This window comes from Candidatus Auribacterota bacterium (assembly GCA_026392035.1).
GTDB lineage: Bacteria > Auribacterota > Tritonobacteria > UBA1439 > UBA1439 > JAPLCX01.
Window position 1 is genome coordinate 1 of the sequence record JAPLCX010000068.1, and the last position, 42,457, is coordinate 42,457.

A 42,457-nucleotide genomic window follows, 5' to 3' on the forward strand; every position below is an offset into this window, starting at 1 on the left:
TAGAGTCCGTTACGAGGCCACGACCAACCAGTGGTTTGATGACCTTGAGAATACATGGACGACGGTTCGCAAAACAACACGTTCATGGTCAGTTCAAAAAATCAAGCGATTGTGTAACTTTACTTAATGCGTTTGTATTAGAAACTGCTGGGAGTTTTCAGGACTCCAGGTATCGCTCACCCACAGGCGGAATCGGCCGCAGGAGCACAGCCACATACGCCCCTGCCTATGAAGTTGGCACACAGCGACTGTCACAACCATTGCGATGGTCAACCACGGCCATATTTTTCCCGCGCTGATTTGCGACATATGTGACTCTCTTGCTCGCTACTCCTAGTATCGGAATTGAACGGCAATCCCGCTAAGCTGGACGCGGGAGGGAGCGAGCCGTAGGCTCCCGCATCCGCCCCGCCAAGGCGGCAGTCCACCAGACCGCACATTACATTTTATCTGAGCTATTTTCAAACATCTTGATTTTCAACTAAAACGCTTCATAACTTACTCAATGCCGGAGAGATGCAGGCCGAAAAGTAGCCTGTCCCCTTTTCTCCGTCATTTATCCTTCAACTCAACATCAGGATTGAGCGGCGATTTCCCTTAGCGGGACGCGGGGAAAAACAAACGCACACGCGTTCGTCCATCCGCGCCGGCAAAACGAGATCCCCAACCAAATTACTTCTTATATGCGATTTTCAGGCCTAAAAAACGTGTCTAAGCCACTTTTAAAGGCCCTAAAATCACATAATCACTTCGTGGCCAATAAGATATCGTGGTGCGACCCCGATCTTTGTCGTCCTGGAATATCTCCCCCCGCTCGTTCCCGCGGATTGTGACGTGGTACCATGCCCCGGATATTCAATCCTCAATGGTCTTGTCATGCTCGCACTACATCAACCATGCTCCTATCAGTGTATAGTAAATGTCTGACTTTTTGTTCGCCGATTTTCTTGAAATGGAGGGAAGGATGATGAGGGCTGGCTTTTACAGGGGGCGCCCGCTCGAATGACTTGTTCGCGCCGCCAGGCGCGGCAAGTCATGAGAGTCCGCCGGGCAATTCCGTCGTTCGAGCCTGCTTTTCCTCAAGCGGTCTTTTCTTTCAGCCGTTCGGAAATCCAGACCTTGATGATGGATTGGCGGGTGACCCCTAATTTTTTGGCCTCTTTGTCCAAAGAATGGATCATCCAGTTGGGAAAATCCACATTGACTCGGCGTTGTTCTTGGTCGGGTCTTCGGGCCTTGGACAAGTCAAGATAGCTGATGACGTTCCCGCCCTTTTCAAATTTCTCATCGAATTCATTAGCTTTCATACATCTGCACCTCCTCCGGCCTGGATTGTCTGACCGAGATGATTCTGGTTTTAATGCCCCGATAAGTAACGACGGCTGTCCAATGTTTCTTGTTTATTGCTCCTATAACTAACATCCTCGGCTCATCTTTTGTTCTGGCAGGGATTTCGACTCGACTGATGTCGTGCCACAGTGTTTGTGCTTCCACAAAGTCTATCCCGTGTTTTTCTTTGTTTGATCGGCTCTTCTGTTTGCCGAATTCAAATTCCATAACGGTATAAATACTATACCCTTTTGGTGTTTACCGTCAATTGCTTTTTTGCTCGTTTTTTGCTCGAACGTTGATTTTCAGCGGCGGCGCGGCTTCGCGACGTACGCTGCAAAACTTGGTTCGGCAATCTTATTTCACTGTCCAGTTCTTGGTCGTCTTGTCCATGTAGACGGCGACATGATGCCAGCCACCTTTTCCCTTGCCGGTGGGTGACCACACGACCGTCCAACACCACTTGTCTTCTTTCGGTAGTTGTCCGTAAACTGCTTGGGAAATGTAATGCTCCGAGAGGTCTATCTCTGATTTCTTCAGGTGTTGTTCCGCCAGAGTCACGGCCTCTTTGATTGCGATTGCTGGCTTTTCCGGCAAGACGGCAACGGACGCCTTGCTTGCGCCAAACGCGCAGAGAACCGTAACCATCGCGCATGCGATGATGATCGTGATTCTTTTCATATCATTTCCTCCATGCCTAAAGTTCAAGCTCACCGGCGCGCCGCATTTTGGCACATCCGGCGGAGCGAATAGTCAGGCAAGGTTAGTTTGCGAAAGATTTAGAATTGTATATATCGCTTTAGGGGCGGTCCGGACCACACGTCCCCCAGGTAACCCTCATGGTCTTCCTATCGAACATGATCACATAGGGGGTGTCATGATTCAGCTCCCGGAGGCTGCGAATCGGCGGCATCTTTCCGGCCTCCACCAGGCAAATGTAGAAGGTTACGTCATGATCGACCAGACTCTCGGGAATAGAAATATTTGGTTGGACCTTCATCGAATAAGGGGCGGATAACGGCGGAACGTTCCTGTATAACGCCTTTATCCCCGCCTCAACCGTTCCATTGGGCAGAACGGTATATATTCCTCCAGGAGGAGCGGCAACAAGGTAAACGTCAAAACTCAAAGTGACATTCTCCATCAACCTCACGACGAGATAAAACCAGCCTGTGCTCTCAAATACCCAGGGCAGCTTGGATGAACTTGGCCAAATCGTCAACGCTGGGGCAGGTGTAGGAGCTGTATTCATGAGAATCGCCACGCAACCACAGGTGTAATCCCGCACAACAAGGTCAGGTTTGCCGTCACCATTTAAATCACCGGAGGCGAGGGATTCAATCTGGCAGCCGCCGTAATACCCGACGCCGGGAGCAAATACGCCGCTGCCGCTGTTCAGTAGAACTGTTACGTCCTGTGGCCAGTCGGCATAATTCGAACCATTATCCATAGCGATATCGGGGTTGCCATCCCCGTTAAAATCGCTCAGTACGACTGAGGAAGGTCTGGGGCCCGCCGGGTGGTCAACAGCGAACCCGAATGTCCCATCACCGTTTCCGCGAAGGACCGATATACTCTCATCCCCATAATTCACCACCGCGAGGTCGAGATTGCCGTCACCGTTCAGGTCATTCGCCGCGACTGAATCGGGAAGCCAGCCGACCCCATAGTTCACAGCAGAGGCGAACCTGCCATCGCCATTCCCGATAAGGACCGATATGCTTTTGCTATCCCCGTTTACCACGGCCAGGTCGAGATTTTTGTCCCCGTTGAAATCTCCGACGGCGATTGAGCAGGGAGATTTACCTACCGTATAGCCCACGGGCGCCGCGAATGCGCCGGCCCCGTTGCCGATCAGAATTGATACGCTATCGTCATCCGAATTCGTCATGGCAATATCGAGATTTTCGTCCCCGTTAAAATCTCCAACGGCGATTGAACAGGGAGAATCACCCGCCGCATAATCAGTGGCTGCCCCAAAAGAACCGTCACCGTTGCCGAGCAAGATCGATACATCATTGTCATCGCTGTTCGGAATGGCAATGTCCAGAACTTTATCTCCATTAAAATCACCCAGAGCGATCCCCGCCGCCCCGTTCCCCACATTGTATGTAACCGGATCCGAAAACAGCGCGCCTCCGGATTGCGCACGCGCTTCGTATTGTAATGTCACTCCCAGTAACACGGTTAACGAAACAACTCCAAATGTCTTCATGTGCACTTACCTCCTTTTGCTATTCTACTAAATTATCTTGTTTTGCCCAACGTCGGAATTGAGCGGCAATCCCGCCAACGGCGGGACACGTTAGCGCATCCGCGCCGGAAAAACCCAATTGTCAAGGATAAAGATTTGACCCCCTCCCCTCTCGCGGGTCGGATAAATCCCTGCCCGCCGGCAGGCGGGGAACCACTACAAGCGGCAGATGAATCTCCACCGCCTTACAGCGGTGGTCTCATTGGGTTCGGGCTTCGCCCGACCCGCTTCGCGGCTCCCTGCTCTCACCCCCACCCTTCCAGGTGAGAAACTCCCGCAAACTTAGAACAGTATTGACGCTCCGCTATATATGCGCGAGAATATCGGAGCTTTTAGTAGGAAATCTTTAAGAAATGAACCGAACTATCTGTTATCTCGCACCATTCATAGGCGCGTGCCTCCTCCTGTCCGGGTGCGGGCCGCGGGAGAAAAGCTTGCTCTTCTTCTGCGGGTCGGCGGTGAAGGTTCCGATGGAGGAGATCGCCAGGGCGTACGAGCGCGAGCGGGGGGTAAAGGTCCTGGTGAACTACGGCGGATCGGGGAGCCTTCTCTCGCAGATGGAGCTGTCGCACAAGGGAGATCTGTACCTCGCCGGATCGCCCGACTACATCAGCATCGGGGAGAGGAAGAAGCTCCTCATCCCCGCCACGGATAAAAAGGTTGCCTACCTCATCCCGGCGATCATTGTCCCGAAGGGGAATCCAGCGCATATAAGGTCTCTCACGGATCTCGCGCGGTCGGGGGTACGCCTGGGAATGGGAAACCCTGAAACGGTCTGCCTCGGGCTTTATGGCATCGAGATTCTGAATTACAACAAATTACTGGCGCCGGTATTGAAGAATGTGGTGGTGTTCACGAAGAGCTGCGAGGACACCGCCATGCTGGCCGTGCTCGGGAAAGTCGATGCGATCCTCGGATGGGATGTGTTCGCCTCCTGGAACCCGAAGGAGGTTGAGTGGATAAGGCTGGCACCTGATGCTATTCCACGGATTGCCTACATCGCGATTGCCATCCCGGTCTACGCGAAGGATCAAGATCTCTCTCAGGATTTCATCAACTATGTCACGGGGCCCACAGCAAAAAAGATATTTGAACATTGGGGATATATCACCGACGAGACGCGCGCCAGGGAATTCGCACCGCATGCGAGGATAGGCGGCGAGTATATTTTGCCTCACGACTATTTCAGGATACTCCGCCATGAAGAATAAAATTTTTACCATTGCCTTTGCCGGCGTCCTCACGCTCCTTGTTCTTTTCCTTCTCATCCTCATCTATTCGCTCTTCGCGCAACTCCATGGTCCCGGGGCGCTCAGGGGGATCCACCGCTCGGAACTTCTCTTTGCAATCAGGCTGACACTCGTCACCGCGACCGCCGCCTCGCTCCTGGCGCTGCTCCTCGCCCTCCCCACCGCCTACGTCCTGGCGCGCTACCGCTTCCCCCTGCGGGATGCCGTTGATACCCTCCTCTACCTGCCGGTCGTGCTCTCCCCCATCGCCCTCGGCGCGCTCCTCCTCATTTTTTTCAACACGATTCCGGGGAGGCTGGTAGACCGCGCCCTTGGAGGAGTTGTCTTCGAGGTGGGCGGGATCGTCGCCGCCCAGTTCATCGTGATCATCGGCCTCGCGATCAGCCTCGTGAAATCAACCTTCGAGGGGATCAATCCGGTCTACGAGGGGATCGCCCGGACGCTCGGGGCAACGCGCTTCACGACGTTCACGAGAGTGCTCCTCCCCATGTCGAAAAACGGCATCGTCGCGGCGTTCCTCCTGACATGGGCGCGCGCGGTCGGCGAATTCGGAGCGACGGTGACGCTCGCGGGAGCGACACCGATGAAAACGGAGACGCTCCCGGTGGCGATCTTCCTGAGCTTCGCGAGCGCCGACATCAGCCGCGCGTGCGTCTTCATCCTGATCGCCGTGGGAATCTCGCTCGCGGTCCTGTTCATATTGAGGAAACTCCATGCTCGCACTACGCAACCTCTGCTGTAAGGCGGGACGGTTCTCTCTTCGCGACCTGAATCTCGATCTGGGCGCAGGGAAGTATCTTGTCCTCGTGGGCCCGACGGGGAGCGGGAAGACGACGCTCATCAAATGCATCGCGGGGCTCCTCCGCGTTTCGGGAGGCACCATCTGTCTCGGATCACGGGAGATCACGCACCTGGACCCCTCACAGAGGAACATCGGGCTCCTCCCCCAGGATTATTCCCTCTTCCCCCATCTGGACGTCCGCGGGAATATCCTGTTCGGTCCCCTTGCCAGGAGGACGCCGCGGGATGAGGCCGAGGGTCGGCTTCGCCGCCTCGCGGACGTGCTCGGGATTCGAGACTTACTGGGAAGAGGCACCGGAAATCTCTCGGGCGGCGAGGCCCAACGGGTGGCGTTGGCACGCGCGCTCATCGTACACCCTGAGGCCATACTCCTCGATGAGCCGTTCTCGGCGGTCGACCCCGGCATGCGCACGCGCCTCTGGTTTGAGATAAAAGAAATACTCAGGCTGTTGAACGTCACCGTTATCCACGTCACGCACAACCTCGACGAGGCCTCAGCAGTCGGCGACAGCATCGGCGTGCTGATCGACGGGATGCTCGAGCAGGTCGGCATACGGGACGAGGTCATGCTGCGGCCGTCAACGGAGCGGGTGGCGAGGTACCAGGGGATACGGAACATCTACCGCGGTGAGATAGTGAACATCGAGCGCGGCAAGATCACGGTGCAGTGCGGCACCCTGAATATCGTCGCACTCCAGGAATCATCCTGCCGGGTCGGCCAGCATGTGACCGTCTGTGTAAGGCCGCAGGATATTAAAATCATCAAGGAGGGAGAGCCGCTCAGAGAAGAACTCAGGGACAATCAGTACGAGGCAGAGATCGTATCATCCTACCTCTGCAACGACTTTTGCAGCATGACAGTGCGCTCCTGCGTGGAGTTTGAACTGAGGTTCCCCTCGTACATCTACAGGAGGCACAACCTTTGCACGGGGAAGAAGATCACCGTCGCGATCCGCCAGGACGCCATCGTCATCTTCCCCACAATGCCTGATCGCGCGACCGGCCAGCCGGTCAACTGATGATTCCCTGGATATACTCCCGCGTCATCGCCTCGCGCGGGTTGCTGAAAACCCGCTCTGCGGGGCCGTGTTCTACAAGCTCGCCCATGTAGAGAAAAATCACGTAGTCGGCGAGCCGCCTCGCCTGGCGCAGGATGTGGGTCACGAGAACGATGGTGTAGCTCTGTTTGAGCTCGAGAAAAATCCCCTCGATCCGCCGGCTCGATTTTGGATCGAGAGCCGAGGTGGGCTCATCGCCCAGGATGATCTCGGGCTCGACCGCCAGCCCCCGCGCGAGGCAGAGCCGCTGCTGCTGCCCGACAGAGAGCCTCGATGCCGGGAGCTGCAGCCTGTCCTTCACCTCTTCCCAGAGTCCCGCCTGCCTGAGATGATGCTCGACCAATTTCGCCAGTTGTCTCTTATCCCTCACTCCGTGTATCCTCGGCCCGTATGCGACATTGTCGAAGACCGACATCGGCAGCGGATAGGGTTTCTGCGAGAGGAGCCCCATCTTCTTCCTGATGGCGGTAATCTCGACCGCCGGATCGAATATGTTCTTACCATCCACGAGAACCTCGCCGGAAACCCTCACCCCTTCTACAAGGTCGATCAGGCGGTTGAAAGACTTCAACAGGGTGGTCTTCCCGCAGCCGGATGGACCGATGATGACCGTGATCTTCCTGGCGGGTATGTCCACGGTTATATCCTTCAGCGCGCGCTCCTGTCCGTAGTGGACATTGAGGTTCCGCACGCGTATCTGCGCTTCGCCTGTCATCTCGATCTCCTATCTCACGACGTGCCGGGCATATTTCCCCGCGAGCAATCTCGCTGCGATACTGATGACTAAAATCAACGCAGTCAGTATGAACGCCGAGGCGTATGCCCTCTCCTGCACCTCGGGGAACGGGGTGCCCATCTGGAAGAAAATCGCCAGCGGCAACGTCGCCGCGGGGCGAAAGAGCGAACAAGGGACTGAGTCGGAGAAGCCGGCGGTGAACAGCACCGATGCCGCGTCCCCGATTCCCCTCCCGAACGCGAGCATGACGGCGGTGGCGATGCCCGGCAACGCCTGCCTGACGAGCACCTTCAACGAGGTCTCGAGCCTTGTTGCCCCCAGTGCGTACGAGGCCTCCGTGAGCTCTGCGGGCACCAATCGCAGCACCTCATCCATCGCTCTCGTCATCACCGGCAGGATGAGCAGCGCCACGGTGATGATGCCTCCCAGGAGCGAAGATCCAAGGCCGAAGAAGAGCATCAGGGTAAAGCCGAATGCACCGTACACGATGGAGGGGACGCCCCACAGCACGTCAAACGAGAAACGGGTGAAGGTCGCCAGGAGGGAGCCTCTCCTCGCATAGGCGTTCAGGTAGAGCACCACGGGAAGGCCGATGAGAAATGCGAGGAGCGTCGCTCCCCCTGCGAGATAGAGAGAGCCGATGATCGCATTGAGAATTCCACCCTCCTTCCCTAGGTAGTAGCCGCCCTTCGGTGTCTGGGTGATCATTGCGAAGCTCATGGCGGGCAAGCCCTTCACAATCACCGTCGTCACAATCAGCGCGAGGAGCGCCAGGATTATGAATGCGGAGGCGAGCATCAGGAACTTGAATATACCCTCTTCTACCTTTCTTCTGTCCATCCTAATGCATCCCTCCCTCGACTCTCATGAGTATAATCCTGGAAAATAGATTGAACAGCAAGACCACCATCAAAAGCACAAGAGACGCGAGCAGAAGCGCCGAGTCATAGAGCGGGATGGAGAGCATCTCGCCGTAGTTATTGGCGATCAGCGCCGGGAGGGGATAGGCGGGGTCCAGCACCGAGGAAGGGATCTTCGCGACATTCCCCGCCACCATGAGCACGGCCATCGTCTCTCCAAACGCCCGTGACACCCCCAGGCCGATCGCGGCAATGATTCCGGGGAGGGACCTGCGCATGACCACGTGTTTCACCGTCTGCCACTTCGTCGCGCCGAGCGCCAGCGAAGCCTCCCTGATCTCCGAGGGAACAGACCTGAACACCTCCGTGGCGACATGGATGATTATTGGAAATACCATGATCGCGAGCACGATGCCACCGGCGAGGACAGTGTAACCGGTTGAAATGACACCAAAGAACGGCGCGATGTGATTCTTGATCATCGGCACGATCACCAGCACTCCCCAGATTCCGTAAACGACCGAGGGGATTCCGGCAAGCAGGTCGATGAGCGGGGAGGTCCATTCCCGTACCGTGCGTGGCGCATACTCAGAGAGGTAAATTGCGGTGAGGAGTGAGAGCGGAACCGCGATCGCGATCGCCACGCCCGTCACCCAGAGCGTCCCCATGATAAAGGGGAGAAATCCAAAAAGGCCCCGCAGCGGCTGCCAGGCGCGCGAACAGAGCAGTGACATCAGGGGGTGGAGCGCCAGGATCGGTCTCGACCGCTGGTAGAGGGCGAGGAGCATCAGAAAGACGAGGAGAGAAGCGCCAACCGACAGCGCCTGCGTGACGATGCGCGCACATTTGTCTTTGAATACTCTTCTGGTTCGAGTCACAGCATCTCCTCGCGGGGGTCTTACGGGGACCGATAACGCGGGGCAGCCGGAGATCGGCGCGCCCGCACACATCAGACGCAGCGGGAACTAAAAATTATATGAAACTGCCGTGCCACACACATTGCTTCCCGTCCACTCGCCGCCTCGACCGCTCCTTTCCGCAAGCCGCATGTAGTACCAGTCAAGAGTGAGAAATTTAAAGAGCTGAAAGCTGAGGCCGCCGTAAACCCTGTTCTGATTAAACGCGATGCCATTGGTGAGGTCGAAATAAAAAGCATTTGCGGTATAGGGAGAGATCGTGAGCTTCTCCGATTTAAACACCGGGTAAGACACCTTCGGATAGAACCGGTATCTCCAGGTATAGACGTGATCCTTGTAATACCTGATCCGCATGTCGAGGCGGTTCTGAAGGGTCAGGGAGAGGTCGCCCAGCGCAAACTTATCCACCCCCAGATCGGCGAGCTTGAACTTCGGCGTCACAAAAAACATGAGTCGGTGCTCGGTATTAAATTCGCCCGGGTCTCCCTCCTGAATATTACCGTATTGCATCCCGAGGATGAGCCATTTCCATGGATAATAGTCCGGCCCCATGTAGAAATGGTAGTGGTAGAACTCGTCCATGTCATCACGGAAGCGGGTTTCAAAGATGCCGTTCAGATCCACCTTCTTCTTAATCACCGGAAGTTTAAATGAATAGGTGTTCCACATCTTCCAGTCATCATCCCCCCACGCCAGCGCCCCTATGAATAGTACCAGGATCGCACCGCATACTACCCGTATCCTCATTCGTCCCTCCCCCTTATGTGCAACATGATACACAGCAGCTTACTTACCCTCGAGCTTCTTGAGCTCTCCGGAGAGCTTCTCCGCGGACAAGTTGATATAGCCTGTTTGGGGTACATACCTCTGGCCATCAGTGAGTACCCACTTCAGAAACTCATCCACGATCTCCTTCTCAGGCTTGCCCTTGCAGACAAAATAGAGCTCGCGGGCAGGTGGGGAGGGATACTTCCCATCATTTATGGCCTTCGTAATATCACTCCTGCTTTTATAGAAATCCTCTCCCTCATCGATGCGGCCATCTCCGTTGAGATCTATCGGCAACACTTTTATCCCTTTTACCTGCGCAAGGGTCTTCGCGTCATAGACGTAATTGATATTATTGAATCCAACCCCGAGCACGTCGCTCTTCACCGCGCCCGCCAGCCCCGGGTCTCCATACACCCCCGTCCCCTGCAGATCCTCCTGTTTCCCGCCGAGGTACTCAGCCCATGTCTGAGCGGCACCGCAGGCATCGGAGCGGGTGTACACATGGATCGGGTCCTTCCGATCATTGCCCGCGACTGCCCCCCAATTCTTAACCGTTTCACGTATCCATATCCCAACGAGGGTTTCCCTCTTCACCCCCCTGGCGAGGAGCGCCTGTATCACGGGGTTGTTCTCATTGATCGTGGAGACCACAGCGTCCTTGGTTACCGCGACCCACCACGCCCCTTTTTGCGCCTCCGAGGGGTTGATCGCACGGGACACCATGCCGATATCGGCGACACCGGCCAGCGCATCGGCCATCCCCTTGCCGGCGCCTCCCGCAGAGACATCTATCTTCACCGCCGGATGGATCTTCTGAAACTCCTCAGCCCACTTCACCGCCATCGGATAGAGCGCCCACGCACCCGAAACGGTGATTGAACCCTTCAACTCCTCTGCACCCGCACGGCCCGCGCGCATTCCCGCCTGGAGAATCGCAACGCACATCACCACTGGAATCAACAGCTTTTTCTGCATACATACCCCTTCCCTCCGCGTTCAATTCTCTTCACCTTCGCCCGTGGCGTCGGTTTCTTCCCGCGGGCGCGATTCCCTCCTCCGCCCAGATCGGCAAATGTGACGCCTTCTAAAATTCCCGCAATCGCGTTTCGCACCTCCAGCATCACGCGACGGAGGCCACAGCTTTTCTCCTCCGGGCAGCTCACGTGGGCCCAGGTGCTCGTGCAGCCCAGCGGGGCGAGCGGCCCGTCAATGACGCGGATCACTCGCGCGAGGGTGATCTCCCGCGGGTGCCTGCTCAGCGCGTAGCCTCCGCCCAAGCCCCTCCTGCTCTGAAGCAGGCCCGCCTTTCTGAGGCTGAGCAGGATCTGTTCGAGAAATTTTTCCGGTATTCTCTCCTTTTTAGAAATCTCGCGAATCCGCACCACGCCCTTCTCATAGTTCCTGGAGAGATGAATCATCGCCCTCAGGGCGTACTCCCCCTTTTTTGAAACCCTCATGCCATTGTCTCCACGATATTAGTCTACTTAGTAGGTCAACTATGTAGACAATGTACCATCGGGGGGCTTGGTGGTGTCAACAAAAATATCCCGTGGTGGGGCACGCCGTTAGTCTTTGAGGGTATTTTCAGTACTTCAAAATCTCACCACGGAGGACACGGAGAAAAGAAGGAGCGCACGGAGAAAGCGAGGCAATTGTTTTATTGAGAACGCAGATTTCGCAGATGTGCGCAGATAGGAAAAACGGTTATGCGTTCCTGTAATAAATCTGCGTTTATCTGCGTCAATCTGCGTTCAATATCTCCTTTTAAACGCTTTATCCGCTCGTATCCGCGTGCATCCGCGGCGAAATCTTTAATCCTCAATTATCAAGCGGCTCAATTCCTGTGCTATTCGTACCGCAGCGCCTCGATCGGGTTGAGGGCGGCGGCGCTCTTAGCGGGCCAGAGCCCAAAGAGCAATCCCACGCCAATAGAGAATGTCACCGCAAGCAGTACCGAGGACAGTGAGACGCGCACCGCCCAGCCCGCCAGGTTCGCCATGAGGGCTGAGGCGCCGACCCCGAGCGCGATCCCCGCAAGCCCTCCGCTGAACGTCATCATCGCCGATTCGATGAGAAACTGCACCATGATGTCCATGCCTCGCGCCCCGATCGCCTTGCGCAGGCCGATCTCCCTCGTCCGCTCCGCAACCGAGACGAGCATTATATTCATAATACCGATGCCGCCTACGATAAGCGAGATCGCCGCGATGGAGCCCAGCAACCAGGTCATCGTTTTCGTGGTGCTCTCGAGCGCCGCCTGCATCTCCGCCATGTTGCGGATCTCGAAGGTGTCCTCCCTTTCCTTTGAGAGCCGATGCCGCTTGATAATCAGTTCCTTGACCGCGCTCTCCGCGGCTTCCATCACCGCAGGATCGGCGCCCTCGACATAGATCGAATCGAGGTAGTCTTTCCCGAGGAGCCTATACATCGCAGTGCTGATGGGGACCACCACGGTGTCATCCTGGTCGCGAGGCCCCATGGCTCCTTTTTCGGGGAGGACCCCTATCACCTGAAAGTTGATGCGGTTGATCTTCACTGTCGAACCCACCGGGTTCACATCCCCGAACAGCGCGCGAGAGACGGTGGTCCCCAGGAGGGTGACCTTCTCGCGGCTCCTGACCTCCTCCGCGGTGAAGAATCTGCCCACAGTTGGATTCGAGGCCCGCAGGTCCTTGTAATCCACGCCCGTCCCCTCGACCTGGGTGTTCCAGTTCTTGTTGCCGTAGACCACCTGCGCGCGTCCCTGAACCGCCGGCGACACCCGCCGCACCTCTGAAAACTTTGCAATCGCATCGGCATCTTGAAGGGTAAGCCGCGTCACCGAACCAGCCTCGAGCGCCACGCCGTGAACCCGGTGGGAGCCCGAACGAACCATGAGGAGGTTGGACCCCATCGAGGCGAGCCTCTGGGCGATCGATTCCTTCGCGCCGCGGCCGAGGGCGAGCATCGCGATGACCGCGCCAACGCCGATGAGGATACCGAGCATCGAGAGCGAGGAACGCATCTTGTGGGAGCTGATCGCGCGAAGCGCCTGGCGTATATGGTCCCCTAATTCCGCCTTCCCCACTCCCGCGTGGGCACTGGCCATGAGGCTTTCGAACTGTCCCGTCGGGCGCGCCACATTATCTTCTCCAACCTCTGGGCCTTTCTGCTCGTCAGAGATGATCCGCCCGTCCCGCATGGAGATGATCCTCCTGGCACGCCTGGCGATCTCCGGCTCATGCGTAACGATGACGACCGTTTTCCCCTGTTTGTTCAGACCCTCGAGTATCTTAATGACCTCGGCCTCGCTCTTGCTGTCGAGGTTTCCCGTCGGCTCGTCCGCGAGGATGATGGGTGGTTCGTTGACAAGGGATCGCGCGATCGCCGCCCTCTGCTGTTCTCCCCCCGACATTTCCGTGGGTCGATGAGCAGCTCGCTCCGAGAGGCCGACCTCCCCCAGCCTGGCGCGCGCTTTTTCCTTCAGGTGGCGCTGACCGGCATAGATGAGCGGGAGCTCGACATTCTCCAATGCGCTGGCGTAGGGCAAGAGGTGGAACTGCTGAAAGACAAAACCCATCATCCTGTTCCTGAGCACCGCGAGCTGGTCGTCCGTGAGTTTGGTGAGCTCGCGTCCCCCCATCCTGTATGAGCCGGTGTCGGGCCTGTCCAGGCATCCGATGACGTGGAGGAGCGTAGATTTCCCCGAGCCGGAGGGGCCGATGATCGCCACAAACTCTCCCTCTTTGACTTTCAGCGAGAGATCCATGAGGGCGTGGACGCTCGCCTTCCCCATCTGGTATGTTTTGGATATGCGTGTCAGCTCCAGCATGCTGGCTTCCCTCGATAAAAAGATGGTTTCTCTCTACGATTACCTTGGCCTGGGCATGCTTGGCATGAACGGGTTACTCCCCGTCGCCGCGCCCTTCGGCAGTTTCTTCTTCGCACTCCTGATCACCACCGTATCATTGGTGGTGAGCCCCGAGACAATCTCCACATTCTTGTCGTCAGCAATCCCCAACGCAACCTTTTGTTTGACCGGCGTTTTCCCGTTCCCCTGGGCGAGCAGCACTTCCCCGCCTCTTTTCGTTCTCCTCACGGCCTCAAGCGGCAGGCAGAGGACATTCTCCTTGCTCGCCTCCACGATTTCCACGACCGCGCTCATCCCGGACCGGAAGACATCCGGCACTTTTTCCGGCAACACGTCCACCTCATAAATCGTGACGTTGTTGACGGTCTTGGACTCATAAGAAATGTGATCCACCCTCGATGGGGCCTTCACGTCAGGGTACGCATCGAGGCTGACGATGGCCTGCTGCCCGACCTTCACCTTGCCGACATCGGTCTCATCAACCAGGGCGTTGACGATGAGGCGGTCGGAGAGCACGAGCACGGGGGTCGTCGAAGTGACCGTCTGCCCCGGCTCCACCGCGCGCACAATCACGTCCCCGTCAATCGGGGATATCAACGGCGTGGGCTTGTACACATCACTCCAGTATTTCAGCGCTTCCGCCCCCTGTGACCGCGCCGCGTCGAGCAGCGCCGCCCGCTCGGTCGAGCTCATCCAGGCGAGCATCTGGCCGATCTTCACCTTGTCCCCCTCGTGCACCAGTATTTCCTCGACCCGCCCGCCGATCGGCGGCTTTAACTCGAGGCGGTTCTGGGGCTCAACGTCGCCCGTCGTCGAGATGACCGCGCGGATATTGCAATAGAACGGGGTAATCTCGGTGATCGTCTCGTCGGCCCTTTTTTCGCGACGGATAATTAATATCGCGCCGACGATAATGACAATTGCCAGCGCACCAATCAAGTTTTTTAGTGTCATGTGACGCATACGTATCTCCAGTATCCTGTCGGTTATGCTGCGATTATGAACGGCCAATGGCTATATCAGGGCCGTGGTGACACGGGCTCGCTCTCCAGAGTGCCCCCCTGCGCCTGAACCCAGTTTGCCTCCGCAACCAGGGAAGCGGCCTCTACGACCAAAAATGCTTTCTTGGCCCTCACGAGCGCATCCTCGATGATTGTCCAGTCGTCGAAGAGGACCAACCCAATCTGATACTCGGCCCGGCTGATCTTCGCGCGCTCCTCGCCGGCGACCAGGTATTTCTGCTGCACCCCCACCTGCTCGAGGGCATCCTGGAGATCCGTCCAGGTTTTCTCCAGCGTCAGTATGACGCCATCCCGCCCGCTCTTCTCGTCCGCCACCGCCTGGTTGAGCACTGCCCGCGTCCGGTATACCTCCGATATGCGGTTTCGCCCCGTGAAGAGCGGGTAGCTGACATTCAGCCCCAGGGACCATTCATTCTTATTCGGCGGCCAGGTGTCCACCGCGACCTTTCCCGCCTGAATATTCCCGAACACCTGCGGAAAGAAATCAGCCTTGGCAGATTTCAGGCCGTAGCGCGCCGCATCCGTCAGGGCGATGAGTTTCTGCAGAAAGGGATTGGTGTCGGCCACATTCTCAAAATCCGGTCTCGCCGAGACCCGGTCCACCACGTCGAAAGTCCCTTCCGCAATGACCGGGATCAGGTGAGTGCGCCCCATCACCTTGCTCAACCGCCTCTGGCCAAGCAGGATGGCGCGCTCGGCCTGCTCGACGTCATACTCCGCCTGGGCGAGGTCCGCCTGTGCGAGGAGGAGCGACCCCCTGTGCTCCCTCCCCGCCTCATAACGCAACCGCACAAGGTCGGCGTTCTGCCGGCGGCGCTGCTCGATATCCCTCGTTATGTTCAGGAGCTCCTGGGCGCTAAGGAGGTCGGCGAAGGCATTTCGAAGGCTGAGCCTGACCTGTGAGGATGTGACGACATAACTGTACCGCGCAGCGGTAATCTCGTTGCCTGCACGCTCTACACTGAAGACGGTTTTGAATCCGTCGAAGAAGAGCTGTTTACCCGACAACTGCATGCTGTGTGCATTCGTGGTATCCAGACCGCTCCCCCCCTCCCTCCCGTCGTCCATCGATGCGTTTACCTGAGGGAAGAGCGGGCTGGCCTTGATAGACCTGTTGGCTTTTGACTGGGCTATAACCTCCATTGCGGAGACCAGGTCGGGATTGTACCTCTTGGCCTCCTGCACGCACGCCTTCCAGGCCATGACTTCCGCAGAAGACTCGCCCCTTGCCGCCGTGCCGCGGAGGATGAGAACGAGAGTCCATAGAATAATTGTGCCGCGCCTCATCTCCTCACCTGCTTTTTTTTGAAACCTTCTTCTCCAGCCGCGCAATCATCTTCGCCGCCTGTTTCAAAAAGGCGTTGAAATCGTCCGCGCGCATGAGGCCGATGATCTTTCGCTCGGGCTTGACCATCACCATGAGCCGCTCGCCGGGCCGGATCCGCAATAGCTCCCTCACCTCGGCGGGTATGACAATCTGTCCCCGCTCACCCACCGTTGCGGTGCCGTGCACCTTGCCTCTGAATATTCCGTTCATCTCACGACCCTCCCGCCTGATAGCAGGCCGGTTGTCAGGCAATATGATATGTATGAATAGTATGATATATCTACTGCCGGCGCCAATCAATATAAAAACTACCGTATGACTGCATATATAAAAATAGCGCCCGGTCTACGCTCCCTTCTTGCCAACCTCATTCGCACACTCGCGCGCGGATTACATCAGTTTTTCATAATAGCGATAAAGCCTCTTGCGCAGATTGTTCTTGGCCCGGTGAAGCAAGGCATCGACGGCTGACACCGTTGTCCCAAGAATTTCCGCAATTTCTTTATTGGAAAAGTCATGATACTTGCTCAGCGTGATGGCCATTCTCTGGTTTTCCGGCAATATGCCTAATGCATGCTGCAGAACGCGATATCGTTCCCGCCTTTCCATCTCGGCATCCGGGAGGCTGCTGCGGGGGGCGGGAAGTTTCTCGATCTGATTGTCTATGCCTATCAATGTTTGAATGAATCCGAACCTTTTTCTCCTGTTTATCCTCCGGATAAAATCCAGGGACTTGGCCACTGCGATCCGATAAATCCAGGTGGACAATTTTGACTCTCCCCGAAAATCGGAAATGGACCGGTAGACCTTAATAAAGACTTCCTGGGCTATATCCTCGGCATCTTCTCGGATAAAGACGAACCTGTAGCATATATTGATAACCAGCTCCTGATGGAGTTCCACAAGTCGTTTAAATGCTTCCGGGTTCCCGTCTTTTAAATCTTGCAGCAGTTCCAAATCTTCCATGGACATCGCAGCCCCTTTATAACACCCCACACCGCAACAAGATGGAAGGCACGATGTCCGGGATGCTCCGGACCTCGCCTCGCAACCAACGATGAATCGATGGGATACCGCGGTGACAGTCCGGGAGCTTATCCGAATCAGGTATCCATGTGCAGAACAATGTGCTGACGGTTGTCCTCACCATGGTGGCGGCTCGCCCCGCGGGCCAGGCCCGGGTGGCTCGTGATGTTCGGGGGGGCCGTGATCTTCGGGCGGGCCATGATCTTCGGGAGCGACCGGGGGAGCGAACATCCTGAGAAGATCGTGAATGAGCGCGGCGAACTCTCTCTCATGCTCGGGCCGGCACACGGATTTAATATCCTGGAAGTGCATAAACAGGAGGTGTGCCTTCTGAGCTTCCTTCGTGCCGATTTCGCCCGCCAGTTCATTCACCTTCGCGTAATCGGGCGAAGGAACAAGGAGTTGCTCCATGACCGCTTTCAGGAGATCATTGATTTCGCGTTGGAGGGCATCCGCACGGGCAAAAAACTGTTTTTGCTGAGCTTCAACCTGCTCCGACTGTTGCTTTGTGAGTTTCAGCTCCTTTTCGATAAAACGTGTGATGTCGGGCCCTCTCCTTCCGCCATGGGGAAATGGTCCCATGCGAGGCCGCATCCGCTGTTGATACCACACCGTTCCGAGGGCGCACAGGTTCAGAACAACAAGAATGGCGATCGCCCAGGCAGTTGCCCGCTTTTTCGTAAGAATGTCCATGCTGTTCCCTCCTCTCAGACCGTCAATAACCGTAGCCGCCTTGATAGAGCGAATACTTACTGGCGAATGCCGTCAGGCTTTCCTCTCGACTCTCCGATTGAGACCCGCTCTCTTGAAAAAAACATATCCCCAAAACAACATTGAGCGTCACAAGGAGCGCCAGGAGCGCAGGGCGCAGTGTGCGCCCACTTAAAATCATGGCGATCATCCCCTCCCTTTGCGCTCCGAGGCCCCCAAGCCTCCCCTGAAGACGCGTGTAGAAGAATGGATTGCCCGCAATTGTTTCAATCTCGTCAAAACACCGAAGCGTTTCTCCGACTTCCCGTTCGATCAGCTCTTTCCTGTCCGCTATCTTCCGCATATACAAACCCCTTTTGCTTTCCACTATATTTGACGTCATTTCCTCAATAAACTTGCGCACTATTTACATCACGCAAGAATCAGAGTCTATAGTCACCTTCTTGAAACCATATTTTACCAGAGAGAGCCAGTTCTTTACCAACTGGTTATCGTTATAAGGTAAGATCGGTTTGGGGAGCGAGGGGAAGAGCCAAAGCGCGAGGAGAGCAGCTCTATGGTCATGGGGCCAGGGGGAAGAATGGCCATGCTTCGCCTGAGGATGAGTATCTGATGAGCAGCGGTCCTGCCGGCGGACGTGAATGTGGAGCTGCCCTTGCCGCCGGGCAGCTCCACATTCTCCGTTCATCCCTGCCGGGGCGATTGGCTAAACCGCCTGCAGGGCTTCATTCTCATCACTGTTGAAAAGGACGGGGACCCTCGTCTTGCGGCGATAGATCCTGACCCTCAAAGCCGGGTCCATGCCAGCGGCGTGCATCCCGGTCAGGAGGACGCTGTCCCTGCATTTTGGAAAGAACTTCATCGCCCAATATGCTCCTCACCTGCAGTCCGGAGGCGATGTCCAGTTTGAAGAGCTCGCCGCGCACCTGATTGAGCGCATCCACTGCCTTCAGCACGACCTTCTCATCCACCGGGCGTGACCTCATGGAATAATTCAACGTCAACTCCTCCTTCTCTATGTCAGCCCTCAGATCAATTCGCTTCTGCTGCTGTTCATACTCGACCTGCATCAGAGCATTGATCTGCTTTTCAGTAGCCCCGGCCTTCGCCAATTGCTCAGGCGCTGGCATCGGAGGATGCGGTGGGCATCCCGGTACCGGCGCTCCGACACATTCCCCGCCCGGCCCGCCCGGCCCACCCGGCCCCTTAGCGTCGCGCGGTCCGAACGGACCTGCCAGAATCACCGTGGCAGCCAGCGAGGCGATAACGAATGCTGCAATGAATACTGTTACGACCTTCATTTTGAACCTCCTTTCGGTTCGATCGTTCCTGTTGTTGACGGTTAAAATTACGCTCCTTGCGGTGTTGGTGTCTCACCTCCTTTCGATATGCCCTTGATCTGCAGAGATACACCCCACTAGATGCCTCCGCTTTTCCTTTTTACTTGATCAGACGATATGGACATTACATTTCGCTGGATTACAGAACCATAATGCCGCCTTGATAGAGCGAATACTTACTGGCGAATGCCGTCAGGCTTTCCTCTCGACTCTCCGATTGAGACCCGCTCTCTTGAAAAAGACATACCCCCGAAACAACATTGAGCGTCACAAGGAGCGCCAGGAGCGCAGGGCGCAGTGTGCGCCCACTTAAAATCATGGCGATCATCCCCTCCCTTTGCGCTCCGAGGCCCCCAAGCCTCCCCTGAAGACTCGTGTAGAAGAATGGATTGCCCGCAATTGTTTCAATCTCGTCAAAACACCGAAGCGTTTCCCCGACTTCCCGTTCGATCAGCTCTTTCCTGTCCGCTATCTTCCGCATATACAAACCCCTTTTGCTTTCCACTATATTTGACGTCATTTCCTCAATATACTTGCGCACTATCTGCAATAATTTTTGTACGTATGAGAGTCATCTATTTGGGCAAATACGCGGCGCTGATGTTTTTAATGCCTGTCACTGCAGCCGGAATCTCGTCTCTCCCATATAATTTGATTCGGCTCGGCGGGGACGCTATACTGGTGGCCATTTTTATAAAAGATATTTATGGTTCTCCACCAGCCTTGGCGTTCGCGGTGGTGCATCGCAGGGGATAGCAGATGAATGAAATCGGGGAATCACTGGTACGGCTGAGCAACATCGCATGGGGCCCTCCCATGCTGATTCTGCTCTTTGGCACCCACATCTACCTTACCTTCAGGCTCCGCGTGATCCAGAGATATACCTGGAGGGCGATAAAAATCTCCCTCTCTCGCACACGCGAGGGGGAGGGCGATATCAGCCACTTTGGCGCGCTGATGACGGCGCTCGCCGCCACCATCGGCACCGGTAACATCGTGGGCGTTGCCACTGCGGTCGCCGCCGGCGGGCCTGGCGCGGTGCTCTGGATGTGGCTCACGGGTGTCTTCGGGATCGCAACCAAATACGCGGAGGCGGTGCTATCGGTAAAATATCGCGTGACCACGAGAGACGGCTGCATGGCCGGCGGGCCCATGTACGTACTCGATCGGGGGATGCACTGCCGCTGGCTCGGCCTCATCTTCGCCGCGCTCACCGCGATCGCCGCATTCGGCATCGGCAACATGGTGCAGGCCAACTCCATCTCCACCATGGTCTATGAGACCTTTCACATTTCGACATGGATTACCGGCATCATCATGACCGTGCTCACCGGTTTCGTCATGCTCAAGGGGATCAAATCAATCGCCCGCGTGTGCGAGGTCCTGGTGCCGTTTATGGCGATCTTCTATATCGGCGGCTGTCTCATACTCCTCACCATGAAGTTCGACTCCATCCCGGCAACCATTCACCTGATTTTCACGAGCGCCTTCACCGGTCACGCTGCGATGGGCGGTTTCGTGGGCGCAGGAGTCAGGGATGCGATCCGCTACGGCATCGCGCGGGGACTTTTCTCGAACGAGTCCGGCATGGGGAGCGCACCGATCGTGGCCGCCGCGGCTCAGACCAGGAACCCCGTCAGGCAGGCGCTCGTCTCCTCCACCGGGACGTTCTGGGATACCGTGGTGGTGTGCGCCCTCACCGGCCTCGTCATCGTGAACTCGGGGGAGTGGGTAAAAGGCCTGCAGGGCGCCGGCCTCACGAGAGCCGCCTTCACCGGCATTCCTCTCATCGGCCCTGCCGTCCTGACGGTGGGCTTATTCACGTTCGTCGCGTCGACGATTTTCGGCTGGTGCTACTATGGTGAGAAGGCGGTTGAGTACCTGCTGGGGACGTACGCGGTCGAGGGGTACCGGCGCCTCTGGGTCGCCGCGGTGATGGTCGGGTCGGTGGTGTCGCTCCCCTCGGTCTGGTCTTTTGCGGATATCGCGAACGCGCTCATGGCCATCCCGAATCTGATTTCCCTTCTGGTGCTGAGCGGGGTGGTCGTCGCAGAAACGCGCGCGCATCTCTGGGGGGAAATTAACTTTCGTATTCCACCACGGAGACACGGAGGGCACGGAGATGGTGCATAGGGTTACTGCATGTTGGTGTATAAACCACTGAGGACACTGAATACACAGAGTAGTGTTCTGGTGTTTCAGCGGTTTCTGTGTTTACAGTGGTGCTGAACTGTCCTGGTAGTCTCAGTCGCTTTCTATCCCTCCGTGTTCTCCGTGCCTCCGTGGTAACACTCGTTTAATCTTTTTCTTCGTGGAAATCTTCGCCGCCGTAATCCTATCTTGACTGCGCACGGAGAGCTGTACTATCATACGCTCTATCTGAACCATCGCGGTGGAGGGGCTCTCACGCCGCCACGTACCGCACGGAGGATGAGCTATGGCCGAAGCACTGGGAATGATCGAGACGCGTGGGTTTGCCGCCATGGTCGAGGCGTCCGATGCCATGGTAAAGGCAGCCAAGGTTGAACTGGTGAGCTATGAGAAGATCGGGGGGGGCTATGTCACCGCCATCGTTCGGGGCGACGTCGCGGCGGTTCGCGCAGCCGTTGAAGCCGGCGCGCGCGGAGCGGAGAAAGTCGGAGAGCTCGTCTCCGTGCACGTGATACCGAGGCCGCACGCAAATGTGGACGCCGTCCTGCCCCTGGGCCGCCCCCAGGCGGAGGATTGACCACACTCCTCCCAACTCCCTCCCCCAATCCCCATTATTGGGATTTGGGATTTGGGATTTGGGATTTTATCTGGGATTTATCCCGGAGGGATTGATGCAGCTCGGCATAGTGATGGGAACGGTCGTCTCGACGAATAAGAGCGAGAACATTCAGGGATTGAAGCTCCTGCTCGTCCAACAGCTCTCTCACACCAACAAGCAGCTCAATAACTATGTCGTCGCCGTCGACGTCGTGCAGGCGGGGATCGGCGACGTGGTGCTCTACTCAGAGGGGAGCTCCTGCCGGCAGACACAGCTCACCGACAAGAGGCCCGTCGACGGCGTGGTCATGGCGGTCGTTGACACGTGGGAAGTCGGGGGAAAAGAGATATACAACAAATCCCAGGCAGACACATTACAGAAATAATTTGCACCTGATCTTACTGATATACCTGATGCTTCATAGCAATCAGAGTAATCAGGTGCAATAACTGAACATGAAAATCGGCAAAGTGATCGGCACGGTGGTGGCGAGCAGCAAGGTGGACTCGCTCACGGGAGTGAAACTGCTCCTCGTACAGCCGCTTGACGAAGACGGCGCGCCCTCCGGCGAGCCGGTCGTGGCATGCGACACACAGCAATCAGGTCCCGGCGAAACGGTTTTCTACATCGGGGGACGCGAGGCATCGCTGCCGCTGCCGGAGCCGTTCAACCCATCGGACGCCACGATTACCGGGATCATCGACAGGGTGACAAGAGAAGTGAAATAATCTGCACCTGATCTTACTGATATACCTGATGCTTCAGAGCAATCAGAGTAATCAGGTGCAATAACTGAACATGAAAATCGGAAAAGTCATCGGCACGGTGGTGGCAACGCTGAAGCACGAGGGATTCAATGGGCGGAAGCTCCTCCTCGTGCGCCCCGAGGATCCTCACGGCAAGAAAACGGAGACGCCCGTCGTCGCCGTGGATACGGTCCGGGCGGGCGTGGGTGACCATGTGCTCTTCGTGGACGAGGGGAACTCCGCCCGGCAGGTTCTCGACTGGACCGATGGCTGCGTCAGGGCAGTCATCGTGGGCTACATCGACGAGGTGAACCTCGCCGAAAATCCCAAATCCCCCCTCGGCTTCGCTCGGGACAAGCGCATCCCAAATCCCAAGCAAATTTCAAACCATCGACCTGCCCGATAAACCTGCGGAGAAAATCGTCGGCAGCGAAGGTCATGAGAAGCTCGACCAACTTCACCACGAGATTATTTATTATGACGTGACCAGCCCGGCCCCTGACGTCCACATTTTGGCACGATTGACGCCCTGCGATTATGGTGCTATCATTTTAGCGGGACGAAAGGAGGGGGCTTGAAAGATATGAAGAAATACGCCGGACGCGCAATAGCTATCTGCAAGGATACGCAGCATGAAAGGCCGATAATACTCACTTGTCTGGAATACAAAGACGCTGGCCACTTTATCGCTCATTGCCTTGAATTCGACCTCGTGGCTCAAGGGGGGAGCCTCGGCGAAGCAAGGGAAAATCTTGCTGATTTGATCTCATCCCAAGTCACGTTCGCATCCGAAAAGGGGCTACTGCCTAAATCCCTCTTTCATCCCGCCCCTGCGCGGTACTGGCAGATATATTTTGAGCATAGAGCAAAGCTCGCGCGGCAGTATATCCTCAAGCGGAAATCCATCTCGCCGAGGGTGATCCTGGACAAGATGAGCTGCGCTTATGCACACGTCTGACAAGCCCCTTACCTATGGCGAGCTCCTCAGAATCGTAAGTCGGTTCAGCATCGAGATTAAAGAGCGCGGCAACAAATGCTTCCTTTTTCACCCAGACATCAATGGTAGACCGGCCATTTATACGCTGCACAAACCGCATAGGAAGAACGACGAGTATTCCCGTCCAGTAGTAGCCGCAATCAGGAGACGGTTCGGTATCTCTCTGGATGATTTCTATTCCAAGAAGTAAAGCATGATGGGAAAATGATTTGATTGGAAGTTGGAACTTATCTGGGACTTGGGATTTGCTCCTCAGGGGTTCTCGTCCCGAGACCTCGTTCGGGGTCGAGGGAGGATTTGGGATTTAATTTCTCCAGCTCTCCCCTCGCCATAACCGCAATCTCTTCCGCGGCGCGCGGCGCGTCCAAGAGACGCGCCTCTTTCGAACCTCGGTGCTTGATCTCAATCTTCCCCTGGGCAAGCCCCTTCGGCCCAACGATGACCCTCAGCGGGATCCCGACGAGATCGGCGTCCTTGAACTTGACCCCCGGCCGTTCATCGCGGTCGTCCAGGAGTACCTCGACACCCTTCTCACCCAGCGCCCGGTAGAGCTCCCCGGCAACCTTCATCGTCTCCTCATCGCTCACGTTCATGGGGATGATCTCGACATGGTATGGCGCGATTGACATCGGCCATATTATCCCGTTCTCATCGTGGTGCTGCTCGATAGTGGCGGCGGCGGTTCTGGTGACGCCGATCCCGTAGCAGCCCATGACGAACGGCTTCGCGACGCCATCCTTGTCCGAAAATGTCGCCCCCATCGATTCGCTGTATTTCTTCCCCAATTTGAATATCTGACCCACCTCGATCCCGCGGTAGGCGGTGAGCGCCTGTCCGCACTGCGGGCATTTATCCCCCTCGCGCACGAGGAGGAGATCGTGCCATTCATCAACGGAGAAATCCCTCCCCTCGCACACACCCGTGAGATGGTAATCTGTTTTGTTTGCGCCCGTGACACCGTTGCAGATGCCCTCAATGGTAACTTTATCTGCAATGACACGAACCGTGCTCCCCTGCAGTCGGAGCTTGACCGGCCCCGCGAAACCCAGGGGAGCGCCGGTGATTTTATAAATGGTCTCCTCGCCGGCGAGCGCGACCTCGTGCGACCTCAGCGCCTTCTGGAGCTTCGCCTCGTTCACGTCACGATCTCCGCGAATGAGCACGACAACCCCCTTCCCCGCCGCTTCGTAGACGAGGGTTTTAATGAGCTTCTCGGGCGGGACCTTGAGGAAAGCCGCCACCTCCTCCACCGTCTTGTACCCCGGCGTGTGGACCTCGCGCAATCCCTCCATCGGCTCCTTGAGTTTCGTGGGGATTGGCGGGTTGCCGATGGCGGTGTCAGTGGTTGCGGCGTACCCGCATTTCGTGTCCGGGCAGGAGATCACCACTGTTTCTCCGGATGAGGCGAGCACCATAAACTCATGTGTCACCTTCCCCCCCATGATCCCGGGGTCGGCAAGCACCGCCCTGAAGTTGAGGCCGCACCGGGCGAATATCCGCGAGTACGCCTCGTTCATGACCTGGTAGTAGTCGTCGAGGGACTCCTCATCCCGATGGAAAGAATACGCGTCCTTCATGGTGAACTCACGCCCGCGCATGACTCCGAAACGGGGCCGGACCTCATCACGGAACTTCGTCTGGATCTGGTAGAGGCAGAGGGGAAGCTCCTGGTACGATCGCACCTCACCCCGGACCGTGTGTGTGATGATTTCCTCGTGCGTGGGGCCGAGCGCGAACTCCCTCTCGTGCCGGTCCTTCAGGCGCATGAGCTCCTTGCCATACTCGTCCCAGCGGCCGCTCTCCTTCCAGAGCTCTGCGGGGCTGAGGATGGGGAGAAGCAGCTCCTGGGCGCCCGCGCGGTCCATCTCCTCGCGCACAATCTGCTCCACCTTCCTGATCGTGCGCCAGCCGAGGGGGAGGTAGGTATAAATCCCCGCGCCGAGTTTGCGCATCATCCCTGCGCGGATCATGAGCTTGTGGCTTACGATCTCAGCCTCAGCCGGGTCTTCTTTCAGCGTCGGTATGAATGCCTTTGTCCAGAGCATGGTTTCAAATCCCAAATCCCAATCTCTAAATCCCAAATCCCAAATCCCAAATTCCAATAATGTTAAAAACTACTATAAAAAGCGTGCCGGGCTGCCGGAGTCTCTTCCGCCCCGCAGAGATGCTATTCTACCCGCTTTTCACATAGTGTAAAGCCCTTGTGCAAGGAGGACTTTATTATTGAATAAGGACTTCCGCCATGGTCATCCCAAGTGCACGGCGGGGAAGTGGCTCCGCGTACAGTGGGAACAGGCCAAGATAGATTTTATAAACCCCGGGGGAGATACGCGGTTTGATCATCGTCTCGGTCAGCGTCTCGCACCACACGCTCTTCAGTCCCCTGCGTCTGCCGATGAACGGTGAGATCCCCGGAGCCAGCTTCCGCCTCTTCGTAAAAGAAAGCTCCTGCCCCGATGGCGTGACGATCACCGCATACGCTTTAAACGGGCCGTCCACGGGACCGACAATCGCGTCGAGAGAGAACGGGCTCCCCCTCGTCACGCGTGCGCTGCTCGGGGCTGCGTAGATGTTCGCGAGCGGCGGGAGGCCCAATATTTTCCTCGCCTCCTCCGGCGTGGCGATCGGCCGCTGTGCCGCCCGGGCCATGGAGATCGACTGTCTGAGATAATCCAGATTCGTCGGCTTCCGCTTGTACGGCCATCCCGAGCTATCGTGAAGCCCAAGGCGCAGATGGCCGCCCCTTGAAATCGTCTCGCGTATAATGCCCATCGCCTGCTGACCCACGGCAACGGTCACGGGGTTATCCTCCTCGCGTGTTGAATCGAATTCGATCCGCTTATTGCAGCGGACCCACTCCTCGACTTCCTTCCCCGCTCCCCCGAGATCGCAATCGATGATGAGATCCGGCGCCGCGGCGAGCACCTCGCGGAGGAGCGCGCGATAGTTATTCACGTCGCGGTCAAAATGATAGTCAGCCGGCGAACTCTCCGCGGCAATCGGCTGTAGACGCACCATTGATGCCCCGATCTGAGCGCACGTTTTAATCTCCTCAAGATACTCTTTCCGGCGCGCGGGGGTTTCGCGCGATATCGCGCCGCCCGGTTCAGGGAGCAGGGCGACCTCTATGATCAGGGGGGGGCCTTTACGCGCCGCTTTCTGTGCCGTACGACGCGTGACACCCCCGGCAGGCGCCCTCGTGACCTGCGGATCAATGCTGACGCATCCGCACACAACGAGAAATAGAATGGCGAAGCTATTGATTGCTCTCACGCTTTTCCCCTCTCATCCTCCCCTCCATCTCATTCAGTCTCCACTCGATTGATGAGAGGACCCAGAACATGAAATGCATCTGCCTCAAAAACGTATGGAGCAGGTACATGATCTTGACCGAGATGAGAATGACGCCGATCTCGATCATCGGCAGCACGAGCCTCCCGTGGGTGACGATCGAGATAAGAAAACAGACAGCAATGACCAACCCGAAGAGCACATTGAACAGCTTATGCCTGAAGGTGGGAACGCCTCCGATCTTGCCGATGATGGCGCGTATGCGTTCCTTTTCGCGCTTGAACTGTTCGATCTCCTCGGCGAGGGTGTGCTCCTTCTCGCGATCTATCCGCGCTGACTCATCGTTCCTCATGCGCCATACCATAGCAGCTCCGAAGCCTGCGTTCAACCATAAAAACCCCCCTCATGACCTGCGATTTTTTCCTGCGATTTTTTCTATCCAACCGGTTTAAAATAACATAAACTACGTGGCGCATCAATCGACGAAAGTGCCCATTGAAAAAAGATGTGGCTCAACATCGTATTTAACCTCTGCACCATACTCTTTGCCCTCGCCGCCCTGTATGTTTTCCTCATCGGCGATATCGCCCTGCGCCTCGGAGAGGTGCGCCTCAGATGCCACCATCTCCTCACGCCGCTCTTATACCTCATCATCCTGCTCTTTCTCAAGCTGATATTTGCCAGGCAGGCACCGTTCGCGCGCATAAAATCCTGGTTTGAGAGGAACAGGCGAACCATCCTCCTCGCGCTCCTGATCACCGCAGCATCCGCGCTCCCCCGCTTCTGGAATCTCGGCGGCCACAGCCTTGAGCCCGACGAGCTCCCCTGGATAGAGCACGGGAAAAACCTCATTGCCAATCTGCGCGCGCGCGAATTTAAAAAAGCGACCTCCCGCCTGTCTTATCCGGGAGTGCTCCCCGCGGCGCTCATCGGCTCCTCCCACATCTACCTTGGCAAAAATACTTCGCGCCTCAGCTTTGATCTCCTGCCCCCGCTCGTCGCGGCGCGATTCCCGATTGCCCTTGTCGGAACCGCGACCGGTCTCCTCCTCTACCTCCTCGGCCGCATAGCGTGGGGCGATGAGACGGCATTCTGGGCCGCCCTTATGCTCTCATTCTATCCCCAGCATATCGCGCTCTCCCGCGTCGCCCACGTGGACTCCACGCTCACCCTCTGCTTCATGCTCTCGCTGCTGTGCTACCTCATCTACACCGACCGCCGCCGCCTTCCGTGGAAGATCGCATCCTCGATCTGCTTCGCACTCGCCCTTCTCACCAAGGCGACCGCCGTGTCAATCCCCCTCATACTGTTCACATGGAAGGCCGTCGTGCGCCTGCGGAAGCGTGACGACAGTTTCCGCTTCTGGGAGGTGAGTGATCTCGGCTGGCTCGGCCTCGCGCTCGCCCTCTACTTTCTGCTTTTTACCCGACTGTGGTATGAACCCCACGAAATCTTCTGGAGCAACTATGTGCGCTATCTTCCTCCGACCGCAGGGCTCGTTGCGACAATCAACATGCTCGCCGACCTCCCCTGGCTGCAAACAGGGGGTGTACTTCTCTGCGCGTACATACTGTTCACCGTGGCGGCGAGGGTGTGGGGAAAACGCGCGACTGATTTCCTGACGTCTCGCTCGCTGCGCTCGGGAGCAGCTCTGCTGTTTCTCTGCTTCGTGTTCATCCAGATCTTCCGGAAGCCTATAGTAAATGAACTACTGCACCTATCCGCGATGTCCTATCTGGGAGACATCGGCCACGTAAAGTACTGGATGGGGAGGATCGTCACTCATCCACCCGGCTGGTTTTATCTTTTCATGCTCCTCATCTGCACCCCGCCGCTCATGCTCCTGCTTCTGGTCAGCGGCCTCATCCGGCCCTGCGTAGCGCGGAGTGGGGAGCGCGCCGGGGACCGCGGATACCTGCTCTGCCTTATCGCTTCCGTTATGTTCATCACCATCATGAGTCTGGGACACAAAATGGCGCTCCGCTACATTGCCCCTGTGATGCCGTGTCTATGCCTCATCTCGGCAAGCGGCCTCGTGGGAATAATGAACTGTTTCCCTGCGCTCGCTCTCCCGGGACGCGCGGCCGTCCGCAGCGCGATAGTACTGCCGCTCATAGCCTCCCTCATCGTACCCCTCGTCAAGGTCGCTCCCTTCTATGGCATATACTGCAATTTCTTGGTGGGCGGGCCGGCTGGAGCATCCCGTCGTGTCTCACTGGGATTCGGCGTGGGGACAAAGGAAGCCGTGGCGTATCTCAAGGCGCACGCAAAGAGTGGAGATTCCATCTTCGCCGTGGGAATTGCAGGCGACTTCAGGTATCACTGGGCTCACGATCCGCCCGCCGCCCCCCCCGATGTCCTTATCAATGCGGCGAAACCGTCCCATGGTGACTGGCTGGTGATTCCCCTGGGGCACCGGATGAGAAATCCGAGGATAGAAAAGTTCCTTCAGACTCACACGCCGAAGAAGGTGTACACGGTGACAAAAAGCGGCGTTGGTTTCGTGGATATTTACAGACTCGGATATGAGCCCGCGTCGGTGACACCGCAGTGAAGGAATGTCCCGTCCATTAACTCGTGCCTGATCGCTTCAGCGAGCCGCCGGGCAGCGGCCCTGTCCTCCGCGATCCCGAACACGCTCGGCCCGCTCCCGCTCATGCACGCGCCGAGTGCGCCATGTTTCCGTAGCGCCCGCTTGAGTCTCTCTACCTCCCGCATCTGCGGGCCCACGCTGGACTCAAGGCGATTGTAGAGCGCGCCGCTCAGTCTCACCGGATCGCCGGAGGCGAGGGCGTTGAGGAACTCATCCTCACCGACGTGCGGTTCTCCGACAGCGGGAGTGAGCGCGGCGTACACGTCAGCGGTTGAAACGGCTATCGGCGGCGTTACGAGTACATACGGGTATGACGCGGCATGCTCCAGCGCGGTCACGTTCTCCCCTCTCCCCGCGCACAGCGCCGTCCCCGCGTTGATAAAAAATGGGACATCCGAACCGAGCCGGGCCCCAATCTTCTCCAGTTCCCCCGGGGCCATCTCCAGCCCCCAGAGCTCGTTGAGGCCGCGCAGCACTCCCGCCGCGTCGCTGCTCCCACCCCCGAGCCCCGCGGCGACGGGGATCTTCTTGGTGAGCGTGATGCGAACCCCCCTGCCGCGCCGGGCGTGGCGGCGCATCTCGTCGGCGGCGCGCCAGCAGAGATTGCGCGAGCCAACAGGGAGGGAGGGCAGGTCGCAGGAGACGCTGATCAACTCACCCTGTTCCTCGAGGGAGAGCGCGTCGTAGAGGTCTATCGCCTGCATGACGGTGCGGATCTCGTGGAAACCGTCCGATCTTTTTCCCCGCACGTCAAGGTAGAAATTGATCTTGGCGGGGCAGCGGATGGAAACGGAATGCTTCACAGTGATAATTCTTTCCAGGCAGGGCAGTGCGTGTACGTTAGGCTTTAAACTTTCTGCTTATTGCCGCTCGTGCACCACTTCTTTCTTTCCACCCTTCCCCGGCTCCCCCGCGGGGTGTTTAATTTCAAGCCTGCTGCGGAGCGCGTCGATCTTCTGCTTCACCGCTTCATTCTTGGGATCGAGCTTCAAGGATTTGTTCCACTCCTCCATCGCCTCTTTCCACATCTTGTTTTCGTGATACGCGTCGCCGAGGTGATCGAGGACCACGGGATCGTCCCCGACGAGCTTCGCGGCCCGCTGGATCGCTTTCAACGCCTCGCTATACTTGCCCTGTTTGTAATACACCCAGCCCAGGCTGTCAATGTATGCCCCGTTGTCAGCGTCAATGGCCAATGCCTTCCCGATGAGCACCTCGGCCTCATCGAGGCGCATCCCTTTTTCAGCGTACATGTATCCGAGGTAGTTATATGCCTCGGCGTTATTTGGATTCAGCTCGATCGTTTTCTTGAATTCCGCAACCGCCTCATCGAAGCGGCCCAGTTTCTCGTACGCGCCCCCGGTGTAAAAGTGAACCGTGCTGCCGTCGGCTCCGAGCTTCAGCGCCCGACCATAGGCTTCAATCGCCTTCGCATAGTCACCCATCGCTCCATAGGCGAGCCCCAGGTAGAAATGCAGCGCTGACGACTCAAGTCCCTCCGCACAAGCCTCCTCGAGGAGATCCACCGCTTCCTCTTTCTTATCCTCCATGAGGTAAATCTGCGCCAGGGCGAGGTAGCCTCGAACCTCGTGTGGCATGAGTTCAATGAGGAGCTGGAAACGACTCTCTGCCTTATCAAGCTCGCCCTGCTCCTTGTAGAGATTGCCGAGGGAGGCGTATATCTCGAGCTTGAGCGGATAAATCTTGAGTGCTTTCTGGTATTCCTCGATCGCCTCCTCCCGCCGGTCGAGGAGATCGTACACCTGGGCAAGCTTATAGTGCGTGTCGAACACACCGGGCGCGAGTTCTGCTGCCCGTTTCAAGCCCTCCACGGCGGGGCTGATATTCTCCTCGCTGCAATAGAGCAGGCCGAGCTTGAACCAGAGCCTCCACTGATCGGGGCGGGCGCGGGTGGCCCTTTCAAACACCTTAATGGCGTCATCCCGGCGATCTTCGTTGAAATAGAGCTGACCGAGGGAAAGGTAGCCTTCCTCGTTTGTGGGATCTAATTTGATTGCTTCTTCAAATTCATTGACGGCTTTTTTGAGATCGCCATTCGCATAGTACGCCCTGCCCAGGAGCATGTGCGCATCGACGAGCGCACGATCTTTCTCAGTCGCCTTGCGACCCTCCTCTATGGCCCTCTTGAAATCCTGCCTCCGCAGGTACAGGTCACCGAGTTTGAGGTTGATCGCGGCTGCCCCGGGATCAAAGCTGAGGGCGGTGACAAATTCCTCGGTGGCGGCCTCCAGCTTTCCCTCCTTTTCCAGGAAAGCGCCGAGGGTGTAGTGCAGATATGCCTGCGGCCTATCCACGTACGCATAGGACGGCGACAGGGCTTTCGCCCGCGGCGCCGGGTGGAGACGGAGCCCGGCACACCCGAAGAGCGGAACGCACACGACCGCGATAAGGGCGACGCTTCGCGAAATCCTTAGCCGCCGCCCCTCGCTTGAATCACCAGCAGTTAAAAACCTACCTCTTCCGCTTCTTATGCCGGTCCTTCCTCATCCTTTTCTTGCGCTTGTGCTTCGAGATCTTGTGTTTCCTTTTCTTTCTGCCGCACGGCATGGCGATCACCCCCCCTGTTGAAATCCCAAGTCCCAAACTCCAAATCCAAAAATAAAAGTCCCCGCAACTATGTATGGTACCTTCATTTCCTTCGCTCCGTTATTGGGATTTTGGATTTGGGATTTAGCTTTTACGGTATTACCTTATTCAGCGGGTACTCGATGATCCCCTCCGCCCCCGCCTCCTTCAGCCTCGGCACAATGGAGCGAAATGCCTTTTCATCAAGTATGGTTTCAACCGCGTACCAGTCCTCTTCGCTCAATTTCGAAACCGTGGGTCTGCGGAGCGCCGGAAGGAGGGCGGTGACCATCTCCAGGGAGGCAGCCGGGACATTCATCTTCACACCGACCTTGGCCTCCGCGGCGAGCGCCCCCTTGAGCAGCATCGCGATCTGATTGATCTTGCCCCTTTTCCACTCATCCTTTAGGGAATCCCTGTTGGCAATGAGCCTCGTGGTAGATTCCAGGAGCGTATCGATCACCCTCAAGTTATGAGCCCGGAGCGAACTCCCGGTCTCCGTGAGTTCCACAATGGCGTCCACAAGCTGGGGGACCTTGACCTCCGTGGCTCCCCACGAAAACTCAACATGGGCGCTGACCCCCTTCTTTTTGAGATACTTCTTCGTAATGTTCACCACCTCGGTGGCGATACGCTTCCCCTCGAGGTCAGCCACCCCCTGGATGGATGAATCGTCCGGGACGGCGAGGACCCACCGCACGGGTCGGAACCCCTGCTTGCCGTACACAAGGTTCGCGACCTCTTCGACCTTCGAATCGTTCTCGAGAATCCAGTCGAGGCCGGTCAGGCCGATATCGAGAACCCCCTCCTCGACATAGCGGGAGATCTCCTGAGCCCTGATGAGCACCCCCTCAAGATCCTCATCGTCAATACGCGGGATGTACGACCGGCCGCTCACGCTTATCGCGAATCCCGCCTTGAGAAACAGGTCAAACGTGGATTCCTGCAAGCTCCCCTTGGGAAAGCCGATTGAGAGTTTCAACTCACTATTCCTTTCCTATCGGTATTGTTGCTCTGCAAAGCGATATAGTATCACACGATCAGCCGGCCGCGCAAAACAAATCCTTCGGGGATAAGGCCGCAGTTATGCTCTGGTGCCATTCCCGTCCCGCCAAGCGGGAGGAATCCAGCATCCACACTGGACTCCTGCTTGAGTTTATCCCGGCAAAAGCTTGGGCAGGAGTGACCGAGATGCGCCCTCTAGCCCACCCATAGTAATCAGTTTTGCAGGGGTAACGGTAAATGATGTTCGCCACGGATTTTCACGGATAACCATACGGATGGCCGCAGATGAAGCTTTCTTTTCATCTGTGAATATCCGTCATAATCCGTCCCGCTTAGCGGGATCCGTGGCCCCACTCTATAAGTGACCCCTTACCACCCATAGCTGATTTTCAGCGACTTCAGTGCCTTCAGTGGTTAAGCGTTTTTACCACCGAAGTAGTGTGCCTCCGCTCCGTGTACTCCGTGCCTCCGTGGTTAATCCTAAACGGCGCACCCCTCATAAGTGGCGGGGAGCCCGAACTTCCACCGCCCGCCGCCCTTGTGCTACCATAGCCCCATGCAGAAGACGATCGCTGTCTTCCTGATCTCCGCCGCCACCCTGCTGCTGGAGATCTCCTTCACGAGACTCCTCTCCGTCACACACTGGCACCACTTCGCGTTCCTCGTCATCAGCACCGCGCTCCTCGGCTTCGGGGCGAGCGGCGTTCTCCTCTCGGCGTGCGGAGAACGCTTAAAAAAGCACCGGAATGGCGCTCCCGCGCTGTGCGCGGCGCTATTCGCCGCGAGCGCGCCGGCGGTGTTCTTCGCCGGCAACCATCTCAACTTCAATGAGATCCTTTTTTCATGGGAAATCCGGCCGATATTTTCTTTCCTGCTGTTCTACCTCCTTTTCGCCATCCCGTTCTTCTGGTCCGGGTGCGCCCTCGGGAGCATCATGTATCTGGAGGCTTCTCAGATCGGGAGCGTCTACGCGGCGAGTTTGTACGGCTCGGCATTCGGCTGCGCGGCGATCTTCTTTTTATTCACGCCGTTTGGCGGCGTGAAAATCGTCTTCCTGTGCGCGCTGGGGGGGGCTGCTTCGGCAATCCTCTTCAACGGGAAATCACGTTCCTGGCTCACTGCGGGAGCCCTCGCTCTCGTGATCATCACCGCACTACTCCTCCGCCTCCTCTCCCCGCCCTTCGAGTTGCGCGTATCACAGTTCAAAGCACTGAGCTACTTCCTCTCCCTCCCCGACGGCGCCATCCTTGAGACGCGGTGGAACATGATCAGCCGGACCGACGTCGCGTCCAGCCGCTTTATCCGAATCCCTCCGGCGGGCCTGAGCCTCAACTTTAAAGGTGACATCCCGCGGCAGCTCGCGCTCACCTCGGACGCCGATTCACCGTCCCCGGTCACCGCCTCCAGCGGCGCTCCAGGGGAAATGGCATTTTCGCGCGCCGCCCTCGCCGCGCTCCCCTACCGCCTGCAAAGGACGGGGAGCGCGCTCATCATCGGCGCGGGGGGCGGGCTGGACGTCCTCACCGCGCGTTCCAGCGGTGTCTCTCTGATAGACGCCGTGGAGATAAACCCCGATGTCATCGAGCTCCTCACGAGCCGATTCGCCGCATATTCCGGCAGCCTCTTTTCACGGCCGGGGATACGCCTCATCCAGGCCGACGGTCGAAACTACCTGAGGCGGGTCGGGCGGCGCTATGACGCCATCCAGATCCCGATTATGGAATCCGTCGCCGCCTCATCCGCCGGCGTGCGCAGCTTCAGCGAAGACTACCTCTACACCGTCGAATCGTTTCGCGACTGTCTCACGCGACTCACCCCACGCGGCATCCTCTGCGTCGCTCGCTGGATCAAATACCCCCCGCGTGATTCCCTTCGCCTCCTCGGCCTCGGGCTGACCGCGCTGGAGTCGGGAGGCTTCCCGCGCCCGCACCGGCATCTCATGCTCATCCGGAGCTGGTCCACCACCGCGCTGCTCATGTCCCCTGGTGAATTTACCGACGCGGATATCCTGGCGGCGAAGGAGTTTTGCAGTGAAATGGGATTCGATCCCATCTACTTTCCGGGGATCACGCCGGCCGACGCCAACAGGAACAACAGGCTCCGTGAAGACCTCTACTTCATCTTCGCGACAGGGATGATCGACAAGAAGAGCAGGGCGCGGTTCTTCAGCGACTATTTCTTCGACGTCAGCCCGCCCACGGACGACAGGCCGTTTTTTTCCGACTTCTTCAAAGTGAAGGCGCTCCCGTATCTGTGGCGGAGCATGGGGAGGGAGTGGACGCCCTTCGCTGAGTGGGGCGAGCTGGTCCTGATCGCCCTCCTTTTGCAGGCAGCAGTGGTGTCAGCACTCCTGATCCTCATGCCGCTCATGTTCTCCGGATACCGGCACGCCTCGAGTCCGCGACCCTCCCCGACAGCGGCAGTGCGCTGTACGGGGACGAGAGAACTGCGGCTCCTGTGCTACTTCTTCATGATCGGCCTCGCGTTCATCACCGTTGAAATCATCTTCGTGCAGAAATTTGTCCTCTTCCTCGGCCACCCGGCTCACGCGATGAGTATCGTGCTCTCATCCCTCCTCCTCTGGGCCGGCCTCGGCAGCCGATGGACCGAACGGGGTGAACATCGCAGGCCGCTCGCGCTCCTGTGCGCCCTGCTCGCGGCCTACGCGTGCGGCCTCTCTCCGCTGCTCGCTATCGTGATCGGCCTCCCGATCCTCGCACGGATCGCGGTCGCCGTGGCGCTCATCTCGGCGCCGGCATTTTTGATGGGGACGGCATTCCCATCGGGGATCAGGGCAGCCTACGACCTCGCCCCCGCGCTCATCCCATGGCTGTGGGCGGTGAACGGCGCCGCGTCGGTGTTCGGCGCGGTGGGCGCGGTGTGCGTCGCCCGCGCCACCGGTTTCAGTGTTGTCATCGCGCTCTCCGGCGCGCTCTACGCGCTCGCCTCACTCGCCACCGCCGGCCTCCAGGGTAGGGGGCGTGCATCGCGCTCTGTGAGGCCTCGGTTGTGAGCGGTACGCCATTTAGCATTGACCACGGAGGCACGGAGAAAAACATGATAGGTTCTCATCGCGGATTTTCGCGGATATGCGCGGGTTAAATTCATTTTCTCACATCTCCCGGAGGGAATCGGTGTGTATCCGTGTTCATCCGTGGCTAATCGGTATTCTCCGCATTACACGTGTGCAAAACTTTTTTTGAGAAAGTTTTTCAAACTGCATGATTGTCTTATTAACACTGAGGACACTGAAAAATCTGTGTTCATCTGTGTCTATCCGTGTGAATCTGTGTCACACGTCAATCTCTGTGTCCCTGCCTACCGGCAGGCAGGCTCTGTGCTCTCTGTGGCTACTTGAATTTTGGTTGCGGCCCCGGTGTAATCGAGGAAATATCGGACTGCGCAATTTCATGTCGAGGGCGCTCCAGGAACTATGGTATACTGAGCGCGCTATGAAGATTCTCATGCATGTCGCCGCCTGGGCGGCGCTCCTTGTCGCATTCCCGCTCAATGCCGGAACAGATCCCTCCCGAGCCTCAGGGCAACCGCTTCCCGTGAAACAGGCGCCATCGAGACGGATTGACGGGGACGAATGCCAGCGGAGGCTCCTGAAGCAGCAGGAGATCAAAGAGGCGATCCGCGAAAAACGCGTCATCGTGGGCATGACGCAAAAAGAGGTGCGCTCGGCGTGGGGCTGGCCCGAGCTCACACACCCTGTCCAGGGAATTGATGAATCCACCGACCGGTGGACATTCAGGCGGAAGGGGCAGGGCATGGTGGACCTCTACTTCCAGAACGGCATCCTGGTGCGCATTGTCCGTTGAACTCCAGATGCCGCTCATCCCCCCGCGCCCGCAACTCGCACACCAGGAATTAACTACGACCAAATATATAAATTGACGTGCGCATTTGTTTGAAGTTAGTAACTGGAAACCGCGGTCCCTTCGTGCTAGACTATGCGTACCATGCCGTCTAATTTCTTCTGGTTTTCAAGCAACATGATCGCGGGTATGGAGCGGCCGGGGAGCCACTGCTCCATCGAGGACGACCTCGCCTTTTTGAAGCGCGCGGGGATAGAGATTGTGATCTCCCTGACCATCGATCCGCTCCAGAGGCTCGCCGCCGACCGATACGATTTTGAGCTCTTCCATATTCCGATCGCCGATGGCGCCGCGCCCACCATCGCGCAGATCGAGCATTTCGTGAGCTACCTCAACTACGGTCTGCGCGACGGGAAAAAGATGGTCGTCCACTGCGGGGCGGGATACGGGAGGACGGGGACGATGTTTGCGTGCTACCTGGTCAACCGCGGCGCGACCGCTGAGGGGGCGATCATGGAGATGCGGAAGAAAATGCCGCTCGCGATCGAAAACACGCAGCAGGAGGCGCGGATCGCCGACTACGAACGCTACCTGAATGGGAGAGAAACCAGGAGCGAGTAGCCGGCAGTTCGTCGCTCGCACACCCATCTGCATGACCGTTTGCTGGGTGGATTTTCTCATTGTATCATATCTCGATAGCTCGATGGCTCGATAGCTTAAGAGGAGGTCACCTACATGATGGACGCACTTGTCTCCCTCTGCAAACGGAGGGGGTTTATCTTTCAATCAAGCGAGATCTATGGGGGGCTCAACAGCTGCTGGGACTACGGCCCCCTCGGCGTCGAGCTCAAGAACAACATCAAGCGCTTCTGGTGGCGGTCCATGACCCAGCTCAGGGACGATGTCGTGGGGATCGACGCGGCAATCCTCATGCACCCGTCTGTCTGGGTCGCCTCGGGGCACGTCGAACAGTTCAGTGATCCGCTGGTCGATTGCAAGTCCTGCAAGCAGCGCTTCCGTGAAGATGAGATCAGTGGCGGCAAATGCCCCCGCTGCGGCTCGCGGGAGATCACCCCCCCGCGGCAGTTCAACCTCATGTTCAAGACCTACATGGGGCCCGTCGAGGAGGAGAGCGCGATCGTGTACCTCCGGCCGGAAACCGCCCAGGGCATCTACGTCAACTTTCTCAACGTGCTCACCCCCGCGCGCCAGAAGATACCCTTCGGCATCGCCCAGATCGGGAAGGCGTTCCGGAACGAGATCTCACCCGGCAACTTCATCTTCCGCACGCGCGAGTTCGAGCAGATGGAGATGCAGTTCTTCGTCAAACCGGGGACCGACATGGAGTGGCTGGAGAAGTGGAAGGCCGAGCGCCTCGCGTGGTACGGCGAGCTTGGTTTGAACAAGGACAAGCTGCGCCTGCACCAGCACCCCAACAAGGAGCTCGCCCACTACGCAAAGGACGCCTACGATATCGAATACGAGTTCCCCTTCGGGTGGAAGGAGCTCGAGGGGATTCACAACAGGACCGACTACGACCTCTCGCGGCACCAGACCCACTCGGGTAAGGACCTCTCGTACTTCGACGACGAGACCAAAGAGCGGTACATACCGTACATCATCGAAACCTCGGCCGGAGTTGACCGGACGCTCCTCACCTGCCTCGTGGATGCCTACCGGGAGGAGGAGGTGCGCGGGGAGAAACGGGTGGTGCTCAAGCTCCACCCGCGCATCGCGCCGATGAAGGCCGGCGTCTTCCCGCTCGTGAAGCGGGACGGCATGCCCGAAATCGCCCGCAGGGTCGAACATGAGCTCCGCACCCATATGCCCGTCTTCTACGATGAGACGGGCTCGATCGGGCGTCGCTACCGCAGGCAGGACGAAGCAGGGACGCCGTTCGGCATCACGGTTGACTCACAGACGCTCAAGGACAAGACCGTGACGGTGCGCGACCGCGACACGATGGCGCAGGAGAGGGTGAAGATCGGCGACCTGGTAGACGTCCTCCTGAAGCGGTTGTGCTGACGCTCCACGGATTACCACTAAAAGATCCGTGCGAATCTGTGAAATCCGTGGATAATAACATAAAGGGCTCATGACGGATTTTTGTGATGCTTATACCAGTCAGAACGAACACAATTCGCCACAAACGGCCTTATTTTTCGCATAAATCACGTTGTTTGCTTTTGTCCAGTATCTCCCAAGATAATAGGAGATTGGTTTTTCACTCCACCGTCTCGCCGCGGCGGGGGACCTCCGCGTTCCTCCCTGTCATCGCCCGAACCGCCTCCGCAAGGGCGACCGCCTGATCTTTTTCCCCGTGGACAAAGAAGTAGCGCGTGACCGCTCCGTCCGTTTCCTCAACGTACTTCAGCAGGATGATTGGGGTCAAACCCGAAGTTCTAAGTTTGAATTTGTTGAAATTCTAATCGCTCGCTTCGATAATCTCCCATCATCAGTATAGTAGGGTTTGACCCTGATGCCTCCCGGATTCGCGCCCTCGCGAAAATCCGTGTTCATCCGTGGCTTACCATTAAAGCTGTAGTTCCACTGTCTCGCCGCGACGCGGGACCTCCGCGTTCCTCCCTGTCATCGCCCGAACCGCCTCCGCAAGGGCGACCGCCTGATCTTTTTCCCCGTGGACAAAGAAGTAGCGCGTGACCGCTCCGTCCGTTTCCTCAACGTACTTCAGGAGCTCACCGCGGTCGGCGTGCGCGCTGAAGGCATTGATCACCACGACCTCCGCTCTCAGCCGGTGCATCTCGCCGAAGATCTTGATCTGCGGCACCCGCTCCACGATGCGCTTGCCGAGGGTGTGCTCGGCGCAGAAATTGACGATGAGAATGGTGTTCCTGGGATCCTCGACGTTGTTCTTCAGATGATGGAGGATGCGGCCCGCCTCGCACATCCCGGACGAAGATATGATGACGCAGGGCGTTTTAATGTCGTTCAATTTTCGGGACTCGCTCGCGCCGCGGATGTAACGGCACATTTCAAAGCCGAACGGGTTCGTTGAGTTCATGATGTAGCGGTAGGTCTCCTCGTTGTAGCATTCCGGATGGAGACGGAAGATCTCGGTCGCGCTCACCGAGAGGGGGCTGTCAACGAACACCGGGAGCTCCGGGATGCGCTTCGACTGCATGAGGCGGTAGAGGGCATGGATGACCTGCTGGGTGGCGCCGACCGAGAAGGCGGGCACGATGATCTTCCCGCCCCTGCCCCTGGTGCGGTTCACCGCCTCAGCCAGCTTGTTCTCCGTATCCTCAATGGGGCCGTGCATGCGGTTGCCGTAGGTGCTCTCCATGACGAGAAAATCGAGGCCCGGCACAGGCGTGCGCGAGCGGAGGAGCGCCATCGTCTCCCGGCCGATATCGCCGGTATAGCCAAACTTGATCGCCCTCCCGCTCTCCTCAACCTCCAGCACCACAATCGCCGAGCCGAGGATGTGGCCCGCGTCCTTGAAGGTGAGCTGAACGCCGGGGAAGAGCGGCAACGGGCGGTCATAGCTCACCGTGACGAACTGCCGCAGCGATCTTTCCGCTTCCTCCTTGCTGTAGAGAGGCTCGATGAAGGGCGTACCGCTGTTCTTATGTTTCTTATTCAGGTAGGCGGCATCATCCTCCTGGATGTGGGCGCTGTCCAGGAGCAGAATCCCGCAGAGGTCGCGCGTCGCGGGGGTTGAGTAGATCGTGCCCTGGAACCCCTTCGTGCAGAGGGTGGGTATATTGCCGCTGTGGTCGAGATGAGCGTGTGAGAGAATGAGACAGTCGATCCGAACAGGGTCGAAGGGGAGTGTACGGTTCCGCTCGGCAGCTTCCTGGCGGCGCCCCTCAAAGAGGCCGCAGTCGAGAAGGATTCTCTTCCCCGCTGCCTCGACGAGGTGCATCGATCCGGTGACTTCCCGTGCGCCACCGAGGAAGGTTACTTTCATGGGATCAATAGAGCCCTTTTCTCGGATGGTGAACTTACACCACGGTGGCGTCGTTACTCTTCGATGCCGATTTGACGATACTCCTTATTGTTTCTGTCAGTTCCAATGGAAACATGACAACCGTATTCGCGGGACCAGCCCCAAGGCTGTCGATCGTCTGAAGTGTTCGCAGTTTCATCGCCCCCGGTGTCTGCTCCATGATGACGGCGGCGGCGGCCAGATTCGTCGCCGCAATCTTGTCGCCCTCCGCCTTCGTAATCGTGGCCCGCTTCTCTCGTTCCGCCGAGGCTTGCCGGGACATGATTCGCTTCAAGTCTTCCGGCATTTCGATGTCCTGAAGGCGAATGGAATCAATATGCAATCCCCAATCCTTGATGTGTTCCTCCACCACCTCGGCAATCCGCTTCTGAATATGCTCTCGCTCCGACAGGAGTTCGTCCAGCGAGAGTCCGCCAACGACGTCTCGCAACGTAGCCTGCGCGTACTGGGCGATGGCAAAAGCGAAGTCCTGGATTCGAATGACGGCCTTCTCAGCGTCCGCCACCAGGAAAAAGAGGACGCCGTCAATGGCCGCGGGAACATTGTCCTTGGTAATCACCTGCTGGCTGGGAATGTTCAGAGTAAGCAAGCGCAGATCTACAAACCGGACATTGTCAATGAAGGGAATGATATACATGATGCCCGGCCCTTTGACCGACCGAAACTTGCCGAGCCGGAGCACCACGCCCCGTTCCCACTGCGGGGCAACGCGAATACCGGAGACGACAATTCCCCAGATGACCGCAAAGATGCCCTCGGCCACGCCCCCGGCGACTTTCTGCATGTTGGTTCCGCGCCCCAGGCCCAGGAAGAGCACGAGGCCGAGAATGACGAAAGGGACAAAGAAGATAATTCCCCGTAACGGCCCTCCTATGGAAACGTGTCCCCGCTGCGGTTTCGCATAGACTTTTTGTGTGTCCATACGGCGAGCCTCCTTTTGTTGTTGGTTCATGAAACCCTCCAGAGTTCAGCACTCAGTTTATCATATTCCACATCGTCACATGCCCCTCTTCAATGCTGAACGCCGGAATTGAGCGGTGATCACGCTCAACGGAACGCTGGAAGGGAGCGAGCCGAGGGCTCGCGCATCCGCGCCGGCAAGGCTGTCATTGTTCAATATCTGTCCTTACCTAAAAAGTGAAGTACCTCGCGCTGCTGGTGAAATGTAAAGTTAAAAGATTTGACCCCCATCTCACGGGGAAAGCAGAATCAGATCTCGACTATTGACCAACGAGGAGCGTCTTGTTGGGCATGGTTATGTGATCAGCAAAACGCCGAGTTTATTAAGAACCTCGGACAATGTGGCCTCCGGGAGCTTACAGCAATACTGCGTATTCCTGGCCTGCCAATCAAGGCTCTTAACTTGATCGGATAAAATGACGCCGGAAGCTTTCAGCCCAGGAGGGATGCGCACTTCGAACGGATAACCTTTGATTTGAGTGGTAAT

Annotated in this window: 45 protein-coding genes; 15 read left to right on the plus strand and 30 right to left on the minus strand. The window is 57.5% G+C overall.

Annotated elements, in window-relative coordinates; all coding sequences use genetic code 11:
• Positions 1-1,079: 1,079 nt before the first annotated feature.
• The 4 genes from NTX71_07135 to NTX71_07150 all read right to left on the minus strand — a co-directional run bounded on the left by NTX71_07135 (position 1,080) and on the right by NTX71_07150 (position 3,544).
• Positions 1,080-1,307: a CopG family transcriptional regulator gene (locus NTX71_07135; protein MCX6339677.1), complete on the minus strand. Its 228-nt coding sequence runs from the start codon at positions 1,305-1,307 to the stop codon at positions 1,080-1,082.
• Complete coding sequence (locus NTX71_07140; protein ID MCX6339678.1) at positions 1,297-1,557, minus strand: BrnT family toxin; 261 nt, start codon at positions 1,555-1,557, stop codon at positions 1,297-1,299. Before NTX71_07140 ends, NTX71_07135 begins: the two co-directional genes overlap by 11 nt.
• A 129-nt stretch (positions 1,558-1,686) precedes the next feature.
• The gene (locus NTX71_07145; protein MCX6339679.1) at positions 1,687-2,010 is read right to left on the minus strand and encodes a hypothetical protein; all 324 of its coding nucleotides are present in this window, start codon (positions 2,008-2,010) and stop codon (positions 1,687-1,689) included.
• Between the two features lie 118 nt (positions 2,011-2,128).
• A complete protein-coding gene (locus NTX71_07150; protein ID MCX6339680.1) occupies positions 2,129-3,544 on the minus strand; it encodes a VCBS repeat-containing protein in 1,416 nt (471 codons plus the stop codon).
• A gap of 392 nt (positions 3,545-3,936) precedes the next feature.
• Here NTX71_07150 and modA point away from each other — a divergent pair, with 392 nt between their 5' ends.
• The 3 genes from modA to NTX71_07165 are packed head-to-tail and all read left to right on the plus strand — an operon-like array spanning position 3,937 to position 6,653.
• Positions 3,937-4,794 (plus strand): molybdate ABC transporter substrate-binding protein, encoded by an 858-nt coding sequence (gene modA / locus NTX71_07155; GenBank protein MCX6339681.1) that lies wholly within the window; start codon positions 3,937-3,939, stop codon positions 4,792-4,794.
• Positions 4,784-5,575, plus strand: coding sequence for an ABC transporter permease subunit (locus NTX71_07160; protein MCX6339682.1), 792 nt, complete (start codon positions 4,784-4,786; stop codon positions 5,573-5,575). Before modA ends, NTX71_07160 begins: the two co-directional genes overlap by 11 nt.
• On the plus strand, positions 5,547-6,653 hold the full coding sequence (locus NTX71_07165) for an ABC transporter ATP-binding protein (GenBank protein ID MCX6339683.1): 1,107 nt from the start codon (positions 5,547-5,549) through the stop codon (positions 6,651-6,653). The genes NTX71_07160 and NTX71_07165 overlap by 29 nt, the downstream gene beginning before the upstream one ends.
• On the opposite strand, the gene NTX71_07170 is transcribed toward NTX71_07165, so the two are convergent.
• The 15 genes from NTX71_07170 to NTX71_07240 form a co-directional block, all read right to left on the minus strand.
• Complete coding sequence (locus NTX71_07170) at positions 6,646-7,407, minus strand: phosphate ABC transporter ATP-binding protein (GenBank protein ID MCX6339684.1); 762 nt, start codon at positions 7,405-7,407, stop codon at positions 6,646-6,648. The genes NTX71_07165 and NTX71_07170 overlap by 8 nt on opposite strands.
• Before the next feature lie 9 nt (positions 7,408-7,416).
• Positions 7,417-8,268: a phosphate ABC transporter permease PstA gene (pstA, locus tag NTX71_07175; GenBank protein ID MCX6339685.1), complete on the minus strand. Its 852-nt coding sequence runs from the start codon at positions 8,266-8,268 to the stop codon at positions 7,417-7,419.
• Position 8,269: 1 nt separating this feature from the next.
• The gene (gene pstC, locus NTX71_07180) at positions 8,270-9,166 is read right to left on the minus strand and encodes a phosphate ABC transporter permease subunit PstC (GenBank protein ID MCX6339686.1); all 897 of its coding nucleotides are present in this window, start codon (positions 9,164-9,166) and stop codon (positions 8,270-8,272) included.
• 87 nt (positions 9,167-9,253) lie between these two features.
• Positions 9,254-9,952: a DUF2490 domain-containing protein gene (locus NTX71_07185; protein ID MCX6339687.1), complete on the minus strand. Its 699-nt coding sequence runs from the start codon at positions 9,950-9,952 to the stop codon at positions 9,254-9,256.
• Between the two features lie 39 nt (positions 9,953-9,991).
• Positions 9,992-10,951: a substrate-binding domain-containing protein gene (locus tag NTX71_07190; protein MCX6339688.1), complete on the minus strand. Its 960-nt coding sequence runs from the start codon at positions 10,949-10,951 to the stop codon at positions 9,992-9,994.
• Positions 10,933-11,433, minus strand: a complete 501-nt coding sequence (locus NTX71_07195; GenBank protein ID MCX6339689.1) for an Rrf2 family transcriptional regulator — start codon at positions 11,431-11,433, stop codon at positions 10,933-10,935. Before NTX71_07195 ends, NTX71_07190 begins: the two co-directional genes overlap by 19 nt.
• A gap of 389 nt (positions 11,434-11,822) precedes the next feature.
• Entirely contained in the window at positions 11,823-13,787 is a 1,965-nt protein-coding gene (locus NTX71_07200) for an ABC transporter permease (GenBank protein ID MCX6339690.1), read from the minus strand.
• A 39-nt stretch (positions 13,788-13,826) separates the two neighbouring features.
• Positions 13,827-14,780: an efflux RND transporter periplasmic adaptor subunit gene (locus tag NTX71_07205; GenBank protein MCX6339691.1), complete on the minus strand. Its 954-nt coding sequence runs from the start codon at positions 14,778-14,780 to the stop codon at positions 13,827-13,829.
• 65 nt (positions 14,781-14,845) lie between these two features.
• Complete coding sequence (locus NTX71_07210) at positions 14,846-16,135, minus strand: TolC family protein (protein ID MCX6339692.1); 1,290 nt, start codon at positions 16,133-16,135, stop codon at positions 14,846-14,848.
• Between the two features lie 4 nt (positions 16,136-16,139).
• Positions 16,140-16,385: an AbrB/MazE/SpoVT family DNA-binding domain-containing protein gene (locus NTX71_07215; protein ID MCX6339693.1), complete on the minus strand. Its 246-nt coding sequence runs from the start codon at positions 16,383-16,385 to the stop codon at positions 16,140-16,142.
• 180 nt (positions 16,386-16,565) lie between these two features.
• Positions 16,566-17,141, minus strand: coding sequence for an RNA polymerase sigma factor (locus tag NTX71_07220; GenBank protein MCX6339694.1), 576 nt, complete (start codon positions 17,139-17,141; stop codon positions 16,566-16,568).
• 177 nt (positions 17,142-17,318) lie between these two features.
• Positions 17,319-17,894, minus strand: a complete 576-nt coding sequence (locus NTX71_07225) for a periplasmic heavy metal sensor (GenBank protein ID MCX6339695.1) — start codon at positions 17,892-17,894, stop codon at positions 17,319-17,321.
• Positions 17,895-17,916: 22 nt separating this feature from the next.
• Positions 17,917-18,255, minus strand: coding sequence for a hypothetical protein (locus tag NTX71_07230; protein ID MCX6339696.1), 339 nt, complete (start codon positions 18,253-18,255; stop codon positions 17,917-17,919).
• A gap of 391 nt (positions 18,256-18,646) precedes the next feature.
• Positions 18,647-19,213 carry a hypothetical protein gene (locus NTX71_07235; protein MCX6339697.1) on the minus strand — a complete coding sequence of 189 codons (567 nt, stop codon included), beginning with the start codon at positions 19,211-19,213 and terminating at the stop codon, positions 18,647-18,649.
• Between the two features lie 178 nt (positions 19,214-19,391).
• Positions 19,392-19,733 (minus strand): hypothetical protein, encoded by a 342-nt coding sequence (locus NTX71_07240; protein ID MCX6339698.1) that lies wholly within the window; start codon positions 19,731-19,733, stop codon positions 19,392-19,394.
• Positions 19,734-20,011: 278 nt separating this feature from the next.
• Here NTX71_07240 and NTX71_07245 point away from each other — a divergent pair, with 278 nt between their 5' ends.
• The 7 genes from NTX71_07245 (at position 20,012) to NTX71_07275 (ending at position 23,934) form a co-directional block, all read left to right on the plus strand.
• Complete coding sequence (locus NTX71_07245) at positions 20,012-21,385, plus strand: sodium:alanine symporter family protein (GenBank protein ID MCX6339699.1); 1,374 nt, start codon at positions 20,012-20,014, stop codon at positions 21,383-21,385.
• Between the two features lie 304 nt (positions 21,386-21,689).
• Entirely contained in the window at positions 21,690-21,980 is a 291-nt protein-coding gene (locus NTX71_07250) for a BMC domain-containing protein (protein ID MCX6339700.1), read from the plus strand.
• A gap of 94 nt (positions 21,981-22,074) precedes the next feature.
• A complete protein-coding gene (locus NTX71_07255; GenBank protein ID MCX6339701.1) occupies positions 22,075-22,386 on the plus strand; it encodes a EutN/CcmL family microcompartment protein in 312 nt (103 codons plus the stop codon).
• A 70-nt stretch (positions 22,387-22,456) separates the two neighbouring features.
• Positions 22,457-22,729: a EutN/CcmL family microcompartment protein gene (locus NTX71_07260; GenBank protein ID MCX6339702.1), complete on the plus strand. Its 273-nt coding sequence runs from the start codon at positions 22,457-22,459 to the stop codon at positions 22,727-22,729.
• 70 nt (positions 22,730-22,799) lie between these two features.
• On the plus strand, positions 22,800-23,153 hold the full coding sequence (locus NTX71_07265) for a EutN/CcmL family microcompartment protein (GenBank protein MCX6339703.1): 354 nt from the start codon (positions 22,800-22,802) through the stop codon (positions 23,151-23,153).
• Positions 23,154-23,321: 168 nt separating this feature from the next.
• The gene (locus NTX71_07270) at positions 23,322-23,705 is read left to right on the plus strand and encodes a hypothetical protein (GenBank protein ID MCX6339704.1); all 384 of its coding nucleotides are present in this window, start codon (positions 23,322-23,324) and stop codon (positions 23,703-23,705) included.
• Positions 23,692-23,934 carry a hypothetical protein gene (locus NTX71_07275; protein MCX6339705.1) on the plus strand — a complete coding sequence of 81 codons (243 nt, stop codon included), beginning with the start codon at positions 23,692-23,694 and terminating at the stop codon, positions 23,932-23,934. The genes NTX71_07270 and NTX71_07275 overlap by 14 nt, the downstream gene beginning before the upstream one ends.
• Before the next feature lie 37 nt (positions 23,935-23,971).
• Here NTX71_07275 and NTX71_07280 read toward each other — a convergent pair whose 3' ends face one another.
• The 3 genes from NTX71_07280 to NTX71_07290 all read right to left on the minus strand — a co-directional run bounded on the left by NTX71_07280 (position 23,972) and on the right by NTX71_07290 (position 27,399).
• A complete protein-coding gene (locus NTX71_07280) occupies positions 23,972-25,789 on the minus strand; it encodes a proline--tRNA ligase (protein ID MCX6339706.1) in 1,818 nt (605 codons plus the stop codon).
• 175 nt (positions 25,790-25,964) lie between these two features.
• Positions 25,965-27,017 carry a 3-keto-5-aminohexanoate cleavage protein gene (locus tag NTX71_07285; GenBank protein MCX6339707.1) on the minus strand — a complete coding sequence of 351 codons (1,053 nt, stop codon included), beginning with the start codon at positions 27,015-27,017 and terminating at the stop codon, positions 25,965-25,967.
• Positions 27,001-27,399, minus strand: a complete 399-nt coding sequence (locus tag NTX71_07290) for a hypothetical protein (protein ID MCX6339708.1) — start codon at positions 27,397-27,399, stop codon at positions 27,001-27,003. Before NTX71_07290 ends, NTX71_07285 begins: the two co-directional genes overlap by 17 nt.
• A gap of 141 nt (positions 27,400-27,540) precedes the next feature.
• Here NTX71_07290 and NTX71_07295 point away from each other — a divergent pair, with 141 nt between their 5' ends.
• Positions 27,541-29,589, plus strand: coding sequence for a glycosyltransferase family 39 protein (locus tag NTX71_07295; protein MCX6339709.1), 2,049 nt, complete (start codon positions 27,541-27,543; stop codon positions 29,587-29,589).
• On the opposite strand, the gene ispE is transcribed toward NTX71_07295, so the two are convergent.
• The 4 genes from ispE to hisG form a co-directional block, all read right to left on the minus strand.
• Positions 29,547-30,431: a 4-(cytidine 5'-diphospho)-2-C-methyl-D-erythritol kinase gene (gene ispE, locus NTX71_07300; GenBank protein ID MCX6339710.1), complete on the minus strand. Its 885-nt coding sequence runs from the start codon at positions 30,429-30,431 to the stop codon at positions 29,547-29,549. The two genes, NTX71_07295 and ispE, sit on opposite strands and share 43 nt — an antisense overlap.
• Positions 30,432-30,488: 57 nt before the next feature.
• Complete coding sequence (locus NTX71_07305) at positions 30,489-32,027, minus strand: tetratricopeptide repeat protein (protein ID MCX6339711.1); 1,539 nt, start codon at positions 32,025-32,027, stop codon at positions 30,489-30,491.
• Between the two features lie 73 nt (positions 32,028-32,100).
• Positions 32,101-32,232 (minus strand): hypothetical protein, encoded by a 132-nt coding sequence (locus NTX71_07310; GenBank protein MCX6339712.1) that lies wholly within the window; start codon positions 32,230-32,232, stop codon positions 32,101-32,103.
• Positions 32,233-32,326: 94 nt separating this feature from the next.
• Positions 32,327-33,196 carry an ATP phosphoribosyltransferase gene (gene hisG, locus NTX71_07315; GenBank protein MCX6339713.1) on the minus strand — a complete coding sequence of 290 codons (870 nt, stop codon included), beginning with the start codon at positions 33,194-33,196 and terminating at the stop codon, positions 32,327-32,329.
• Between the two features lie 579 nt (positions 33,197-33,775).
• On the opposite strand from hisG, the gene NTX71_07320 reads away from it, so the two are divergent.
• From NTX71_07320 to NTX71_07335, 4 genes are all read left to right on the plus strand, one after another.
• Positions 33,776-36,232 carry a hypothetical protein gene (locus tag NTX71_07320; protein ID MCX6339714.1) on the plus strand — a complete coding sequence of 819 codons (2,457 nt, stop codon included), beginning with the start codon at positions 33,776-33,778 and terminating at the stop codon, positions 36,230-36,232.
• Between the two features lie 439 nt (positions 36,233-36,671).
• Positions 36,672-37,043, plus strand: coding sequence for a hypothetical protein (locus NTX71_07325; GenBank protein MCX6339715.1), 372 nt, complete (start codon positions 36,672-36,674; stop codon positions 37,041-37,043).
• A gap of 141 nt (positions 37,044-37,184) precedes the next feature.
• Positions 37,185-37,661, plus strand: coding sequence for a dual specificity protein phosphatase family protein (locus NTX71_07330; GenBank protein ID MCX6339716.1), 477 nt, complete (start codon positions 37,185-37,187; stop codon positions 37,659-37,661).
• Between the two features lie 117 nt (positions 37,662-37,778).
• Positions 37,779-39,065 carry a glycine--tRNA ligase gene (locus tag NTX71_07335; protein MCX6339717.1) on the plus strand — a complete coding sequence of 429 codons (1,287 nt, stop codon included), beginning with the start codon at positions 37,779-37,781 and terminating at the stop codon, positions 39,063-39,065.
• Between the two features lie 199 nt (positions 39,066-39,264).
• On the opposite strand, the gene NTX71_07340 is transcribed toward NTX71_07335, so the two are convergent.
• The 4 genes from NTX71_07340 to NTX71_07355 form a co-directional block, all read right to left on the minus strand.
• Positions 39,265-39,432 (minus strand): hypothetical protein, encoded by a 168-nt coding sequence (locus NTX71_07340; protein ID MCX6339718.1) that lies wholly within the window; start codon positions 39,430-39,432, stop codon positions 39,265-39,267.
• Between the two features lie 141 nt (positions 39,433-39,573).
• Positions 39,574-40,971 carry an MBL fold metallo-hydrolase gene (locus NTX71_07345; protein MCX6339719.1) on the minus strand — a complete coding sequence of 466 codons (1,398 nt, stop codon included), beginning with the start codon at positions 40,969-40,971 and terminating at the stop codon, positions 39,574-39,576.
• Positions 40,972-41,005: 34 nt separating this feature from the next.
• Positions 41,006-41,932 (minus strand): SPFH domain-containing protein, encoded by a 927-nt coding sequence (locus NTX71_07350; protein ID MCX6339720.1) that lies wholly within the window; start codon positions 41,930-41,932, stop codon positions 41,006-41,008.
• Positions 41,933-42,265: 333 nt separating this feature from the next.
• Positions 42,266-42,457 (minus strand): type II toxin-antitoxin system PemK/MazF family toxin (locus NTX71_07355; protein MCX6339721.1); only part of this gene is annotated, 192 nt, incomplete at its 5' end.

Excerpts from the sequence above, each read along its gene's own strand:
- NTX71_07135 (MCX6339677.1), bottom strand. The coding sequence starts at position 1,307 with ATGAAAGCTAATGAATTCGATGAGAAATTTGAAAAGGGCGGGAACGTC.
- NTX71_07140 (MCX6339678.1), bottom strand. The coding sequence starts at position 1,557 with ATGGAATTTGAATTCGGCAAACAGAAGAGCCGATCAAACAAAGAAAAA.
- NTX71_07145 (MCX6339679.1), bottom strand. The coding sequence starts at position 2,010 with ATGAAAAGAATCACGATCATCATCGCATGCGCGATGGTTACGGTTCTC.
- NTX71_07150 (MCX6339680.1), bottom strand. The coding sequence starts at position 3,544 with ATGAAGACATTTGGAGTTGTTTCGTTAACCGTGTTACTGGGAGTGACA.
- modA (MCX6339681.1), top strand. The coding sequence starts at position 3,937 with ATGAACCGAACTATCTGTTATCTCGCACCATTCATAGGCGCGTGCCTC.
- NTX71_07160 (MCX6339682.1), top strand. The coding sequence starts at position 4,784 with ATGAAGAATAAAATTTTTACCATTGCCTTTGCCGGCGTCCTCACGCTC.
- NTX71_07165 (MCX6339683.1), top strand. The coding sequence starts at position 5,547 with ATGCTCGCACTACGCAACCTCTGCTGTAAGGCGGGACGGTTCTCTCTT.
- NTX71_07170 (MCX6339684.1), bottom strand. The coding sequence starts at position 7,407 with ATGACAGGCGAAGCGCAGATACGCGTGCGGAACCTCAATGTCCACTAC.
- pstA (MCX6339685.1), bottom strand. The coding sequence starts at position 8,268 with ATGGACAGAAGAAAGGTAGAAGAGGGTATATTCAAGTTCCTGATGCTC.
- NTX71_07185 (MCX6339687.1), bottom strand. The coding sequence starts at position 9,952 with ATGAGGATACGGGTAGTATGCGGTGCGATCCTGGTACTATTCATAGGG.
- NTX71_07190 (MCX6339688.1), bottom strand. The coding sequence starts at position 10,951 with ATGCAGAAAAAGCTGTTGATTCCAGTGGTGATGTGCGTTGCGATTCTC.
- NTX71_07195 (MCX6339689.1), bottom strand. The coding sequence starts at position 11,433 with ATGAGGGTTTCAAAAAAGGGGGAGTACGCCCTGAGGGCGATGATTCAT.
- NTX71_07200 (MCX6339690.1), bottom strand. The coding sequence starts at position 13,787 with ATGCTGGAGCTGACACGCATATCCAAAACATACCAGATGGGGAAGGCG.
- NTX71_07205 (MCX6339691.1), bottom strand. The coding sequence starts at position 14,780 with ATGACACTAAAAAACTTGATTGGTGCGCTGGCAATTGTCATTATCGTC.
- NTX71_07210 (MCX6339692.1), bottom strand. The coding sequence starts at position 16,135 with ATGAGGCGCGGCACAATTATTCTATGGACTCTCGTTCTCATCCTCCGC.
- NTX71_07215 (MCX6339693.1), bottom strand. The coding sequence starts at position 16,385 with ATGAACGGAATATTCAGAGGCAAGGTGCACGGCACCGCAACGGTGGGT.
- NTX71_07220 (MCX6339694.1), bottom strand. The coding sequence starts at position 17,141 with ATGGAAGATTTGGAACTGCTGCAAGATTTAAAAGACGGGAACCCGGAA.
- NTX71_07225 (MCX6339695.1), bottom strand. The coding sequence starts at position 17,894 with ATGGACATTCTTACGAAAAAGCGGGCAACTGCCTGGGCGATCGCCATT.
- NTX71_07230 (MCX6339696.1), bottom strand. The coding sequence starts at position 18,255 with ATGCGGAAGATAGCGGACAGGAAAGAGCTGATCGAACGGGAAGTCGGA.
- NTX71_07235 (MCX6339697.1), bottom strand. The coding sequence starts at position 19,213 with ATGAAGGTCGTAACAGTATTCATTGCAGCATTCGTTATCGCCTCGCTG.
- NTX71_07240 (MCX6339698.1), bottom strand. The coding sequence starts at position 19,733 with ATGCGGAAGATAGCGGACAGGAAAGAGCTGATCGAACGGGAAGTCGGG.
- NTX71_07245 (MCX6339699.1), top strand. The coding sequence starts at position 20,012 with ATGAATGAAATCGGGGAATCACTGGTACGGCTGAGCAACATCGCATGG.
- NTX71_07250 (MCX6339700.1), top strand. The coding sequence starts at position 21,690 with ATGGCCGAAGCACTGGGAATGATCGAGACGCGTGGGTTTGCCGCCATG.
- NTX71_07255 (MCX6339701.1), top strand. The coding sequence starts at position 22,075 with ATGCAGCTCGGCATAGTGATGGGAACGGTCGTCTCGACGAATAAGAGC.
- NTX71_07260 (MCX6339702.1), top strand. The coding sequence starts at position 22,457 with ATGAAAATCGGCAAAGTGATCGGCACGGTGGTGGCGAGCAGCAAGGTG.
- NTX71_07265 (MCX6339703.1), top strand. The coding sequence starts at position 22,800 with ATGAAAATCGGAAAAGTCATCGGCACGGTGGTGGCAACGCTGAAGCAC.
- NTX71_07275 (MCX6339705.1), top strand. The coding sequence starts at position 23,692 with ATGCACACGTCTGACAAGCCCCTTACCTATGGCGAGCTCCTCAGAATC.
- NTX71_07280 (MCX6339706.1), bottom strand. The coding sequence starts at position 25,789 with ATGCTCTGGACAAAGGCATTCATACCGACGCTGAAAGAAGACCCGGCT.
- NTX71_07290 (MCX6339708.1), bottom strand. The coding sequence starts at position 27,399 with ATGGTATGGCGCATGAGGAACGATGAGTCAGCGCGGATAGATCGCGAG.
- NTX71_07295 (MCX6339709.1), top strand. The coding sequence starts at position 27,541 with ATGTGGCTCAACATCGTATTTAACCTCTGCACCATACTCTTTGCCCTC.
- NTX71_07320 (MCX6339714.1), top strand. The coding sequence starts at position 33,776 with ATGCAGAAGACGATCGCTGTCTTCCTGATCTCCGCCGCCACCCTGCTG.
- NTX71_07325 (MCX6339715.1), top strand. The coding sequence starts at position 36,672 with ATGAAGATTCTCATGCATGTCGCCGCCTGGGCGGCGCTCCTTGTCGCA.
- NTX71_07330 (MCX6339716.1), top strand. The coding sequence starts at position 37,185 with ATGCCGTCTAATTTCTTCTGGTTTTCAAGCAACATGATCGCGGGTATG.
- NTX71_07335 (MCX6339717.1), top strand. The coding sequence starts at position 37,779 with ATGGACGCACTTGTCTCCCTCTGCAAACGGAGGGGGTTTATCTTTCAA.
- NTX71_07345 (MCX6339719.1), bottom strand. The coding sequence starts at position 40,971 with ATGAAAGTAACCTTCCTCGGTGGCGCACGGGAAGTCACCGGATCGATG.
- NTX71_07350 (MCX6339720.1), bottom strand. The coding sequence starts at position 41,932 with ATGGACACACAAAAAGTCTATGCGAAACCGCAGCGGGGACACGTTTCC.